The organism is Actinomadura sp. NPDC000929 (genome assembly GCF_040492065.1).
GTDB classification, from domain to species: Bacteria; Actinomycetota; Actinomycetes; order Streptosporangiales; family Streptosporangiaceae; genus Spirillospora; species Spirillospora verrucosospora.
Map to the genome: position 1 here is coordinate 1 of NZ_JBEUPA010000035.1, position 55351 is coordinate 55351.

The window sequence follows — 55351 nt, forward strand, 5'->3', positions numbered from 1 at the left end:
CGGCGGAACGGGCGGGCGCGGCGCCGGCTGCGGGCCGGGCCTGGGCGCACCGCCCTGGCCGCCCTGGCCGCCGGGACCGCCCGGAACGCCGGGGCCACCCTGGCCACCGGGACCGCCCTGGCCACCGGGACCCGGACGGGGCCCAGCGGGCCGCGGACCCGGACGGGGCCCGGGGCGGGCACCCTGAGAATCGGAACCGCCGCCGGACGAACCCGGACGCGGCGGTGCGGACGGGCGCGGACCCGGCTTCTTGGGCGCGCTCCGTCGGTCGCCCTGCTTGGGGGCGGATGAAGAATTTGAGAAGGCTTCTGTCAGCCTGCGAACGACCGGCGCCTCAATCGTGGAGGACGCCGACCGTACGAACTCGCCCATTTCCTGGAGCTTGGCCATGACGACCTTGCTCTCTACTCCGAACTCCTTGGCGAGTTCATAAACCCGGACCTTCGCCACTGCACTCCCTACTCGGTCCGGGGGTGCGGCCTCCGGACCGTCGCTAACTTGCCGTACTCATCGCGGCGTGCTCATCGAGCGCTCATAGCAATCTCGACCTGCTTCCGACTAGACGTCGCTTACCATTCGGCCATCCTGCTGCTGCGCGGCAAGGGCCGCAAGTCGCTCCCGCAGCGGACCGGCGTCGAGCGGGCCCTGCAGGCGGAACGCCCGCGGGAACGCCCGGCGCCGCTCTGCGAGTGCGAGACACTCCGGATCGGGATGCATATGCGCACCCCGTCCCGGCAGCCGCCCGCGAGGATCGGGGACGATGACGCCCTCGACCACCACCAGGCGCAGCAAGTCGGACTTGACCGTGCGAACCCGGCAACCCACGCACGTGCGAACAGCGGCCGCCGGGCCACGTCCCATGAGTCTACCGCGCCGAGGCGTCGGCGGGGCCTGTCGCATGTTCTCCTGACGCGGAAGATCCGGATTCGCCGGTTCCGGCGCTGTTCGGGGGCGTCTGTACGGGCTCGGTGTCGGACCGGATGTCGATCCGCCAGCCGGTGAGCCGGGCGGCGAGCCGGGCGTTCTGCCCTTCCTTGCCGATCGCGAGGGACAGCTGGTAGTCGGGCACCACCACCCGGGCGACCCGGGCGTCGGCGTCGACCACCTCGACACTCGAAACACGTGCCGGGGACAGGGCATTCCCGACGAACTCCGCCGGGTCCTCCGACCAGTCCACGATGTCGATCTTCTCGCCGTGCAGCTCACCCATCACGTTGCGCACGCGGCTGCCGAGCGGGCCGATGCACGCTCCCTTGGCGTTCACCCCGGACTTGCGCGAGCGAACCGCGATCTTGGTGCGGTGGCCGGCCTCCCGGGCGATCGCCGCGATCTCCACGGTGCCGTCGGCGATCTCCGGGACCTCCAGCGCGAACAGCTTGCGGACGAGGTTCGGGTGGGTGCGCGACAGCTGCACCGACGGGCCGCGGTGGCCCTTGCGGACCTGCACCACGTAGGCGCGCAGCCGCTCGCCGTGCTCGTAGCGCTCGCCGGGCACCTGCTCCTGCGGCGGCAGGACCGCCTCGATCTTGCCGAGGTCGACCAGCACGCTGCGCGGGTCCTTGCCCTGCTGGATGATGCCGCTGACGATGTCGCCCTCGCGGCCCGCGTACTCGCCGAAGGTCAGCTCGTCCTCGGCGTCGCGCAGGCGCTGGAGGATCACCTGCTTGGCGGTGGTCGCGGCGATGCGGCCGAACCCCGTCGGGGTGTCGTCGTACTCGCCGACGGCGTTGCCCTCGTCGTCGGTCTCGGTCGCCCACACGGTCACGTGGCCGCTCTGCCGGTCGAGCTCGACGCGCGCCTTCGGCGCCGCGCCCTCCGTCCGGTGGTAGGCGATCAAAAGGGCGTCTTCGATGGCCTTGACGGCCACGTCGAGCGAGATGTCCTTCTCGCTCTCCAGGCCCCGAAGGGCGGTCATGTCGATGTCCACGAGGTTCCCCCCTCTAGTCCGGCTGCGCCGGAGAACGCGATTCCTCGGCCGGCGACGAAGGCGCGAACTCCACCTGCACGCGGCCGCGCCCCAGCTCGCCGAGGCCGAACCGGCGCCGCACGGTCTCCGGCCCGGCGGTCTTCCCCTTCGGGGAGGACGGCTTCCCGGCCCCACCGGCGGCCTTCCCGCCGCCGGCTCCCTTGCCCCGGCGCTTCTGGACGACGTCGATCTCCACGGCCTCGTCGTCGGCCGCCACCACGCGGCCCTCGATCTGGCCTCCCTCGGTCAGGGGGGCGACGACCAGCCGGCCGACGGCGCGGCGCCAGTGCCGCGGTTCGGTGAGGGGGCGGTCGACGCCCGGCGAGGTCACCTCCAGCACGTAGGGCGAGGAGCCCATGACGTCGGACCCGTCGAGCAGCTCGGACGTCGTCTCGCTCAGGCGGGCGATGGCGTCGAGGCCGATCCCGCCGTCGGCGTCGACGACGACCCGGACGAGCCGGCGGCGGCCCGCGGGCCGCACGTCGACCTCCTCCAGGTCGTAGCCCGCCTCGGCGATCGCGGGCGCGAGCAGCCTGCTGAGGGCGGCGGCGGCCGCGTCGCGGCTCGGCCGGGCGGCGTCGCGCGGCGGGGCCGCCTCCTCCTGCCGGCCGCGCCTCCCCAGAGCGCGGCCGCCACGGGACTCGACGCTCATGGGGTCCTCCTCCTGTTGTGCGCCTGCGATGTCTGTCGTGCGCCTGGCGGCGGCGGGGCCGCCGCTCGTCCGCCGACACCTCAAGACTATCGACAGCCGGGGACCGCAGCGGTCTTTCCGGCGCCTCTCCGGCGCGGCGGATATGGAATGCTTGAGCTGGCCTGATGGGCGCGTCCTGAGACCGCCGCCGCAGCGGGCCGCCGCCACCTCCGCAACCGGGTGAGGAGACTCCCTTTGCCAGAGGCCGCACCGCCGCCGGGGCAGGCGATGTCACGCTCGACGCAGGCGCTGTCACGCCGTGCGCTGCTGGGCCGGGCCGCGCTGCTGGGCGGCGGTGCGCTGCCGGTACTGCCGTGGATCGCGTCCTGCACGGCGGAGGCCGCCCCCGCGCCCGAGGACGTGCCGGTGCTGGTGGGCGCGATCGCCGCCGAGCAGAACCTGATCGCCTCGTACGAGGCGGCGCGGTCGTCGAACGCTTCCCAGGCCACGCGGCTCGATCCCGTCCTCGCCCATCACCGCAGGCATCTGGCCGTCCTGAGGCGGCACTACGTCGCGGGCTCGGGGAACCGGGCGGGCGAGGGCGGCGCCGTCCCCTCCCCCGTCGCGGCGTCGGTCCCCGCGGGCGCCGCGGGCCTCGCGGCCCTCCGCGACATGGAGGACCGCGCCGCGCGGGGGCGCATGGCCGACGCCGCCAAGGCCGGTCCGGCGCTCGCGCAGCTGCTGGCCAGCATCGGGGCCTGCGAGGCCGGCCACGCCATGACCGTCAAGGGCGGTGCGCCGCCCGTCCGGTCGAGGTCGGACGCCGAGGCCCTGCAGACCGCGCTGGCCGCCGAGCACGCGGCCGTCTACGGGTACGGGGTGCTCGGGGCCCGCCTGCGGGGCACGCTCCAGCAGACCGCGAAGGACCTGTGGAACGTGCACCGCGCCCGCCGCGACCAGCTGGTCTCGGTCCTGTCGGTCGCGCCGGTCGCCGCGGCGTCCGCCTACAGGCTGCCGGTCCAGGTCACCTCCGCCCGCGCGGCCGCGCAGCTCGCGGCGGCCCTGGAGAGCGCCCTCGTGCCGGCCTACGTCGGTCTCGCGGGCGCCTCCTCCCCCGACCTGCGCGCGTTCGCGGCCGACAGCGCGCAGCGGGCCTCGGCGTGGGCGGCGCGCTGGCGGTCCAGGTCGGGTTCCGCGGCGCCGCCGGAGGCGTTCCCCGGGCTGCCGTCCGCGGCGCTGTCCCCTCGCCCCGAACCGGGTGAGTGATCTTCGGCACGACGGGAACGAACGGCCCGATCAGCGACGTTGATCCCATCGCGGGATGACTTCGGGGGAGGGAGCCCACGTGACCACGAATCCGCAGGCGGGCAGGACGAGCGCCCTCGACGAGCTGCGGGCCGCCTACCACGAGCAGCTGACGCGGCTGGCGGCCGAGCGCGACGCCGCGCGGCGCCAGGCGCGCAGGGCGCAGGCGCAGGCGGACGTCGCGCGGGCCGATCTCGCCAGCCTCAAGAGCCGCGTCGGGGAGCTGCTGAACGCCGCCGCGCGGCACCTTCCGGATCTTCCTCCGGTGGAGGGTCCGGACGCGCCGGAGCTGCCCGCCGCCCAGGAGGCGCGGGCCCTGCCCGCCGCTCCGGCCGATCCCGATCCGGAGCCTCCGGCCGAGAGCGGCGAGACGCCCGCGGACCGCGCGGCGCGAGCGGCCTGACCGGGCTGGAACGCCCGTCCGGGGACCGCGCGGAGGCCGCCTGACGCGTCCGTCACGGCGGTCTTCGCCCCCGGGGTCCAGTAGGGTCCACCAAATGACCGCGTACGGCCTTCTCGTCTCCCCCTCGCACAACCGGGTCTATGCCCAGGCCGCCGCCGACCTGGTCAAGGCGGAACTGGCGGTGTTCAGCGAACGGGCTCTCGGCGGGCGCGTCCGCGACATCGAGGAGACCGCGATCGGCGGCGTCCCCTATGTGACGTTCTCCGCCGACGTGCTGACGGAGCAGGACGTGCGCCTCCTGTCGAACCTGTCGTCGCTCTACGCGCTCTTCCAGATCGAGGGCGACCTGCTCCGCCCGGTCGCGCTCCAGCCGCTGGACCTGTTCGGCAGCGACCTGCTCACCATCCAGAAGTACTCGGGCAAGACCAACGAGTACTTCACCAAGCTGCTGCTGAACGTCACGGCGATGGCGACCGACTCGCCCCTGGACCTGGTGACCGGGCGTCCCCGCGTCTTCGACCCGATGTGCGGGCGGGGGACGACCCTCAACCAGGCGATGATGTACGGGCTGGACGCCGCCGGGATGGACATCGACGGCAAGGACTTCGACGCCTACGCGGCCTTCATCAAGACCTGGCTGAAGAACAACCGGGTCAAGCACCAGGCCGAGATCACCAACGTGCGCCGCGAGAAGGCCGTCCTCGGGCGCCGCCTGCACGTGACGCTCGGCGCGTCCAAGGAGCGCTACAAGAGCGGCGAGACGATGGAGATCACCGTCGTGAACGCCGACTCGCTGGGCGCGGGCAGGTTCTTCCGCCCGGCGTCGTTCGACCTGATCGTGACCGACGCCCCCTACGGCGTCCAGCACGGCAGCCGGCCGAAGGGGGCGCAGCCCGGCCGCAGGGGCGGGCCCCAGCTGTCGCGCAGCCCCGTGGAGCTGCTGACGTCCGCCGTGCCCGAGTGGACGCGGCTGCTGCGTCCGGGCGGCGCCGTCGGCATCTCCTGGAACACCTTCGTCGGCCGCCGTGAGCAGCTCGCCGAGATCCTCGCGGCCAGCGGCCTGGACGTCCGGGACTCCGACGCCTACCGCGGCTTCCGCCATCGCGTCGACCAGGCCATCTCCCGCGACCTCATCGTGGCCGCCAAGCCGTCAGGCTGAGTGCCACCGCTCCACGTGCGGGAGCAGTTCCTCCAGCTCGTGGATGACGGCGTCGGCCGGCGTGAGGCCCGGGCGCTCGAAGGCGTGGGTGGTCTGGTGCCGGATCAGGACGGCCCGCAGGCCGGCCGCCTTGGCTCCGTGGATGTCGTCGAACGGGCGGTCGCCGACGAAGACGCAGGAGCCCGGGTCGGTGGCGCCGACGGCGTCCATGGCGGCGCGGAACGCCTCGGCGTGCGGCTTCGTCCAGGGGATCTCGCTGGAGTAGACGGCGCCGTCGAGCATGTCGAGGACGTCGTCGCGGGCGAAGACGCGCTCGTGCCACTCGCGGGTCCAGATGGTGTTGGACAGCACGCCGATCCTGATGCCGCGCTCGCGGAGGGCGGTGAACAGGCCGGGGACGGCGGGGTCGGTGTGGGTGTGCGGGGTCCACGTCTCGAAGTGGGTGTCCAGGAGGGCCTCGGTCGGCTCCACCCCGGCCATCGCGAACGCCTCGGCGAGCGTGGCGCTGCGGTGCTCCTCGGTGCCGCGGCGCCACAGCTCGTCCTCGGCGGCGACGAGGGCCGCGACGGTCTTCTCGACGGCGTCCGGCGGGAGGTGGGCGGCGCAGACGGTGCGCCAGATGTCGGCGAGTTCGAGGTCGTGCCAGGGGGTCAGCGTGCCGCCCCAGTCGAAGATCACAGCTTGTACGCCCATGCCCCGGATCGTAACCATCGGGGCGCGACCGACGATCACCTTTTCGACGCGGTGGTCGTCCGGAGGGCGCGACCGGGGCCACCCGATGTCCGGTCAAGGGAGCCCTCCATGCGCAGACCCCTGCTCGCCGCCCTGTTGTCCGCCGTGCTCGTGGGCACGGCGGTCCCGGCGGCGGCCGATCCGATCCCCGACGGCCCCGGCAGAGGGCTCGTCCCGGCCTACGTCGGAGCGCCCGCCACTCCGGCCCCTCTGGCGGGGCGGCCCGTCCCGGCCAACCCGCACCAGGGTCCGGTGGGGACGTCGTCCATGCACGCCGACAGTTACGCCTCCGACACCTATCCGTTCCTGGGGCCGCTCGGCCGCGATCCGCAGGTGCTCGCCGAGGCCAAGGGCGGCGGGCTGCCGGGGCTGTGCTCGACGGTGACGTTCGCCCGCCGGACGGGCCTGATCGTCGCGCAGTGCACCCGCGGGCAGAACCTCACGCTGCGGCTGATCGACCCGAGGACGCTGAAGGACCTCGCGACCTACGAGCTGCCGCCCAGGCCGTCCACCGTCCAGGCGGTGTTCTCGCTGAACCTCGACACGGTGTTCACCGACACCTCGGGCGGGGCGTACTACTACCTGGACCCGCAGGACCGCGCGGTGCTGGCGGACTCGTCCTTCCATCTGCGCCGGTTCGCGCACGAGAAGGGTCCGGACGGCGCCTGGCGCTTCACGGTCACCGACGACTGGGACCTGCGCGGCCACCTCCCCCACGACTGCGCCACCTGGACGAACCCGTGGCCGAAGGGGGAATGCGACCCCGTCACCGCGGTCGGGCCCGACTGGAACGGCCTGATCTGGTGGATCACGAGGGGCGGCCGCGTCGGCACGGTGGACCCCGGGTCGGGGGCCGTCCGGATGGCGCGGCTGGCGGGCGAGGGCGTCCAGAACTCGTTCGCGGCCGCGGAGAACGGCGTCTCGGTCGTGTCCGACCACGCGCTCTACCGGATGCGGGCCGGCGCGGACGGGACCCCGGAGATCGTCTGGCGGCAGCCGTACGACCGGGGCAGCGGGCGCAAGCCCGGGCAGATCGACCAGGGGTCCGGGACGACCCCCACGTTCTTCGGCGACGGCTACGTGGCCGTCACCGACAACGCGGACGACCGCATGCACGTGATCGTCCGCCGAGCGGAGGACGGCGGGCTCGTCTGCCAGGTCCCGGTGTTCGGAAGCGGGGCCAGCGCGACGGACAACTCGCTCATCGGCTACGGCCGCAGCCTGTTCGTCGAGAACAACTACGGCTACCGCAACTTCTTCGACCTGCCGCCGGGCGGGTCGTCGGTGGGCGGGGTCAGCCGCGTGGACGTGAAACCGGACGGGACGGGCTGCGAGACGGTCTGGACGAGCGCGGAGCGCTCACCGTCCACCGTCTCCAAGGTCTCCGTGCCCGCGGGGCTGCTCTACCTCTACACGAAGGAGCCGCGCCGGGACCTCATCGACGCCTGGTACCTGACCGCGGTGGACGTCCACACGGGCCGGACGGCCTACAAGGTGCTCACCGGCACGGGCAAGTGGTTCGACAACAGCTGGGCGCCGGTCACCCTCGGCCCGGACGGGACCGCGTACGTGGGCGTCGTCGGCGGCCTCGTCGCCGTCCGCGACCGGGAGTAGGGCGCCGGGCATCGGGGATACCGGTCCGATCAGCGAACCCGAACCGGACCGGGAGGAGTCATGAGGGCACGCGAGCCCGGTGAGTCCCGCGACTTCCGCGAGGACATCGATGACATGGGAGACAACACCCAGGACGAGCAGATCGCCCTGACCGAGGAGTACGTGAACGACCCGCCCGAGGAGCTGCGGATCGAGGAGCCCGAGGAGAGCCGCGACGGCCTCGGCGTCACCGAGTACGAGCGGCAGGCCGCGAGGGAGGGCGACGAGGAGCGCCCGACGCCGATCACGCCGGCCGAGGAGGACGCGGTCAATCCCACCCGCAGGCCGTGACCACGACGGCGGCGCCCGCACCGGTCACCCGGCGCGGGCGCCGCCGTCGTCCCGGCGCGGGCGCCGCAGTCGTCCCGGCGCGGGCGCCGCAGTCGTCCCGGCGCGGGCGCCGCAGTCGTCCCGGTGCGGGGTGCGCCCCGGAGCGTGCCGGGCCTTTGCCGCTCGCGATGGCGCCCTTTCCGTAAGAGCGGGCATCAATCAGGGCAGAACAGAATGCCGGGACATCAGACGATCATCCGGCAGAGCACTGCGACAGGTCTTCGAACCGCCCGCTGACCACGACCTCGCGACGGACGTGGCGCAAGTCACTTTGCGATTTGTTTCGGCTCCCCGGGGAATGTCCTACCCGGACCGTAGGTTGCGCATGGCGGGCGAGCTTGCGAGGTGACCGGGACATGTACGACACAGTCACGGCACCGGTCCATCCCCCGGCCGTAGCCGACCCGCCGTCCCCCCTCCCGAACCGCCCTGACGAGGAGGCTCCGGCGCGCCCGTGGTGGCGGCGCAGGGCCGGCCTGATCGTCCAGTGGGCGCTGCTTTTCGGCGCCCTCGCCGCCCTCCCCCTCTACCGCGACGAACTCCCCGATCTCGGCGCCGTCTGGCGGGCGGCCTCGCACGCCGACCCGGGATGGCTGACCATGGTCGTCCTCGCCGTGGCGGGCTCGATGGGCGCGTTCGCCCGGCTCCAGCGCCGGCTGCTGCGCGTCGGCGGGCTGCGGATGCGGCTGCGCCGCGCGTTCGCGATCACCTACGCGGGCAACGCCCTGTCCACGACGCTGCCGGCGGGCCCGGCCGTGAGCGTGGTCTACACGTTCCGGCAGTTCCGCCGCGCGGGCGCCTCGGCGCAGCTCGCCACCGCGGTGATCCTGGCCGGCGGAGTGATCACCACCACGGCCTACTCCCTGATCGCCCTCCTGGCGCTGGTGGCCGAGCCCGACGCGCGCGGCTTCGCGCTGCTCGCCCTCTCCGTCCCGCTGGCCCTGGCCGCGCTGCTCGTCCCCGCGCTGCGGTGGCGCCCGCTGCGCGCCCTGCTGACGGCGCCGCTGCGCCGCGCCTACCGGGCCGCGCTCGCCCATCCGACGATCGCTCCGTACGCGGAGCGGCTGCCCGCCGCCCGCGACCTCCTGCGCCCTACCCTGCGCGACTGGGCCGCGCTCGCCGCGCTGGCCCTGCTGAACTGGGTGTTCGACATCCTGGCGCTGCTGTCGGCCTCGCACGCGGTCGGCATCGACGTCGCCCCGAACGGCGTCGCCCTCACCTACTTCGCGGCCCAGGCGGCGGGCAGCCTGCTCCCGCTGCTGCCCGGCGGCCTCGGCGCCATCGAGGGCAGCATGGCCGCGTCCCTGGTCGCGTTCGGCGCGACGCTGTCACCCGCCGCCGCGGCCGTCGGCCTGTACCGGCTCGTGTCGTACTGGGCGGTCGTCGCGGTCGGCTGGATGGCCTGGTTCGGGCTGCACGAGGGTCCGCGCGTCCCGGCCCGCGCCAGGGCGCACCTGGCCGGCGCCGGCCGCCTGATCATGGACGGCATGTCCGCGGCGGCGCTCCTCACCCCCTACGCCGCCGTCCCGGCGAAGGCCCCGGCCGAGGCTCCGCGGCCGTAGATCCCCCCTCCGTCCGAGGACCTAGGCCGGACGGGACCTTCGACCGAGATCGCCGCCCAGGGGAATCAGCGCACCGCGGCGAGGGCTTTAGTGGACATCGATCAGTGGACATCGACGCACTCCCGCCCACGGAACGGACCCCAATGCACGGATCGCCCGACCGCCCGTCCGGCCCTTCGGCGACCGGCCTCGACCCGGCCGCGTTCCGGTCGGTGCTCGGCAGGTTCCCGACCGGCGTGGTCGCCGTCACCGCCCTCGATCCCGCGTCGGGCCGCCCGGCGGGCCTGGCCGTGAACTCGTTCACGTCCGTCTCCCTCGACCCGCCCCTCGTGGCGTTCTGCGTGGCGCACACCAGCACGACATGGCCGGTCATGCGGACCGCCGCGCGCCTGTGCGTCAACATCCTGGCCGAGTCGCAGCAGGACGTCTCCGAGCGGCTCGCCTTCGGGAGCGGTCCGGAGAAGTTCGCCGGCGTCTCCTGGACGCACGGGCCCGGCGGCGCCCCGTTGATCGACGGCGCGGTGGCGTGGATCGAGTGCTCGGTCGAGCAGGAGCACCTCGCCGGCGACCATCTGATCGTCGTCGCCCGCGCCCACGACCTGGCGGAGCACCGGGACGAAGGCCCCCTGGTCTTCTACGGGGGCCGCTACGGCGCCTTCACGCACTTCACACCGTCTCGGGGGCTCTGAGCCGGGTCAGGACCTGGACGGGGTCGGCCAGGACCTCGGCGAACGCGAACTCGGCGGCGCCGACCAGGGTCGTGTCGTCGCCCAGGGTGGCGGTGCGGAGCTTGACCTTCTCGCGGGGGGCGGCGAGGGCGCTGGTCGCCAGGACGCTGCGGATCTGCGCGGCGGCGCCCAGGAAGATGTCGCGGAGCGTGCCGCCGAAGATGACCAGGCCGGGGTTGAAGAGGTTCACGAGGTTGGCGACCCCGAGGCCGAGCCAGTTGCCGACGCGGTGCAGCGCCTCCCGGGCCTTGATGTCGCCGGCGTCGGCGGCGGCGACGATGGCGCGGACCGCGTCGCGTCCCGGCTGGCCGGGGACCTCCTCGCGGCCGGCGAGGTCGAGCAGCGTGCGCTCCCCCACCTCGGCCTCCAGGCAGCCCTTCGAGCCGCAGGCGCAGGGCCGGCCGCCGGGGTTGATCACCATGTGCCCGATCTCGCCGCCGAACCCCTCGTCGCCGCCGAGCAGCCGGCCGTGCGCGATGATGCCGCCGCCGACGCCCACGTCGCCGTGCAGGTAGATGAGGTTGTCGCAGTTCACCCCCGCGCCGCGCTCGTGCTCGGCGACCGCGCCGAGGTTGGCGTCGTTGCACACCGAGACGGGGATGCCGAGGCCGAGGCGGCGGGACAGGGCGTCGCCGAGGCGCAGCCCGCCCACGTCCAGGTTCGGCCCGAACATGATCGAGTCGTCGGAGCGGCGGACGGTGCCGGGGAACCCGAGGGCGGCGCCGACGCAGACGGCGTCGCGCTCGGCCTTGCGGACCAGGGAGCGTGCGCCCGCCACGAGCACGCCGAGCAGGTCGGCGGGATCGGAGCCGCGGGCCCGGACGCCCTCGCGCCGGTCCAGCACGACGCCGCCGAGGCCGACGCGCGCGACGACGAGCCGGTCGACGCCGACCTCGAACGCCAGCACGTAGACGCGGGTGGACTCGGGCCGCACCACGAGCGAGGGCCGACCGGCGCGGCGCCCCGGACCGCGCGGCAGCTCCTCGCGGACCAGCCCGGCGGAGGTGAGGTCGGACGTCAGTGCCATGATCGTGCTGCGGTTGAGGCCGAGGGACTCGGCGAGGACGGCCCGGGAGGCGGGGCCGCGCAGGTGCACGAAGCGCAGCAGCGTCCCGAGATTGTGGCGCCGGATGTCCTCCTGTGACGGGCCCGCCTTCATCATGGGCGCAGCCCCAGCTCTCCGCTGGCGCCCGAGGTGATCAGCTCCACGACCTGCCGGTGGGTGACGTCGGCGGTGCGGACCTGCGCGACCATCCGGCCGAGGTAGAGCGCGGCGATCCGGTCGGAGACCGCGAACACGTCGTTCATGTTGTGCGAGATCAGCACGACGGCGAGGCCCTTGTCGGCGAGCCGCCGGACCATCTCCAGGACCTGCTGGGTCTGCGCGACGCCGAGCGCGGCGGCGGGCTCGTCCAGCACCACGAGCTTGCTGTCCCACAGCACGGCGCGGGCGATCGCGACGGTCTGGCGCTGCCCGCCCGACAGGTTCGAGACCCGCTGCCGGACCGAGCCCATCGTGCGCACGGCGAGGCCGGACAGCGTGGTGCGCGCCAGCTCCTCCATGAAGGTCTCGTCCAGGGCGAGGCCGCGGCGCTCCTCGCGGCCGAGGAACAGGTTCTGGACGATGTCGAGATTCTCGCAGAGGGCGAGGTCCTGGTGGACGATCTCGATGCCGAGGCGGCTGGCGTCGCGGGGGGAGCCGACCTTGACCGGCCTGCCCTCGAAGCGGTACTCGCCCTTGTCGAAGGAGTGGATTCCGCCGATGCACCTGACCAGGGTGGTCTTGCCGGCGCCGTTGTCGCCGACGAGGGCGGTGACCTCGCCCGGATAGGCGGAGAAGGCGACGTCCTGCAGCACCTTCACCGAGCCGAAGCTCTTGTCGATGCCGCGCAGGTCCAGAACAGGCGTCACTGACATGCCGAGGGGCTCCCACCGTGCCGCACCGCCGCCGCGCGCCTGGCGGTCGTGGTGAGTGAGCGTAGCAGTCGGATCCTTCGGCCGGGCACCGTCGGAAGGCCTGTCCCAACGGCCCCGCGGCCAGGCCCGGGAGCCGGTGGGGCGGGCCACCGACTCCCGGGCGTTTCCGGCCGCGCTCACGGGGTCACCGTGCTCACGGGGTCATCTGCCCGCTGCGGACCGGCGGCGCCTCGCCAGGGCGTCGATGCTCGCGGCGAACAGCAGCACGACCCCGGTGATGAGGTAGCTGAGGTAGGCCTTGGTGCCGAGCAGCCCCAGCCCGTTCTCGATCAGGGCGATGACCAGACCGCCGAGCACGGCGTCGCGGGCCTTGCCGCGCCCGCCGAACAGGCTCGTCCCGCCGATGACCGCGGCGCCCACCGCGTACAGCAGCGTGTTGCCGCCGCCGGAGTTGGTGGCCACGGAGCTGAGGCGGGACGCGGCGACGATGCCGCTGACCGCCGCCAGACCGGAGGCGATCATGAACACGGAGATCTTGATCCGGGTGACGTTGATGCCGGCCCTGCGGGCGGCCTCGGCGTTGCCGCCGACCGCGTAGATGTGCCGCCCGTAGCCGGTGCGGCCGAGCACGAACGTGCAGATCACGAGCAGCGCGCCGACGAGCAGCACACCCCACGGGATCCCGCCGAGGGTGATCAGCGGGCTGGGGGCGCGGTCCAGGCTCAGCACGTAGGTGCTGATCAGCAGCGCGGCCGCGACGACGGCGCACTGGGCGACCACGAAGCCGAGCGGCTTGGAGTGGAGGTTGCGGACGTTCTGGCGGCGCCAGCGCAGCAGCAGCGTCGCGGAGTAGCCGACCACGCAGGTGACGGCGAGCACCCAGCCGAGCCAGATCGGCATGTTCTTGTTGGCGAGCGCCACGACGAAGTCGTCGCGGACGGGCACCGTGCCGCCGTCGCCGATGAGCCACAGGGTGATGCCCTGCAGGCCCAGGAAGAACGCCAGCGTGACCACGAACGATGGGATTCGCAGGAACGCGACCAGCCAGCCGATCACCGTGCCGATGACGATGCCGATCGCCACGGCGGCGAGCACCGCGACGTACCAGGACTGTCCCGAGTCGACCATCAGCTTGGCCATCACGGCCGCGCAGACGCCGCTGGCCACACCGGCCGACAGGTCGATCTCGCCCAGCAGCAGGACGAAGACCAGTCCCATGGCGAGGATCGTGATGGGCAGCGCCTGGGTGGCCAGGTTCGCGATGTTGCCCTTGCTGAGGAAGGTGTCGGGCTTCAGCGCCGTGAACAGCACCACCAGCGCGATCAGGCCGAGGATGGCGGGGAGGGCGCCCAGCTCACCGGCCTTGATCTTGTGCCAGTAGTCCAGCAGCGCGGAGTTCATGTCATGCTTGCGCCGGTCGTTCGAGAAGTCCGAGTCCGCCAGCTTCACGGCGGCCTCCTTGCTTTGGGGGGCGTCAGTGGACATCTGTTCCCCTTTCAGATGCTCTCGGCGGCGGTCTGCGGCGCGAGGCCGAGATCACCGGAACGGCCGGCGGTGATGAGCTCCACGACCTGTCCGTGGGTCACCTCGGAGGTGGCGACGTCCGCGGCGACCCGGCCGAGGTAGAGGGCCGAGATGCGGTCGGCCACCTCGAACACGTCGTTCATGTTGTGCGAGATGAGCACGACGGCGTGACCGGTGTCCGCCAGACGCCGGACGAGGTCGAGGACCTGCCGGGTCTGGGCGACGCCGAGCGCGGCCGTGGGCTCGTCCAGGATCACGACCTTGGACTCCCACAGCGCCGCCTTGGCGATGGCGACGGTCTGCCGCTGCCCGCCGGACAGGCTCGCCACCTGCTGGCGGACGGACTTGACGGTGCGGACCGAGAGCCGCGCGAGGGTCTCTCGGGCCGCCTCCTCCATGGACGGCTCGTCCAGCACGATGCCCTTGCGCCGCTCGCGGCCGAGGAACATGTTCTGCACGATGTCGAGGTTGTCGGCGAGGGCGAGGTCCTGGTAGACGACCTCGATGCCGAGCGCGGAGGCGGTGCGCGGTCCGTCGATCGAGACGGGCTTGCCCTCGAACTCGATCTGTCCCGAGTCGATGGGGTGGATCCCGGCGATGCACTTGATCAGGGTCGACTTGCCGGCTCCGTTGTCGCCGACGAGGGCCATCACCTCGCCCAGGCGCACGGAGAAGTCCACGTCGTGCAGCACATGGACGGGGCCGAAGCTCTTGTTGAGCCCGGTCAGGCGGAGGACGGGGTCTCCTTTTTCAGCCACGAGTTTCCTTCCAGAGGTTCGGGCGTCTAGCCCGTGGCGGGCCCCTTGGCGTCCCGATTTTCCGGGAGGCCGGGACGCCCTCAGCGGGGTGGGGCCCGCCACGGAGTCAGCGTCGGGCTCCTACTGGATGCCCGCGTCCTTGCACTTGGCCGCGTACGCGCCCTTGCACAGGTCTTCCTTCTTGACGAACCCGTCGTCCGTGACCTGCTTGATGTTCTCCTTGAAGACGCCGATCGGGGTCAGCAGCACCGACGGCACGTCGCGCTTGCCCTCCGGGTCGTTCGTGGTGCCGTTCGTCTCGCCCTTCTCACCCTTGATGAGGGAGACGGCGAGCTTGGCGGCCGCGTCGGCCTCCTGCTTGACCGGCTTGTAGACCGTCATGCACTGGTTGCCGTCGAGGATGTTCTGCAGCCCCTCGAGCGTGGCGTCCTGGCCGGTGACGGCGACCTTGCCGGCCTCCTTGTTCTTCTTGAGGATCGAGATGACCGCGCCGCCGATGCCGTCGTTGGCGGCGAGCACACCGTCGATCTTGCCGCCCTTCTCGGTCAGCATCTGCTCGAAGATCGTGGCGGCCTGCTCGGCCTTCCAGTCCGGGACGGCCTGCTCGGCGACCTTCTTGTAGTTGGTCGCCTTGTCGAGCACGTTGTGCGCGCCCTTGGCGAACAGCGTCGCGTTGTTGTCGGTCGGAGCGCCGTTGAGGTAGGCGATGTTGGCCGCCTTGTCACCGAGGCACTTCTGCAGGCCCTTGCCGAGCTCCTCGCCGACCTTCACGTTGTCGAAGGAGACGTAGTAGTCGGAGACGCCGCCGAGGGAGAGCCGGTCGTAGTCGATCGTCTTGACGCCCTGGGCCTGCGCCTTGCGCTGCACGGCGGCCGCGGAGTTCGAGTCGATGCCGTCCAGGACCAGGACCGTGACGCCGCTGGTGAGCATCTGGTCGGCGATCGTCTGGAAGCGCTGGGTCGAACCCTCGGCGTTCTGGATGTCGTAGGCCACTCCGGCGGCCTTGAAGGCCTGCTCCAGGTACGGCCGGTCGAAGCTCTCGTACCGGACGGAGGAGGTCGTGTCGGGCAGGATCACGCCGACCTTGCCCTTCGAGCCGGAGCCGCCCGAGTCGTTGGAGTCGCCGTCCCCGCAAGCGGTGAGGCTGAGCGCCGCCGCCGTCGTGACGGCCAAGAAGCTGAGGATCCCCTTGCGCATTGCCCGGGTCCTTTCTGGGGGTGGCCGCCGTGCGGCCGGGGGGTGGTAGCCGATGCCGGTGAGCGAGATCACCCGCTACCGACGGGAATGTTGTGTCCCGCAACTTACGTCGCGCATGTCCGTCACGCCAGACTTCGAGCGAAGTTCATTTGTTGTTGGCGGTAACAATCATGTAACACGAGATCAACACGGGTGGAACACAAGGGGTACCGCGGCAACAGCAGGAGGAAGCCGGTCACCGCGCGGGCATGCTCCGGCGGACCCGCGCCGGGCCAAATGTTTCGTGGGTCAACATTCACCGCGACCCGCCGTCAAGCCAGGGCTCACCCCCGGCGGCTCGACCGCAGGCGGAACGACGCCTCCGCGCACCTTCCTCGACAGCGCATCCCCAGGTCAGCGGCAGGGAAGCGGACATCACCGCATGTCAAGCCCTCACGCAACAAGCGGCTCCACACCGCACTCGCCCCCCGTCGAACACCGCGTCCCAGAACCAGCCCGCGCCTCACGCGGGTCGTACTCCGGTCGGGGTTCCCTCACAAGCCGAGCGGTAGGCAGGCCAAGGCGCGCCTCGGGCCGGGGCGGCCTCCGAAGACGGTGGTTCGAGGCCGCGACCGTTCGAGGCGATGGCGGAAGTAGGCGCGTGCCGCGGTCGGGTGGCGCGCCGGGTTTCGGCCGGGCCGGATCAGGCGGAAAGGACGCGAGCCACGCGGTCGGCGGCGGCGGGCGCGTCGGCGGCGGGCGCGATGCGCTCGGCCCACGACCACCAGTACCACCAGCCGTCCGCGCCCTGCTCCGCCAGGATGTTCTCCGTCAGCGCGGCGGCGTCGGGATTCATCACGTGCAGGCTGGGCGACTGGCCGCGGGGCAGGGTGAGGCGCACCCGGAGGCCGCGCTTGACCAGCTCCTCGCCGAGTTCTTCCAGATATTCGATCCGCGTCTTCGACGGCGCGGCTGTTCCCGTATCGTCAGGCGTCATCCTTGTTCCCTCACGGACTCCGTGCGGCCCGACGTGCGTTTCAGCCTCCCTCTTCACCCGCCCCCGCGCAAGCACCCCGGCCTGTCGGCCGCGAGGTGGGCGGGACGGGCCGCGAAGGCGCACCACGTTTCGGAGGTCCACGGGACCCTATCCGGGATATCTTGCGCTTGGTAGAAGAACCGGCGGTTGGGGGCTGACGATGACCGTGGACGCAGGTGCCCGACCAGGGGCCGGATCGGCCGGTGGCGCGCGGACGTGGCACCGGTTCCACTACGCGGTCGGCGTGTTCGTCATCGCCTACGGGGTGACGGCCCTCGCGAGCGCCGCGGCGCTGTGGGGCGACCGGGTGGACGAGGTGGAGGGCTACTTCGGGTCCGGGCCGGCCACGGGGATCCTGGTGTTCGCCAAGGCGGTCGAGGTCCTGCTCGTGCTCGCCGCCGCGGCGGGCCTGGTCCTGCGCCGCGACCTGCTGCTGGTCCCGCCGATGGCGGGGTGGATGGCGGGGTTCGCGATGTTCGCCGTCCTGGACGTCTTCACCGGCAGGTGGGGCGGCCTCGTCGAGCACCTGGCCTACCTGGCGGCGTTCGTCGTGCTGCTCTTCCTCTCCTACGGGCTGAGCGCGAAGGCCCAGCTCGCGGGGGCGCCGAAGGGCCCCGCGCCGGACGGGTCCCCGCGCGGTCCGGGCGGCCTGACCTGGACGCAGGAGTTCGCGCTCCAGGCCATCAACCGGGCCGCCGCCCTCACCGGCCCGCGCACGCGACCGGCCAAGCGCGACTGATCTTGGCAGAAGTTGCCGTTGGTGGCGGTCCCGGCGGGTGCCACGTTGTGCCTCATGAGAGCCCGAAAACTGGCGCTGCCTGTGGTGATGGCCGCGTCCCTGGCGGTCCCGGCGTCGCTCGCCGCGCCCGCCGCCGCGCTGCCCGCCGCGCCCGCGGCCGGCTGCGACCCAACCCGGACCGCACCGGTCTACCGGGGCAAGGTCCCCTCCCCCGAACAGGTCCTCGGCTTCGACCTCGGTGAGCGCCCGGTCAGCGCCGCCGAATCCGACACCTACCTGGAGACGGTCGCCGCCAGGAGCGAGCGCGTCGTGTCCGGAACGCTGGCCACCACCGCGCAGGGCCGTCCGCTGAAGTACGCGATCGCCGGACGGCCCGAACTGATCTCCAAGGCCGGGCTGGCCAGGGTGCGGCGGGAGGCGGGCCTGCTGCGCGATCCCCGCACGCCGGCCGCGCTCGCCAAGCGGATCACCGATCGCGGCGTCCCGATCCTGTGGGTCAGCGGCAACGTCCACGGCGACGAGCCGAGCGGCACGGACGCGGCGCTGCGGGTGCTGCGCGACCTCGGCGACCGCGCCGACTGCGCCGCGACCGGGATCCTCGCGAACACGCTCGTGATCGTCCTGCCGACGCAGAACCCGGACGGGCGCACGCTGCAGACGCGGCAGAACGCCTACGGGTTCGACATGAACCGCGACTGGTTCGCGCGCACGCAGCCGGAGACCGACGGCAAGCTCGCGATGCTGAACCAGTACCCGCCCGCGCTCTACATCGACGCCCACGAGATGGGCGGGGACTCGTTCTTCTTCCCGCCGAACGCCGACCCGATCTACCACGAGACGCCCGAGCAGGCCATCGGCTGGATCAACGACCTCTACGGCGCGTCGATGGCGGCCGAGTTCACCCGGCAGGGCATCGACTTCTTCAACAGGGACGTCTACGACCTCTTCTACCAGGGCTACGGCGACACGGTGCCGACCAGCGCCTTCCACGCCGCCGGGATGACGTACGAGAAGGGCGACGAGAGCCCCTACCCGGACCGGGTGAAGGAGCAGTACCTCACCCAGTGGGTGTCGCTGTCGGCGGCGGCGCGCAACCGGCACCGGATCCTCACCGAGTGGCGCCAGATGACGGTCGACGCCTACGCGCAGGGCAAGGCCGGCGAACTGGAGCCCAACCAGATCTACAACCCGCCGAACAAGGTCGACCGCCAGGTGCCGGACCGGAAGGTGCGGAACTACTTCCTGCGCGACGACGACCCGGCCAAGCGCGCCGAGGCCGCGCTCATCGTGCGGCGGCTGCAGCGCATGGGCGTGCGCGTCGAGAGGCTCGCCCGGCCGCTGACCGTCCCGGACTTCAAGGCGTACGGACGCCCGGAGGCCGCGACGACGCTGCCCGCGGGCACGTACTGGATCTCGATGGCGCAGGGCCAGAAGCACTGGATCCAGTCCATGCTGAACGAGGACTCCTACACGCCGTTCCCGTACTTCTACGACGTGACGGCGTGGAGCCTGCCCCTGCTGGGCAACGTGTCCGGCGGGTCGTCCGGCGCCGTCCTGCACCCGCGGTCCGTGCCGCTGCGGACGCTCCCGGAGGCGCGTCCGGGGCACGAGGGCAAGGCGCCCAGGCTGGGCGTCCTCCAGTTGTCGGGGACGTCCTCGTCCGCGCGGCAGTCGGCCGGGTGGCTGAGGCACCGCCTCGACCGCGACTGGAAGCTGCCGTTCACGCTGCTCTCCCCGGCGGACGTCGCGGCCGGCAGGCTCCAGGGCGTCGAGGTCCTGGTCACGCCGAACGGTCCCGCCTCGTCCGCCTACACGGCGCTCGGCGACGCCGGACGCGCCGCGCTCCAGCAGTGGACGCGCGACGGCGGCCGCTACATCGGCTGGCAGGGCGGCGCCCAGCTCGCGGCCCGTCTCGGCCTGACGACCGCGACGCTCGCGGAGCCGACGTCCGACATCCCTGGCACGCTGCTCCGCGTGAAGGTGGACGGGGCGAGCCCGCTGGCGAAGGGGGTCGGCGCGGCGGCGTGGAACTTCACGTCCTACGACCCGGTCATGAAGGCGTCCAGCGGCGTCGTCGCCTCGTACCCGCAGGCGGATTCGCCGGACTGGTTCGTGTCCGGGTTCGAGCGGGGCGCGTCCGAGCTGGGCGGCACCGCGGCGGTCGTCGACCAGCTCCTCGGGAAGGGACGGTCCGTGCTGTTCGCCGCCGAGCCCAACTTCCGCGCGTTCAGCGACGGGACGGCCAAGCTGCTCTACAACGCGATCCTCGGCCCCGACCCGGCCAGGGCGGCGGCGCCGCAGGCGTCCGCGACGGCGAAGGCGGCCCAGGAGGCGGCGCTGCTGCCGTCCTACGAGTCGCCGATCCGCGTCTCGGTCAAGGCCGCGGACGCCGCGAGGACCGAGGCCCTGCTGCGGTCCGCCGGCGCGACGTGGACGCGGCGCGGGGCGGACGGCGTCGCCCACTTCGTGATCGACAACCCGAGGGGCCTGCCGGCGGACCACCATCCGTTCGCCGGGCGCCTGCCGTCCCTGATCCGCAAGGCCGGGATCACCCCGGTCGCGGTCGTCCTCCCCTGACCGTCCCGCGCGGCGCGCCGGCCCGTTCCGGCGCGCCGCGCCCCGGGTCGCCCGCGCGCTATTTCCGGACCAGCCAGGCGATCGCGGTCATCGTGCCGGGCGGGACCTCGGTGAAACCGCCGTCCCGGACCGCGACGGCCGCCTCCTTCACGCACCGGGCCCACGGCACGTCCCGCGCCAGGTGGACAGGGGCGCCGGCCTCCACCCACTCCGCCACGTGCCGGCGGCGTCCCTGGCGGAGCAGCAACTGGGCGGCGTGCCCGCACTGGGCGGCGGCCTTCCCCGTCGTGATCGTCACCTCGGGGTTGAGGGCGATCACCGCGTACGGGGGCTCGGGCGGCGCGGAAGGCTCCGGCGCCTCCGCCAGGTCGAGGCCCGCGACCTGGAGCTTGGCCAGCTGAGGCGGGACTTCCGACACCGGCCCCGGCGGGAAGGCCCGCACCTGCGCGCCCGCGTGCCGGACCGTGACGCCGGGCAGCGCCTCCGCCTCCGGCCAGCGCACGCCGCGGGCCCGCCGCGTCACCTTCCGGATCCGGCGCGACTCCCACTCCCGGACGGCCTCCCGCCACTCCCCCTCGGGCTCGGCGGCGCGCGGGTCGGTCAGCAGGCGGACGACCGCCGTCGCCGCCGCCTCGCAGACGGCGTCGTGACCCGGCGGATCGGCCTTCTCGGCGCGTACCACCAGTTGCATCGCCCACGGCGGGTCGTCAAGGGGGTCATAGTCGGGTCGCACCCGTGGAGTATTCCAAACTCCGTTCCGCTTCCCGGGAGCGGTAGTGGGTACTGCAACTCTTGCCGTCCCCCGGACGTCGTTCAGGTACGGGAGGTCGCCGGTGACCAGTGGCGCATGGAGTGATTCCATACCGGGAATCGGGACGTTCTTCGTCGGTATCGACGTCGCCCCCGGCCGCTACCGCTGCGAGGACGGCAAGGGCGGGTGGTGGGTGCGCTTCACCGGCCCCGGCGGGGGCGACCCCGTGGGCTCCTGGCCGCTGCCCGCCGGCCCGACCGAGATCGAGATCGCGCAGACCGACTTCGCCTTCGAGACCCACGTCTCCACGGCCTGGCGGCGCATCGCGCCGCCCCGCTCCCCCGAGGACGGCGCCCCGGCCGAGCCTCGCCCGGTCGCCGACCCGGCGCTGCGCGCCGAGCTGGACACGATCGTCGCGCGCCGCAAGCCGCTGGTGTGGCTGGCGCCGCTGTCGGTCCTCGCCCTCGGCCTGGTCGGCTCCCCGCTCCTCGGTTCGCTGTGGCTGATCGGCCTCGGCATGCTCGCGGTGCTGGTCGCGCTCGGCACCCCGTCGGTCTCGCTGGACCTGCGGCGCGCCCGGGAACTGGAGCGCCGCCGCGACCGCTACCTCCTCCCCGAGGACTTCGACGACGACGGCCGCGCGCTGCTGGCCCGCGTCCAGGCGGCCGTCGACGCCGTCCGCGACTCGCAGGTCAACCGCGAGGGCCTGCTGGACGCGGTGGACAACGCCGTCACGCTGCCGCGCCAGGAATGGGAGATCGCGCAGGTCCTGGCGAAGCAGTCGCGGCTGCGCGCTGACCACGCCGACATGGTCGGCGCCGAGACGCTCCCGGAGGTGGAGGCGGCGCTGCGGCCGCTGCGCGACAAGCTCGACACCTCGGTCGAGGCGGTGACGCGCCGCGTCGAGGCCCTGGAGCGCTACGCCGAGCGCGCCCGGTCGGCCGACGAGGTGCTGCGCGCCCAGCGCCGCCTGGAGTCGATCGCGGAGAAGGCGCACGAGTACGACGAACTGCTGGCCGACACTGTCCGGGACGATCTGGCGCTCCCCGCCATCGAACGCCTGACCGAGCAGGGCGACGAGCTCCTGCGCACCCTCCGCGAGCGCCTCGCCGAGGCGGCCGAGGCGGGTGGGGAACTCCCGCCCCCTTCCTAGTCAGGCGGTGAGGGCGCGCACCTGGGCCGGGGAGGTGAAGAGTTCGGCGCGCATGCCGGTCTCGCGGGCGGCGAGGACGTTGCGCTCGTTGTCGTCGAAGAACAGGACGTCGGCGGGCTCGACGCCGAGGCGGCCGGCGCAGATCTCGTAGGCGCGGGGGTCGGGCTTGGCGACGCCGATGCGGCAGGAGTAGACGCGCTCGTCGAAGCGGGAGAGCCAGGCGCCGTGCCGCGCCTCGAAGCGGGGCACCAGGTCGCCGATGATGTTGGAGAGCAGCCCGAGCGTGCGTCCCCGGTCGGCCAGCTCGCCGACCAGGGCGACCATCTCCTCGTCGACGGCGGTCCAGCTGTCGAGGTCGGCCTCGGTCAGGGCGGGGACGTCGGGGAACGTGGCGCCGAGCAGGCCCGCGACGTCCGCCCAGTAGGCCGCGCTCTCCTGGCCGGCGTCGTAGGCGGGGCGGCAGGCCCAGTAGGCGTCCCAGAACGCGGGGCCGGGCGTCCCGGCGATCTCCTCGATCCGCCGCACCGCCTCGGGCGTCTGGGTGCGGGCGATCACTCCGTACAGGTCGAACACGATCACTTCGGGCATGGCCCGAGCCTAATCGGCGCGGGCGGCGGTCCGGGAAACCTCTGTAGCAAGCGCTTGTTGCACGTCGTACGCTGGTCCGGCCGCCGAATCGAGCAAGCGGTTGGGCGACACGGCATAATGAGAGGGTGACGACCACGAGCGCCAAGTCCGGACGATCGAGAACCCGCGGTGCCGGCGAGGACGCGCCCCGCCGCCGCGGCCGCGGAACCCCCGCGCTGGCGTCCGAACGGCGCGCCCACCTGGTCAGGCTCGCGGCCGAACTGTTCGCCGAGAAGGGGTTCCAGGCCACCACCGTCCGCAACATCGCCGACGAGGCGGGCATCCTGTCCGGCAGCCTCTACCACCACTTCGACTCCAAGGAGTCGATCGTCGACGAGATCCTGTCCGGGTTCTTCACCGAGGTCATGGCCGCCTACCAGGCGGTGATCGACGAGAACGAGAACCCGCGGGACACGATCGCCGGGCTCGTCCGCGTCGCGTTCGGCACCCTGGAGCCGCACCGCGCCGCGATCACGGTCATGCAGAACGACTGGAACTACCTGCGGGGCATGGACCGGTTCGCCTACCTGACCAAGTCCGAGGACGAGGTCGAGAAGATGTGGGTGACCACGCTCCAGGCGGGCCAGGCGGAAGGGCTGTTCCGCCCCGACCTCGACCCGAAGCTGACCTACCGGATGATCCGCGACACCGTCTGGGTGGCCGTCCGCTGGTTCCGGCCCGGAGGCCGGCTGAACGCCCAGGGGCTCGCCGAGCACTACCTCAAGGTGATGTTCGACGGCATCAACCTGCACTAGCCCGCAGGCTCGCCCGATCGGCCCCGTCCCGGGCCCCGGGCGCGGGACGCGAGGGCAGGATCCGCCGCAGCGGTCCGGGCAGCCACCAGTTCGCCTCGCCGAACAGCTCCATCAGCGCGGGGACGAGCACCAGCCGCACGACGGTCGCGTCGATCAGGATCGCGACGCCGAGGCCGAGTCCCATCTGCTTGACGGCGACGTCCGCGCCGAGCAGCACCGACAGGAACACCATCACCATGATGGCGGCCGCCGCGCTGATCACGCGGGCGGTGCGCGACAGGCCGAGCGCGACGGCCTCGCGGGTGGCCACGCCCTCCTCGTAGGTCTCGCGGATCCGGGACACGAGGAACACCTCGTAGTCCATGGACAGCCCGAACAGGATCGGGAACATCATCAGCGGCACCCACGTGGTGACGGGCATGTCCGCCGGGAAGCCGAGCGCGCGCCCCGCCCACCCCCACTGGACGACGGCCGTCAGCACCCCGTACGCGGCCGCGATCGACAGCAGGTTCATCAGGGCGGCCTGCACCGCCACCGTGACCGACCGGACGAGCCCGACGAGCAGCAGCAGCGACAGGCCGACGACCACGGCGATCAGCAGCGGCAGCCGGGTGGAGACGCTGTCGGCGAAGTCGATCGAGGCGGCGTTCGGGCCGCCGACGTAGGCGCGGGCGCCCGTGCCGGCGACGGCCCCGGGGATGACGTCGTCGCGCAGCGTGTGCACCAGCCCCGGCGTCCGCTCGTCATGCGGGCCGGTCTTCGGGAACGCCATGACGATGGCGGCCTTCCCGTCCCGGCTGGGGCGCGGGGGCTGGACGGCCGCGACGCCCGGCGTCGCGCGGACGGCGTCCGCGATCCGTCCCGCCTCCGCGAGTCCGCCGCCCTCGGTGACGATGACCAGCGGCGCGGCGGTGCCGGGGCCGAAGCCCTCCGCCATGATCCGGCTGGCCCGGTAGCCGCTGTGGTCGTGCGGCTGGGTGCTGGAGTCCGGCAGGCTCAGCCGCATCGACAGCGCGGGCACGGCGAGGACCAGCAGGACGGCGGCCGCGCACAGCCCGGCGACGACCGGGTGCGCCTGGACGACCCGCGCCCAGCGCTCGGCGAGCGGGCGGCGGGCCCGGCCGAGTCCCGGGACGCGCAGCCGGTCGATGGCGTGCCCGGCGAAGCCGAGCAGCGCGGGCAGCAGCGTCACGGCGGCGAGCATCGTCATCAGCACGGCGACGCCGGCCGCGACCGCCACGCCGTTCAGCAGCTTCTGCTGCATGATGAACAGGCCCATGAGCGCGATCACGACGGTGGTCCCGGCGAACAGCACGGCCCGTCCGGCGGTGGTGACGGCGGTGACCGCCGCCTCCTCCGGGCCGGCGCCCGCGTGCATCTCCTCCCGGTGGCGGGTGACGATGAACAGGGCGTAGTCGATGCCGACGCCGAGCCCGATGAGCGCCGCGATGATGGGGCTGAAGGAGGGCGCGGGCAGCAGGTGCCCGAGCAGCATGATCAGCGCGAGGCCGGTGCCGATGCCGAACAGCGCGGTCACGATGGGCAGCCCCATCGCCAGCACCGACCCGAACGCGACCAGCAGGATGACGACGGCGGCGAGCAGGCCGATGCCCTCGGACGGGCCGCCGCCCGGCGTCTCGGCGGCGTCCACCGCCGACCCCCCGAGGTGGATCCGGACCGGTCCCGAGTCGGTGCGCACGTCGTCCAGGAGCGCGGTCACGTCCGTCTTCGGCATGTCGTCGGACGAGACGTCGAGGCCGCCCGTGGCGAACGCGGTCTTGCCGTCCGCGGAGATCTGCCCGGGCGTCTCGTACGGGGACGACACCGACGCGACGTGCGGGGTCTTGGCGAGCCGGTCGATCGCCTGCTCGACCTTCGCCTTCACCTTCGGGTCTTGGACGCCGCCGTCGGCGTGCACCGCGAGCGTGATGGAGTCGCCGCTGCGCTGGGGGAAGTGCTCCTCCAGCAGTTCCGACGCCTTCGCCGAGCCGGAGTCGCCGCCGGAGAAGTCGTTCAGGGGCTCGGCGGCGAAGCCGAAGCCGATCGTCATGACGGCGATCGTGCCGACGATCCAGCTCGCCAGCGTCAGGCGCCGTCTCCGGTAGCAGAACCGGGCCAGCCTTGCGAGTCTCATGGGTACCGCCTCCGCGGACGCGCCGCGCCTAGGGGATGTCCTTTGCGCGCTCAGCGTCCTCTCCGGTTGTGGCCGAGGGCATCCGGCGGACGGTGTCACCCAGGGAAGCCGGCTACATCCACCGGAGTACATCCGGCGCGGTATCCCACGGTCCGGGGGCCGGAAGGCCCATAGTGTGCTTAGTCACGATTTGCGGAGTAGGAGTGACGCTTTGGTCCGTGGGGACGCTGTCAAGGGAGAGATCTACCGGGGGAGGGCGGCATGACGCCTCGGCACGGGGCCGCCGGCGAGCCCATGCCCGCGGGCCTGCGCGCCGCCACCGCGCGCGCCCTCCAGGAGCAGTTCCCGGGCGTGCGGGTCTGGTACGGCCAGGCGACGGGGTCGTGGTGGGCCATGGTGCCGCTGCGCGAGGGCCCGCGGCTGCTGGAGGCGCCGTCCTCGCAGCAGCTCCGCGAGGAGATCATGAGCTTGCGGTCGCGGGGGTGAGCCCCTCCGCCCGTCGTACGCACTCCGTCGCATGCGCTCGGTGAGCCCTGCGATTCGTGAGGGTGCGCGTCCGATTGACGCCTTCGCAGGCGCCCGGCGCCTCGCGTCCTGTTTCGCCGCCCGCCGGGAACGGGGCGCGATCCGTTCCCAGCGGGCGTCTCTGAGGAAACTAACCCGAAAAGTCTTCGGGCACAAGCGCTTGCTCGGTTTTCACCTCGGGGCGGCGCCACCGCGCCGCCCCTTTCGACCGTTCCCCTACAGCTCGTACTGGATGGACGCGCGCTCCGCCGTGATGGGCGTGACGTACTCCTCGACCGCCGCGCGGTGGACCGGATGGTCGCGGTAGACGAGGTAGGCGTCCAGATCCGCGAAGTCCGCGACCACCGCGAAGTCGTAAGCGCCGGGGTTCACGCCGGCGTTCACCCCCACGCCGTACTCCCGGATCTCCGGGATCGCGCCGGGCAGCTCGCGCAGCTTCGCCGCGACCTCGTCCTGCTGGCCGGTCGTCGTGCCTTCGGTCCATCTGAACAGCGCTATGTGCCGGAAACCACTCATGACGGCACGCTACAGGCGGCGCACCCGCCTCAGACGTCTCCGAGCTCCGCCGCAGTGATCGCGCCGAGTTCCCAGCACGCCTCGAGGTCCGCTTTGCCGGGCTCGCCCATCACCACCAGGGGCGGCTGGACGGCCTTCCACCTCAGCCCTGTGGTGATGGCGTCCAGGGCCCGCACGGCGCCGGTGGCGTCGTTGTTGCCGTGCAGGAAGGCGCCGAACGGGCGGCGCACCGTCTCCTCCAGGCAGGGGTAGTAGATCTGGTCGAAGAAGTGCTTCAGCGCACCGGACAGGTAGCCGAGGTTCACCGGAGAGCCCAGAAGGTAGCCGTCGGCCTCCAGGACGTCCACGGCGGTGGCGGACAGCGCCGCGCGGGACACGACCTCCACGCCCTGGACCTCGTCGGTCGACGCGCCGGCGCGCACCGCCTCGACCATCGCCTGGACGGACGGCGAGGGCGTGTGGTGGACGAGCAGGAGCCTCTTCATCACCACGAGGCTAGCGGTGTCCCGGCCGCCCGGCCGGGTATGCCCCGGTGACGGCGCCCGGCCGGCGGTCCGGCCGTACGCTGGGTCAAGGCCCATAACAACGACCGAACCCGGGAATGAGTTCCGGAAGATCTTGGTTGGGGGCTCAGCGGAGGTGTGCTTCGTGCTATCGGACGAGTCTTTGCGGAGGGCCGGCGTTTCCCGCCCTCCGGCCGCGGGCGGACCGGACGCGGCGCCCCATGCGCGGCCCGTCTGGCCGCTGGCGCTGACGGCGGCCCTCGTCGCCGCCCTGATCGCGGTGCCCGCGTTCGCGGACGCCCCGCACTGGCTCGGCCGGCTGTCCGAGCTCGCCACCGGCAGCCCGCTGAGGCCGGAGCACGCCGTCGTGCTGGCCCTCGCGCTCGCCCTGGTCGCCCGCGGCGTGCTGCTGCGCCGCCGCGCCGCCTGGTACGGGCTCGTCACGCTGGCGCTCCTCGGCCTGCTCGCCGCGCTGTCCGGCGACGACCCGCTGTGGCGGCTGCCGCTCCTCGCCGCCGCCCTCGGCGGGCTGTGGCTGGAGCGCGGCCGGTTCCCCGTGCGCCCGCACCCCGAACGCGTCCGCGCGGCCGTGAAGACCGGCGCCCTGCTGCTCGCCGCCGCGACCCTCTTCTCGCTGGTCCTCGGCGGGGTGTCGGTCCGGTCGGTCGGCGACGTCGCCATCGGGCTCGGCGCCACCGGCGCGCCCATGGACGGGGCGTCCTGGCTCCCGGGCGTGCTCGGCCTCGCCGGCGCCGCCGGCCTGCTCGTCCTGGTGATCACACTCCTCGCGCCCGACCCGGCGCCCCCGCCCGGCGACGAGGCGGAGCGCGCCCGCGTCGCGGGCCTCGTCCTGCACCCCGGCTCCGACACCCTCGCCCCGTTCGCGCTGCGCCGCGACAAGGCGTACGTGTTCAGCGCGGACGGCCGCGCCGCGATCGGCTACCGGGTCCTGTTCGGCATGGCGGTGGCGGGCGGCGACCCGGTCGGCGACCCGGCCTCGCACACCGACGCCGTGCGGGCGTTCCTGTCGATGTGCCGGACCACCGGCTGGCGCCCGGCCGTCCTCGGCGCGAGCGACGCCCTGCTCCCGGCCTGGGGGCGGTGCCGCTCGATCGGCTTCGGCGACGAGGTCGTCATCCGCCCCGCCGAGTTCAGCCTGTCCGGGCGGAAGATGCGCAACGTCCGGCAGGCCGTCAAGCGCACCGAGAACTTCGGCGTCTCGTCCGAGATCCTCCCGGAACGGGAGCTCACGCCCGCGCTGCGCGGGAAGCTGCTGGACGTCGCGTCCCGCTCCCTCGGCGGCGCGGCCGAACGCGGCTTCTCCATGAACCTGGACGAGCTGCTCACCGGGTACCACCCGGGCGCGATCGTCGCCGTCGCCTACGACGAGGACAAGGAGCCCATCGCGTTCCAGCGCTACGTCACCGCGGGCGAGGGCGTCAGCCTGGACGCGATGCGCCGCGACCCCGGCGGCCCGAACGGCGTCAACGAGCGCCTCATCGTCGAGATGGTCGAGTACGCGGCGGAGCACGGGCACGGGCTCGTCTCGCTGAACTTCGCCGCCTTCCGCGAGCTGCTGGACGCCGACGAGCGCGGCCTGCTGGAGAAGGCCGGCTACCGGGCGCTGCACCTCCTCGACCCGTGGATCGCCGTGGAGTCGCTGTACCTGTTCGACAAGAAGTTCAGGCCGTCCTACAAGCCGCGCAGCGTGGTCTTCCGGTCCTGGTTCGACATCGCGTGGCTGGCCGCGGCGCTGCTCACGCTGGAGTTCGGCCGGACGCGCCCCGCCCAGCGCGCCGCCGGCCCGATCACCGAACCCGTCCACCACCTGGGCCGATCCTGAGGCGATCCCGGCGCGGCGGAACGTCCTAGAACGTGATTCTATGGAGTCCCCGCCTGAGAGGATCGCGCATGAGCAGCACGGTGCAGGGCCACTGCGATCCGGCGTTCGCCCGCGTCCGCGACGTGTTCGAGGAGCACTTCGCCGAGGGACGCGAGCTGGGCGCCGCCGTCGCCGTCTACGCGGGCGACCGCAAGGTCGTCGACCTGTGGGGCGGTGTCGCCGACCGCCGCACCGGACGCGCGTGGCAGGCCGACACCCCCTGCTTCGGGTTCTCCTGCACCAAGGCGGTGACGGCCGCGGCGGCGCTGCTGCTCGCCGAGCGCGGCGCCTACGACGTCGACGGCCCGGTCACGGACTGGTGGCCGGAGTTCGGCGCCGCGGGCAAGGACGGCGCGACGGCCGCGCATCTGCTGTCGCACCAGGTGGGCCTGCCCGCGTTCGCGCGTCCCGTCTCCGCGGAGGAGGCCGCGGACGCCCCGGCCCGCGCGGCGGAACTGGCCGCGCAGGAGCCCGAGTGGACGCCCGGCGAGGCCCACGGCTACCACGCGCTGACCTACGGCTGGCTGGCCGGTGAGATCGTCCGCCGCCACTCCGGCGGGCGGACGGTCGGCGCCTTCGTGAAGGACGAGTTCGCCCGCGACCTGGACCTGTGGATCGGGGCCCCGGACGAGGTGATCGAGCGGGCCGCGAAACTGTCGGCGGGCCGGCGTACCGGCGGCGGGACCGACGCGCCCGGAACCGACGCGCTCGGCGCCACCGGGCAGGACGTCCTGACCCGGCTCGCCGAGGCCTACACCGACCCGCGGTCCATGATGAACCGGTCGCTGAACAACCCGCATCCGGGCAAGGGCGGCTACAACAACCCGGTCGTGCTGCGCGCCGGGTGGCCTGCCGCGGGGATGACGACGACCGCGCCCGCGCTCGCCGGGTTCTACCGCGACCTCACGGCGGGCCGCGTCCTGCGCCCGGACACGCTGCGCGAGGCCGTCCGCCCGCGCGTCAGCGGCCCCGACCGCACGCTGCTCGTCCGGAGCACCTTCGGCCTCGGATTCATGCGCCCCTCGCAGACCTTCTTCACCCCGAGGGCGGGGCGCGCGTCGGCGTTCGGCCACACCGGCGCGGGCGGCTCGGTCGGGCTCGGCGACCCCGAGGCCGGGCTCGCGCTCGCCTACCTGCCGAACCTGATGGGCGACCAGGCGTCCGGCGACCTGCGCGCCTACCGGCTGACGCAGGCGGCGTACGCGTCGCTGTCGTGACGGCCGCGGTCGCCGCCGCGCAAGAGCGGTAGCGTCCTGCCATGGACGTACGCGATCTGCATCCCTGGCCGTCCACGCCGCGGGAGGCCGAGGCGATCCAGGACCGGCTGCGTCCGATGCTCGAACTCGACGTCCCGGGCCCGGCCGCGCCGCGCACCGTCGCCGGCCTGGACGTCTCCTACGCGGGCGACGGCGGCGGCGCGGGCGACCGGTTGGCCGCCGCCGTGGTCGTCCTGGACGCCGCGACGCTGGAGGTCGTCGAGGAGTCGGTCGCCGTCGGAACGGCGGCCTTCCCCTACGTCCCGGGCCTGTTCGCGTTCCGGGAGCTGCCCACGCTGCTCGACGCGCTCCGCGCCCTGGAGACCACGCCCGACCTGCTCCTCTGCGACGGCTTCGGGATCGCGCACCCGCGCCGCTTCGGCCTCGCGTGCCACCTCGGCGTGCTGACCGGCCTGCCGTCCGTCGGCGTCGGCAAGACCGCGTTCGTCGGGACGTACGAGCAGCCGGGCCCGCGGCGCGGCGACGCGAGCCCGCTGCTGGACGGCGGCGAGACCGTCGGGCGGGTGCTGCGGACCCGCGACGGCGTGAAGCCGGTGTTCGTGTCCGTCGGCCACCGCACCGGCCTCGACGCCGCGTGCCGCACCGTCCTCGCCCTGACGCCCGAGTACCGGCTGCCGGAGACGACGCGCAGGGCCGACCGGCTGTCCCGCGGCGCACTCGCCGCGCGCTCCGGGTAGCGCATCCGCCCTGGACAATGGCAGGCTCGTCGAAAGAAGCAGGCCGGGGGCCGCGTCAGGCCGCCCGCGACCGCTGGACGGTGCCCATGGAGACCCGGCCGATGCGGGCCGACGCCCGCCGCAACTACGAGCGACTCGTCACGACGGCTCGCACCGCCTTCACCGAGCACGGCACGGGCGCGTCCCTCGACGAGATCGCCAGGCGGGCGGGCGTCGGGTCGGGGACGCTCTACCGGCACTTCCCCACCCGGGACGCGCTGCTGCACGCCGTCCTGCGCGAGCGGATCGACGGCCTGCTCGGGCACGCCGACGCGCTGCTGGCCGAACCGAACCCGGAGGCGGCGCTCGCCCGCTGGCTGCGCACCTACCTCGCGGGCGCCTCGACCCCGCGCGGCACCTGCACCGTGATCATCGAGGCGATGGGGCCCGAGTGGGCGGCCACCGGGCTCGGCGCCGCGGCCGACGCCATCCGCACCGCGCTCGGCCGGCTGCTGGAGCGGGCGCAGCGGACCGGCTCCGTCCGCGCCGAGATCGATCCCGGCGACCTGCTGCGGCTCGCGAACGCGATCGGCGTCGCGTCCGAGCGCACCCCCGACCCCGGCGCGTACGCCGACCGGATGCTCACGCTGATGTTCGGCGGGCTGCGCGCCGGCTAGGGCCGCCTTGTTCAGTTGACCAAGCGTTCGCTAGGTTGACCGGGAGGCAACGGGCGACGAGGAGCGTTGATGGGGCAGCTTGACGGCAAGGTGGCGCTGATCACGGGCGGCGCGCGCGGCATGGGCAAGGCGCACGTCCGGCGGTTCCTGGACGAGGGCGCCAGGGTGGTCTTCGGCGACGTCCTGGAGGAGGAGGGCGCCAAGCTGGCCGCCGACCTCGGGGACGGCGCCCGCTTCGTCCGGATGGACGTGTCCCGCGAGGAGGACTGGCAGCGGGCCGTCCAGACCGCCACCGAGACCTTCGGGGCGCTGAACGTCCTGGTCAACAATGCCGGGATCCTCCGGCACAAGACCATCGAGAACATGGCCGTCGAGGAGTTCCGCCAGATCCTGGACGTGAACCTGGTCGGCCAGTGGCTCGGGGTGAAGACGGTGACCGCCCCGATGCGCGCGGCGGGCGGCGGCTCGATCGTCAACGTGTCCTCGACCGAGGGCTTCATCGGCGCCGCCGGCCTCGCCGCCTACAGCGCCAGCAAGTTCGGCGTCCGGGGGCTGACCAAGTCCGCCGCCCGCGAGCTCGGCCAGTACGGCATCCGCGTGAACTCCATCCACCCCGGCGGGGTGCTGACGCCCCTGACCATGCAGGACGACATCGTCTCCGCCACGGCCGCCAGCGCCGACGCGTTCATGAAGGCGCTCCCCCTCGGCCGCATGGGCAAGGCGCAAGAGATCACCGGGCTGGTCGTCTTCCTCGCCTCGGACGACTCGACCTACTGCACCGGCAGCGAGGTCCTCGTCGACGGCGGCATGCTCACCGGCGCCGGCTACTGAACGCGACGGGCCGCCGGTACCGGCTTGGACCCCCGCACCGGCGGCCCGTCACGCGTCTAGGGGCGCAGCCCGGCCCACCCTTCGACCGACTCCAGTTGCGCCGCGAGCGAGATGAGCGTCGCCTCGTCGGAGTCGTGCCCGAGCAACTGGGCGCCGATGGGCAGCCCGTTCCTGGTGAACCCCGCGGGGACGTTCACTCCGGGCCATCCCAGCACGTTCCACGTCCACGCGTAAGGGCACGCGGCCGCGACCCCCGACTGCGTCCGGTGGTAGCCGGCCCCGTCGAAGGCCCCGACCCGCAGCGGCGGCTGCGCCGTCGTGGGCGTCAGCACCACGTCCGCGATCTGGAAGATGCGCCCGACCCGCCTCCGCAGATACGGGTCCAGCCGCTTGGCCAGGGGCAGCAGCCGCCTCCCGAGGACCCTCCCCAGCCGCGCCTCGGCCTCCGTCCTCGGGTCGGGCCGCGGGTTCGGCAGGGAGTCCAGCCAGTCGGCGACCCCGGCCGTCCCGCGCGGCACCAGCCCGAGCGCCGTCGGCCCGTAGTCGGGGTCGGCCGGGAACACCTTGTGCCCGAGGTCGGTCAGCCTCCGCGCGAGCCGCTCGACGGCCGCCCGGATCTGCGGGTCGAGCCTCCCGCTGACCCCGAGGGCCGTCCGGTAGGAGACGGCGATCCGCAGCCTGCCCGGCTCCCGCCTCGCCGCCTCGGCGAACGGGGTGATCGGCGGGTCGAGCCGGTACACGTCCTCGGCGTGGCTGCCGGTCAGCACGTCGAGCAGCAGGGCCGCGTCCCCCACGGTGCGCGCGAGCGGCCCCCACACGGTGATCCCGTTGAACGGATCGGTGTGCGGGTGCCCGGAGACCCGGCCGCGCTGGGGCTTGATGCCCACCAGGCCCGTCCACGCCGCCGGGATGCGGATCGACCCCGCCCCGTCGGACCCGACCGCCGCCGCGACCATGCCCGCCGCCACGGCCGCCGCCGACCCGCCCGACGACCCGCCCGGCGAGTAGTCGGGATTCCACGGGTTCCTCGCGATCCCGTACTCCCGCGACTCGCTGAACGGCCACAACCCGAGCTCGCACGTCGTCGTCTTCCCCACGATGACGGCCCCGGCCGCCCGCAGCTTGCGCACGACCTCCCCGTCCCGCGCCACCGGCCGGTGGTCCCCCGCCACCGCGAAGGGCGTGGTCTCCCCCACGATGTCCGTGTCGTCCTTGATGGCGACGGGCACCCCGAGCAGCGGCAGCCGCTCCCCCTCCGCCAGCCGCTTGTCGGCCTCCAGCGCCTCCTGCGCGGCCGCCTCGGCCCGCACCACCCGGAACGCGCCGAGCGCCTCGCCCCGGCCGATGGCCTCCAGGCTCTCCTCCACCAGCTCACTCGAGGAGATCTCTCCCCTCGCCAGCGCCTCCGCCTGCCCGGCCAGCCCCAGCTCCACGCCGCCTCCCGCTATCGTTCGTTCGAACGAACGATACTGAACGCATCCGTTGTGGGGAAGACTGAGCACCGATGAACGCCCGTGACCGGATCCTCCACGCCACCCTCCGCCTGATCGGCGAACAGGGCATCGGCGCCGTGACCAACCGCGCCGTCGCCCGCGCGGCCGGCGTCTCCCTCGGCTCCCTGACCTACCACTTCCCCAGCCAGGAGGACCTGCTGCGCGAGGCGCTGCACGCCTTCGTCGAGCAGGAGATCGCCCGCATCACGGCCTACGTCACAGCCCTCGCCGAGTCCGGCATCGCGCCCGTCCAGGCCGCCGACCAGGTCGAGAAGGCCGTCGTCGAGTTCGCCCACGGCCCCGAGCAGATCGCGAACCTCGAACTCCACCTGCACGCCGCCCGCGACCCGGCCCTCCGCGAGACTTCCACGCGCTCCATCGAGGCCTACGACCGCCTGGCCACCGCCATCCTGAAGGCCCTGGACATCCCGGACGCCGAACACCACGCCCCCGCGATCGTCGCGATGCTCTACGGCCTGGCCATCCGCCGCCTCGCCACCGGCGACACCACCGCCACCGGCACCGCCGACGCCTTCCGCCTGCTCCTCCTCGGCGCCCTCCCCCGCCCCTGAAAAGGCTTCTGGCCCGCACGGCCCCAGAGCGGGGTTAGGGGGCCGTGCAGGCCAGAAGTCTGTCTCAATCAGGAACCTCAGTCGGAACCTCAGCCGACGATCGCTCTGCTCTCCGCCTGTGCACCTCCGCCGTGTCTCCGATCTGACACCCCAAACGCTAAGCCGCCCAACCCCCCAACCAGAACACCTTTAAGCCTCACTTAGGGAACCCCTGAGTCAGCCTTATTCGCGCCCCGTCCGGGGTCGTCCGGGGAAGTCGTCCAGGGAGCCGCTCACCTGCGAAAACAAGGAAAGGAGCCCACGGGACCAGTCCGGCCCCGTCCAGCACCGTCGAACCAAACCCACTGGCGCTGGCTCCCCGGATTGGCTCCCGTGGCTCCCCCTCTCAGCAGGGAGGAGGCCACACCCATGGCCCTAGAAATCACCGCAACCACGATGACCGCCACGGCAGCCGGCCAGGTCATCGCCACCGCCACGCGAACCGACTGCGGATGGCACGTCACCACGTGCCCACGCCCTCTCGACCGCAACGCAGCAATCACGGCCCTCATGCTCGCCGAACGCCTCATCACCCACGGCGAGGACGACCCATGCGCCCAGGAGTGGCGACGGGAGCTGGGCCGTGACTGACCGCCTCATCCGCATCACAACCGCGCTCGCCGTGGTGGCGGTAGCCACCGTGGCAGCCGTCATCTCGTACCGCCACGCGTACGAACTCGTCCACTCGCACGGCGAGTCCGGCCCCACGGCACGCCTCGTCCCGTTCACGGTGGACGGCCTTATCTGGGCCGCATCCATGGTGATCCTGGACGCGAGCCGCCGGAAGCACCCCGCACCACCGCTGGCCAAGTGGAGCCTCGCCGTAGGCATCGTGGCCACAGTAGGCGCCAACGTGGCGCACGGCGTTTCCCACGGCCCCATAGGCGCGATAGTCAGCGCCTGGCCGGCCCTCGCCCTCGTCGGCTCCTTCGAACTCCTGATGACCCTCACCCGCGCCGCAGCCAGCCCAGACCTCACCCAAGACGAGCAACGTACCGAACCGGAGCACCCCCGTACCAAAGTGGAGCGCCCGCTGGAGGAAGCGGTGCTAGATGAGTACAGAGCAAGCCTCAGGGGCCCTGGTCGCCCGGTTTCTCAGCGCCACCTCGCCGAGAAGTACGCCATCGACCGCCGCAAGGTGAAGCAGATCATCGCGAGCGCGGAGCCGCCTACCTCAGCATGAGCCATGGAGCCCCAGTCACGTCTCACACAGGCCGTGACTGGGGTTTCGGCATGCGGCTCGGTGCGCCCGACTGCCCCACAGGCCGACCGGGAGGAGAGCCCCCACATGCGCACACTGCGATTCGAACGCCTGTGCGGAAGGTAATGATCAAGCCATACTTGCATGGCCGCATGCCGCATGGTCCTTCAACTTCCCTAATGATGGCTCTCAGCGCACATACACCACGCACGGAAGATAAAGTCTGTATGATGCGGTCTCGTTGGGACCATAATCAATGGTGTGCATCACAAGAGCTATGGGGATTAGTGTGACAAGAGAAGCCGAACACGATCCGACCGACTCGTCAACTGGCACGCCCGTCACCCAAGATGTTCTTGGAGCTCAGAGAGCGAGATGGCTGCGACAAGCCGCTTCGGCGCCGAATCTCCACGCCGGGAAGCGGGAAATGTTTTCGCGGACGCTCGAACTGCTCCAACTGATCGCCAACGGGACCGCCACCGATCTCGAAGTACGCCCTCATCTATCGAGCGGAGAATACTCCCTGACTTGGCGGAAGATCGCAGGAGTCCTACGCTCGATGGGGCTAATAGAGAACCGAAAGGGAACACTTGAACTAACAACAGATGGGGCTCAACTACTTGCAGAGAAGTCGCCGTCACACCTGGCGAGCTTGATGGCTGATCGAGTCCGGCTCTTCGCGGAAGTACTGGGCCTTCTCGTCCGGGAACCGCTCACAGTAGAGGAAGCCAACGCTAAACTCGTTGAGACATACAACCTCGACTGGAAAAGCGTCAACAACACTCGCCTCAGGATGACCTGGCTAGAGGTACTAGGCCTAACTGAATGGCTAGCAGACCGGAAACAAACTGCAACCCAAGAAGGGCGAAAAGTTTTCGAGACATGGGAAACCGTTTCCCCAGAAGCTCTGACGCTCAATACCGAAAGGCTTGCCGCGGATATTCCCGAAGCCCCGACTGAAATCGCCATTCTCCTTGATCGACTATCGGCGAACCCCGGAGAACAAGAGACACGAAAGACCTATAATATTTGGGTACCCAGCCCAGCCAGCGACCCGAACAAGGTTGAAAATCTGAGGGTTTGCATTGCTGCCGCCGAGGACCCAATCCCCAAGGAAGAATTCCTCGCTTTCATTGCAAATCGCTTCGAATTGAAGCGGAGCAGTGTCGACTCGATGCTTCCTTTCATGCGTGCATCGGGACTTCTGCAGGAGGTTCGCCGAGGAGTTTTTTCTGCAACGCCAGCAGCAAAAGCATGGTTGACTACGGGATCCGACATTGACTTCATCCGCATTCTTCACGGAAACATGCGGTTCGTTGGCGAATTGCTTCGCTCGGCTACGACGAACGTCGCTCGTACCTACGTATATACCGAAGGTGCGCGTTATGGTATGAACAAGGACAAGGTGCGCTGGCTTATCTCCTTCTTGATCGATGCCGGCCTCCTCCTCGAAACGTCCTGGTCATCGGTGCAGGCCACACCCACGGGCCGCCGTCTCACCGATACACTCCCATTGGCAGAGCCAAGTGTCGTGCCGGAGTCTGTGACTGATCCCAGTCAGACCGATTCCAGTGCCGTGGTGCGCACTGAGACCGAGGCCTCCGACATCGCAACGCACCTTGTCCGTACGGCGGCGGACCCGGCGGCAGACGGGAAGGCGTCCGGCGCTGCGTTCGAAGCGGCCCTGGAGCGTGCATTTCAACACATGGGGTTCCAAACGCAGCGGATTGGTGGCTCCGGCGACACTGACGTTCTTGTCCAGTGGCATGACGCAGGGGGAGTCCTGCGAACTGCGATCGTCGACGGGAAGTCGACTGCGTCGGGCCATATTGCACACGGAAACGTAAACGAGTTCGCGATCGGAACCCACAAAGACAGACATTCCGCAGAGTTCGTGGCGATCGTTGCTCCGTCCTTTAGTGGCGACACTATTACGAAGTCAGCACAAAGGAAGGGTTGGGTCCTCGTCACGGCCAGCGAGCTTGGCGATCTCGTCCTATCAACTGAAGTACTCGGCCTTCATCCCAATGAAATTGGGATGATGTTCGAAGCAACTGACGGACATTCCAGACTCGCCGACTTGATTGATACACGGCAACGAGAACTCGATATTATTACCCTTGTGATTGCACGACTCAAGGCCGAACTCGAAATGGAAGAGCCTTTTTCCCCGAGAGACGTATCTCTAATTGAGCGCAAGTCGGAACTGGCACCGAGCGTTGATGAGTTGCTCGAAACTTTCTCTCTGCTAGATCGACTTGACCCATCCATAGTGCAAAAGGTTGAAGAATCGACGGATCCTCGGTACTCCACGTATCGGCTCGGCGACGTCAAACCCGCCGCGATGCGACTTCGCGCGCTAGCCGCCGCTATCGAGCGCGGCCTCTGATTCGATCTCCGAGCCTGGCGATGGAACTGCTCATCGATTCCATTTGGTGTACGAAGCGCTGAATGTTCAACAAATTCGGTGCCGAGTTCCAGAGCGCTACATTTCGAGACATTTTCTTAGTCGATGGGGAATGCGCCAGACCATACGCGGTCAAAGCTCTCTAGGTACGTGCTCGCCATGTCGCCGTCTGCGACTCGCCGCAGGTGAAGGACGGGAGCATGGGAAGCAGCAATGCCGTAGGCGTGCGGGTTGATCAGTAGGTCGTCATCGGCGCGGTAGACGGAGTTGTAGAGCACGGTGTCATGTAGGCGGATCTCAACTCCGTCCACCTCCCGCAATGCTCGGTAGTGGACCAGAGCGTTTCGGATCTTCGCGGCCATGGACTCGCCAACGCCCTCATCACTCCCGCGCTCAGCAACGCAAATGCCGTCCGGGTCGCCGAGCAGGATGCGAACGGCGACGCCGTCGCGTGCTCGCTGTGCGAGCACGCGCATGATGCCCATGTCCTCTGCGAGGAAGAGCCCCGCGTAGGCCAGTACGCCGATCTCGTCGCGCGCGGCCCGAAAGAGCTGATGCCACACCGAACGAGGCACGGCCCACCGGTGCGGGTAGGTCGCCAAGACGTCGGTCACCGGCGGCTCTACCCGGACGTTCGTCATGGCGAGATGCGGCCATAGGTCGACCTCGTCCCGTCCGACCAGCGACGCGACCCGCGTCCGGTGGCGTGGGTAGGGCACACGCCCCGCGACCCACCGCTGGACGGTCTTGGGGTCCACACGCAACCGCGCCGCAACGTCGGTTTCGGTCAGGCTCGCGTCTGCAAGTGCACGTCGCAACAAGTCGTTCATCGGGCCTCCCGCGATGCAAGTGAGAACGACGCATGAACGACGCTAACAGAAGACGTCCCTAGACGTCCCTAGATGCCGATAGAGAGGTCCCGCACCGGACGGAAGGCTCTGGACACAGGCGAACACGCCACCTCGTACCAACGAACCCGCAAGACGAGGAGCCCACCCCATGTCCACCGAACAGCCCCCTCAGACCAATCCCGACCCCTTCAAAGCCGAAGCAGAGGCGGCAGAGAAGGCGCTCGCCGACTTGCGCCGGGACTTCACCGGATACCGCATATGGCGCGCCACCCGGTGGGACGGACGTCTCGGAGACTGGGTGGCGAGCCTGCACGACCCGCGCGCCGGCGTGGATCCGACGGTGATCGCATCGAACCCCGCCGCGTTGCGTGAGGCCCTCGTCCACGAGGGCGAGCGCGCCAAGAACACGCGCCCAAGGACCCGGTGATGGCACGGGAGCGAGCCCCGCAACTGTCACCGGAGGAGGCCGTGATGGGGAGCACGGCCTCATGGGGTGGGGAGGAGGTGGCGCGGTTGGTGCTGCTTCCCCCGAACGCACCGACCGCGCTCCCTCCGCCCACCTACAGCGGTCCATGGCGCGCACGCTGGCACCTCACGCGCCTCGCCCTCGTCCTGCGCTGTGACGGTTGGACGACCCAACTCCGCACCGAGACACCCCGCACCCTCCTACGCGTCTACTCCAAAGGCGCGCCCACCATCGGCGAAAGCATCTCCGTGGCCTGGGGCAACGGCACCTGGTGGTACCTATCCAGCACCGGCCTATGGCTCACGCCGTGCAAACGTCTCAGCCTTGCCGCGGACAAGCTGAACATCCTGCTCCAACCGTGGGTTGCGGCGGCATTCGAGCCCCTGAGAGACGAGCAGCTCTGACATGACCCGCCGCACGGCCTGGGGAACCTACGTGTACATCACGCGCGTACTACGGCACCGCCTCACAGACGGCACCTACGCTCCCGGCGCCCGTATACCTAGCGAGGCCGCCCTCTGCATCGAGTTCGGCGTCGTCCGCAGCACCGTGCGGCGGGCCCTGTCAGCCCTCCAAGCCGAAGGACTCATCACCGTCCGCGCCGGCGTTGGCCGATTCGCCCATGCCCCCGACGCCCAACCGCGCACGCGCACAGAGCACATCGCCGCAAACCTGCGCCACCAGATCGAGACCGGAAGCTTCCGAGCGGGTGACGCACTCCCCAGCGAGAAACAGCTCGCCCGGCGCCACGGCGTATCCCGCTCCACCGCCCGCGCGGCCCTCATCACCCTCGAAACCGCCGGCCTGGTCACCTGCGTGCACGGCAAAGGACGCTACGTTCGTCAAGACGTCCCTAGATGATCCCAACATGCCCGTGGACGTCCAACCGCCTGCGCATAACGTCGCCCCCATGAAGAACACCGCAGTATGGGCACGTGACCTTGCACGCAAGCACCTAGAGCGTCCACTCCCCCGCCGATGGGCTCACACCCAGGGCGTAGCCCGTCAAGCCCGCGGGCTCGCCCCCATACTCGGCAACCAGGCAGACCTTCTAGAGGCCTCAGCATGGCTACACGACATCGGCTACGCCCCAGACCTCGTCGCCACCGGCTTCCACCCCCTGGACGGCGCCCGCTACATCCGAGACACGCACCGAGCTGATGATCATCTATGTCGGCTGGTCGCGCACCACTCTTGCGCCCTGATCGAAGCGCGAATGCGCTGCCTCGCAACCGAGTTGGCGCTAGAGTTTCCTCCTATGGGGCCCGTTCTTCGCAACGCTCTAACCTACTGTGACATGACCACGACTCCGGACGGGCTCCCAGTGGAAGTTGCTACTCGGGTGGCCGAAATTCGCAATCGATATGGACCGTCAGACATCGTAACCAACTTCATCAACGAAGCCGAGAGAGAACTGAGGAGTGCTGTCCAGGAAATCGAACGAAGCCTTCAGAGAAATACTCTCTAAACTTTAGCCACGAGGATTTATTGATGATTGAATTGCCTATCATTATTAGTGAACTCAAAGCTCAACTCAGCCGAGCCATAAGAGATTCCAGTCAAGAAGACCTTCATTTTGAGCTAGGTCCGATTGAGCTTGAACTAACAGTAACTGTCACTGAAGAAGTCAGTGGTGGGGTCAAAGTCAGATTCTGGGTCCTCGATGCTCACGGAGAAACAAAAGCCGCGACAGCCACGAATCACCGAATTAAACTCACACTCGACCCGCGCCTGTCCTCCTCTGGAACCAATCCTTGGGTATCGGGAAAATCCTTCGATGGCGAGCGCTAAACTTGACAGCCGATGACGTCCGAATCCGAGGAATATTGGCTATCTGCATCCACCACTGATACCGAGCCGAATCCCGACTGGGCGGCCGAGATAATTGTCGACAAAAAGGATAGCGGCGGAGAGGAGCGGGCCAGCGGATACCTCATCGCCAATGGGCTAGTTATTACGTGCGCACACGCGATTAGGGATGCCGCACAAATTAGAGTTAGATTCAGAGCCGAAAGCCCTGAGGAGTGGACCGGCCCAGGCGAGGTCATTTCCTTCTCAAATGAAGAGTCGCTAGATGTGGCGGTTATTCGGATAGAAAAAACTGAAGCCACAAAGCGCTCCGAACGTCTGAAATTTGGTCGAATCAGCCGTGATAGGGATACGGTAATTCAATGCACAGGCATGGGATACCCGGCCTTCAAGATACGCGCAACTTCATCTTCGAGTGACCCATCACAAAAGATTGCTTTCAGAGATAGCTTCTACTTGTCAGGAAGTATCTCTCTGCTTTCAAACCAGAAATCGCGTACACTTGAAGTTAACATAGCCAATCCACCCGCACCAACACAGGGGCAAATATCGCCGTGGAGTGGCATATCGGGGACGGCCCTCTTTGCGAATGGGATGCTAATCGGGCTTGTTAGTAGGCACCATTGGCGTGAAGGGCCGGGAAGGCTTGATGCGGTTCAAATCAGCACCTGGTACGAATCTCTTGGTTCAGAAGAACTGGAAAAACTCACCAGTATAGGCTGCTTGCCATCTGCCGCTTCCGAGATCGAGGAGGCGATTCCCGACAGTAGAGTTCTTCGTTCCCGGAATACTTACCTTGCACAGGTGCGCAACCTCGCAGCGCCTCAACTTATCGATCGACGCTCCGAACTACGACGACTAACCGAGTTCGTTGCGAGCAACGAGAACTACATTTGGCTTCAAGCTCCGCCCTGGGCGGGAAAAACAGCTCTGATGGCTGAATTTACGCTCAATCCCCCTCGTGGAACACGTGTAGCAGCCTTCTTCGTAACCTCTAGGCTGGTTAGTGAGGCTGACAGCAGCGCCTTCTTGCGCACAATGATTTTACAGCTCGCCCTCATAGCGGGAGAGCCGGCACCCGGCCCTACGGGACAGGTGAATCAGTATGAGATTTTTCTACGGTTGGTTGAAGTCGCCGCTGCTCACATCTCCAAAGCGGAGCGCCTCGTCCTTGTGATCGACGGGCTCGACGAGGATAATCTCGCTGGCACGAGTATTGCTTCTATGCTTCCTCGTGCGTTCTTGGGCAACAATACCCGAGTAATCGTTACGGGGCGTCCTCATCCAGATCTGCCCCACGACGTACCGGCACAACATCCGCTAAGAACTTGCACAAGGAGGCCTCTCAGCGCTTCTCCACATGCAAAAAATCTGGAAATTGAAGCAGAGAACGAACTTCATGCCCAAATGAGGGACAGCCCTGAGAACTACAAGATCCTTGGGCTTCTGGTGGCATGTGGTGATGGTCTAACATCTAAGGATTTCGCCGAGCTGCTGGGCGCGAGTAGCTACATCCTCAAGAGAAGGCTAAACGGTAGCCTCGGAAGGACTCTAAAGAAGGGCCTGCCCGATCGAGGCGAGCCGACGTACTTTTTTGCTCATCAGACCCTTCAAGCTAAGGCTCAGGAGTTGTTGGGCGCCGACCTGGCTCGCTTCAAAGAAAATCTCTACACCTGGGCCAGAGGGTATCAGGATGCTGGATGGCCCGAAGACACGCCAGGTTATCTCCTCCAGCCCTATTGGCGTTTGCTCATTACCGCCAAGGATACGGAGCAGCTGAGGAGAGTCACAACTGATCCACGCAGACTAGACTTGATGCGCAACCGCCGTTCTGCACCTGTCTCTGTCTTGAACAACATAGATGCCACGCGATCACTTTTGCTTCAGAGCCCCGACTTTAACGTAACTGATCTCGTTCGGCTTGCCCTCGAGCGCTATAGACTTATTCACAGCTTGAAGACAGGATCGGACGTAGCGGCCTCGCTCTGGGCGGATCTACAACCTCGCTCGTTTAAAAAATTTCAGAGGGCCAGGATGTCTCTATTCGATCAGGTGGAGGCCCTTGAGTACGTTGCCTCTAAGATCTCGAAGCACTCCCCAACGCTAGCCCACCGATTGGCCGTTCAAGCCAGCCGCACAACTCGCCTTATTCAGCAGGCCAATCTCCGGAAACTCGCCGCTCGCAAAGTAGTCCGCATTCTTGGGGAAATTCGTCAATGGCAAGAAATCCAGACGTTCATTTCTTCTATCAAGGGAACCACGGACGACGACAATTTGTGGGGAGACTTTGCCATTGCCCTAGCAGAGGCAGGAGAAGGTGAGATTGCTCTCGACACTCTCAGCAGCATAAAAAGCAAACGGTATCATATCTATGTTTCGGCACGTGTCGCGGGCCTCCTATGCGAAATGCACCGCGATCTTGCCCTACAACTATTGAGTGCCCTGAGAGAAAAACTCGCTCCTCCGGTAAGCGATCGAACTTTGATGCTGGCGGCTGCGACGGCAGCGAGCACTTACGCGAAGCTTGGGCAATGGAGTCACGCAGAAGAGCTTTCTTTCATCATAGACGCCAGATTCTCTGATCGGGTGAAGGCTGAAATCGCAGTATCTATGGTGACCTCTGGCGCTTCCACTGAGGGCCAAAGAATATTTCAGATGATTGACGAGCGTCAGATAGCGGATGAGGCAGTCGGCCGGATCATAGACATGCTCCCTCTCCCTGACCACCTGCCCATCGCACTACAGCAATGTGAGACAATCGCGAGTCACGAAGTACGCACCAAAGCTTTTACTGGAATGTTCATAAAACTCAAAGATGAGGGGCGCGGAGACGAGTACGACTATCTCTTGAGGAAAGCCACCGAAGAGTTGAGTTTGATCGAAATCTCACAAATACAGAGTCAAGTTGCGCGCTGGATGATTCGCAAGCTTCTTAATGGAGGTCGTTTTCAATCATCGGAGCAGCTAGCTTACAGCCTCTCTTCTTCCCAAGACGCCACGATGCTAATTGGTGAGATTGCAGCCGCATGGTCCCATTCCAATCCAGAGCGCGCGAGGGAGTTGCTGACATCGGTCTTCTCTCGCATAGATTCTATAGAATCAACAAGCCTCAGGATGTCTATGCTACACAACGTCACGAACTCTCTAATGGATCAGAGAGCATGGCACCTTGCCGATAAAGCAATAGATCGGATCTCCCCAGATGGAGAGCGAGCCAGACGACAAGGCGATCTTGTAGCAAGGATGCTTTCGTTGGCAGCCACAAGAGATGAGGACGATTCCGCTGAGTACAGAATCGAGCAAGCACTAAAGCATCTGAAGAAGCTTCTTTTGCTCGATCATTGGATTCACGGAATGGAAAGCCTTGCTCTTGTCTCTGGAGAAGCTTTTGATGTTACAGCCCAGGCACTGTTCGGGGAGGACCCGGTAGAAGGGGAGACCTAACCGGGGATGAGTAGCCCTCGGCCACCCTTCAAATAGTCACCAATTCGGCGCAACATTGAATTATCCATTTGGAGTGTTCCAAGAAGCTCCTTCGGTATCCACGAAACATTCTTACTTTCACTGCTCGCAGTAAGCACACCGGTTTTATACAGAGACGTTAGTACTATTGAGAACTCTTGCCGGACCTCATCGTCACTGGTGTAGTGAATTACGTGCCTTGGGTCGCTGTAGATGCCGATCAGGCCGGTGACTTCTACGGTGATACCGGTTTCCTCCTTAGTTTCGCGGATGGCAGCTTGAGTGACCGACTCGCCCAGATCAATCGCGCCGCCTGGAAGAGCCCAGTTGTCATTATCAGTCCGGCGGATCATTAGGATCTCGCCGTCATCATTCTCTACGACGACGTTGACGGATGGGACGAGACTATTTGCTGCTGGGGCGTTGGGGTCGTCGTGGTAGTCGATTCTGCGGCCCATGGGTCAGTCCCCCGGTATGGGTGTGGCGCGTTCCCAGACGCGTTCGAAGCTCTCTAGGTAGGTGTTGACCAGGTCTCCGCCGGCTATGCGGCGTAGGTGCCAGACGGGGGCGTGGGGGCCGGTGACGCCGTAGACGTGGGTGTTGACGAGGAGCTGGTCATCGGCGCGGTAGATCGAGTTGTAGAGGACCGTGCGGTGAAAGCGGAACTCGACGCCGTCTTGCCTGCGCAGGTTCTTGTAGAGGACTAGGGCGTTGCGGATCTTTGCGGCCTGGGCGTCGCCTACGCCCTCGTCATCGCCTCGTTCGGCTACCTGTGGGCTGTCAGGGTCGCCCAGGAGGATGCGGACGCGGACGCCAGCTTCCGCTTTCTCGGCGAACGTGCGTTGGATGCCGGAGTCTTCAGAGAGGAAGAGGCCGGAGTAGACCAGGACGCCGATCTCCTCCTTGGCGGTGGCGAAGAGACGTCCCCATGCGTCCCTCGGGACGGATGTCCGGTGCGGGTAGATCGTCACAAGTTCGCTACTCGACGCTGCGGTGACCTGCTCATTAGAGAGGGCGTCCGGCCACAGGAAAGTCTCGTCCACACCCAATCGCGAAGCTACTGCGTAGCGATGCCGCCGGTAAGGGGTGCGGTCCTTGGTGATCCACCGTTCTACCGTTTTTGGGTCCACGTCGAGCGACTCGGCGAGCGTGGCGATAGTGAGGCCCTGCTCTAGTAGAGCGGCGCGTAGGCGTTCGTTCGGCATGCACCCGTCCGGATTCCGGGACGTCCTAGGACGCGGTCAAGCCTATGAGGACGTCATGAACACGTCCAGTCATGTAGTGATCTCGTCCCGCAGGTCAGGCGCACTCTCTTTCTCGTAGACACCGACCGCCCGGACTGTCCCCGCCGGATACGGGCCTTACGAGAGGAGTGGTCAAAGATGATCCTCGTTCTGGCAGCGATCCTCGCCGTCTTCCTCGCTGGCTCCACCTGCGGAATCTTCGCGATGCTCGTCATCGGCATCCACGCCGAAGAGCGCCGGACCGCACGAGGGCTCGCCGAGACGTCCCGCATCGGCACCGCCTCCAGGCGCGTGCTCAGCACCCGCACATGCGACGACGCGCCGGCCCGCGTACCGGCGGGGCGGTGAATATGCGGATGCCTCGCGCCATCACCGGTCACACGTGCCCCTGCGGCGCACGCGTCGAGCCCGGTAGCCGGAGGTGCCGCAAGTGCCGCGCTCGCGCCCGGTGGCTCCGGCGCGGGCGCGGCCCGCAGTACCCGGCTCCGTGGCTGTGAGGAGGGTGCGCCAGTGAACGTCTCTGTTCCCCTGGTGGCGGTCCTCGGCGCCGTGGTGTGGGCCGCGTGGCGGTACATGGGACTTCGTGGCTGGCACATCGCGGTGTGTCTGCTGTTCGGGTTCTTCCTCGCCGCGACCAGCGCCGCGCCGGAAATCCGCCGGCTGGTGGCCGTTCTCGTCCGGTCGCTTTCTCAGCACTGACGTCCCCTACCGAAGGGAGGGATGCCTTGGTGCCTGATACACCGCCGCATGTCCAAGTCAACGTTCAAGAGGTGCGAACGCGGAGCCTCGCCGCACGGGAGATCCTCTCCAGCCTTTCCGAGGCAATGCCGTCCATCGAGGATCTGTGGGCGCGGCTCTACGCCGCGCTCGCCGATGTTCCCCACCTCCTCTCCGAGATATCCCGGCTCTCGTCCCTGCTGGCCAAAGTCCGGCGGGACCGCGCGAATCTGGCGGCTGCGGGGCGAGCCACTCTCAGAGCCGACCGCGACGGCGAGCCGGATCCGCTGTACTACCTGCGCGATGAACTACGCGCGCAAGGGCATCTTCCCCCGGAGTCCTGGGGGCGCTCATGAGCCGGACGCGTCAGATGCGACGGCATGCGCAGAAGATGCGGCGCAGTGGGTTGCAGCCCATGGTGATCATCGACCGTGACGACCAGTTCCCGGACGTGGCCGCCGTGCTCCTCGCGCGGGCCCTTTGGCGGTACCGGTCCGAACTGGGGCCGGTCTACCTGGTGGCCGCGCTCGCCGTAGGGGGCGCGGTCCTACATCTCACGCATCCGGAGTGGTGGCCGTGGCTGTTGGCCCTTGCTGGCTTGGCGGCGTGGGCTCTCGCCATGTTCGGCGAAAGGTTGGGCCTCTCGCCGCGTATCGAGCGGCTGTATGCCGCTGGCGTCGTGATTGGCGCGGGTGGCTGGCTGTCTGCGGCCACTGCACTCGGGCCCACAGTCCCGCCGCTTCCTGTGATGCTCGCCGGGGGCGCAATCGCGCTCGCGATGCCGTGGTGGGCGCACCGGAGGCGGCGCGCCAGAGTCCGAGTCGATCGGCAGATAGCCGCGTGGCCGGAAATCGCGAAGGACGTCGGCCTCGCCGGATCACGCGCGCAATCCGCGGTGGTGGACGTGTGGGGATGGCGCGCACGGTTCGCCCTGGCACGCGGCCAGACGATCCAGGACGTCATCGCCAAGGTTCCGGCTATCGAGTCGGCGCTCGGGACGTTCCGGGGCGCTGTGCGCGTCGCACCGACCCGCGACGGCAAGGCCAACCGGTTCGAGTTGCGGGTGCTCGACAGGGACCCGCACGCCGATGCGATCCCGTGGCCGGGACCGTCCGTCTCCTCCATTACCGAACCGATCGACCTCGCCCCGTTCGAGGACGCGACCGGCGCGCGTGTGCTGCTGCTGCGGCGACACGGGCTCTTCGGGGGCGTGGCCGGCTCCGGGAAGAGCGGCGGCATCAACGTCCTGATGGGCAACCTCAGCGCATGCCGAGACGTCGTTATCTGGGCCGTCGACCTCAAGCGGGGGATGGAACTCCAGCCGTGGGCGTCCTGCATCAATCGGCTCGCCACCACTCCGGAGCAAGCCCGCGCCATGCTGCGCGACGCCGTCACCGTCCTGGAGGCTCGCGCCGAATGGCTCACGGCCAACGGGAGGCGCGTGTGGGATCCGACGCCGGAACATCCCGCGCTTGTCATCGTGGTGGACGAGTACGCCGAGCTCGCCGATGACGCTCCCGACGCCGCGAGCGACACGGACTCGATCGCGCGGCGGGGGCGCGCCGTCGCCGTGACGCTCATCGCGGCCACACAGCGGCCCACGCAGAAGGCCATGGGCAAGGGGGCCGTCCGGTCACAGATGGACGTCCGCGTGAGCTTCCGCGTTCGTGAGCGCAAGGACGTCGATCTCATCCTCGGGCAAGGGATGCTCAGCGCCGGATGGCACGCCCACACCCTCAACGCCCCTGGCAAGTTCCTGCTCTCCGCACCCGAACACGACACACCTCGGCGAGGCCGCGCCTACCTGCTCAGCGATGCCGCCGTGGCCAAGACAGCAGAGCGCCACGCGTCCATCCGTCCGACGCTGGACGAGGTCTCTCTGCGCGCGCTGGACGAGGCACACAAGGCGCCCGCTTCCGAGCCGTCCACCCTCGTAGCGCCGTCCCGCGAAGACCGCGCGGAGACAGCGCTGAGGGAGGCCCTGGACGGCGCGCCCGAGGAGGGCCTCCCGATCGCCCATCTTCTGATGCTCACCGGGCTGAGCCGTCCCACCCTCTACCGGCGCCTCGCTGAGCTGGTGAAGGCCGGCCACGCCGTCCAAGTCGGACGAGGCCGCTACAAGGCGTCCGATCACACCCGGTAATCGTCTCAACGTCTCGTCTCGCGTGCGCGTCTGCACGTATGGGCGGCTGAGACGTCCATGAGACGAGACGAGAGACGATCACACACCGCAACCGAGGAGATGGTCCCCACCCACATCCGCGCACGGCCCCGGGACGAAAGCCCGGGTGAGAGGAGGTGGTGTCCCCTGCAGGCGTACACCGTCGAGCAAGTGGCCGAGATCCTCAGCATCGGACGGGACAAGGTCTACTTCCTGATCCGCACCGGCCAACTCCGCAGCATCAAGATCGGCAAGCTGCGCCGCATCACTGACCGGCACCTCGCCGAGTTCGTCACCTCCCTGGAAGAGCCCTCCCTCGAAGAGGCCAAGCGCTGACACCCACACGGGAGGCCCGGCCGGACCTCGCCCGCAGAACGGGCCTCCCAACCTAGGGACGTCTTGGGACGTCTTGAGTTATGGTCGGTGGTGACCTCGATCGATACGAGGAGGGATCCGTTGGCAAAGATCCTGGTCGGCAAGTACGAGGGGTCGATCTACGAGGAGGGCGACGGGTACACCGGCGCGCTCTCGCTCGGCTTCGGCCCGGACGGCAAGCGCAAGCGGCTCAAGAGGAAGGGGCGCACCAAGACAGAGGTCAAGGACAAGCTCAAAGAGGCCGTCGAAGAGCTGAGCAAGGGCGTCAAGACGGACCGCAACTACTACGTCCGGGACGCGGTAGAGGAGTTCCTCGCCGCGTTCGCCAAGTCCGGCAAGTCGCCGAAGACCAACGAGGTCTACCGGTCACTCGCCGTTCACCAGCTCATCCCGTTCATCGGACGGACGCGCCTCAAGGAACTCACAGCCGACGACGTCGAGACGTGGCTCAACGGCAGAGCCGAATACCTCACCTCGTCCTCGCTCGGCATCGTCCACAGCATCCTCAAGCGCTCGATCCGCAGGGCGGCGCGCCATGACCGCATCGGCCGGAACGTCGCCGAACTGGTGGACACCCCGGACGGCAAGCCCGCCCGAAAGTCGCGCTCGCTCAGCCTGGTGCAAGCGAGCACGCTGCTCGAAGAGGCGAGCAAGCCGAAGCACCGGTTCGGCGCATACGTCGTCCTGGCGATCGTCTCAGGGCTTCGAACGGAGGAACTCCGCACCCTCAAGTGGAGCGACGTCGACCTGGACAAGGCGACCGTCTACGTCCTGCGAGCCGACCGGCACAAGGGCGAGACCAAGACGGCGCTCAGCCGACGCGGGCTCGGCATCGCAGACATGGGTGTGGACGTGCTCCGCAGCCACAAGACGAGGCAGGCGGCCGAGAAGCTCAAGGCCGGCGAGACGTACCAGGACAACGATCTCGTGTTCTGCCACGAGGACGGGCGTCCCTACACCGCGCAACACGTCCGGCACCGGTTCCGCAGGGTGCTCACAGCGGCGAAGCTCAACCCCGCCGAGTGGTGCCCACGCGAGCTACGGCACACGTTCGTGTCCCTCATGAGCGACCACGACGTCCCCATAGAGAAGATCAGCATCCTGGTGGGGCACTCCAGCACGAAGATCACCGAAACCGTCTACCGCCACCAACTCAAGCCCGAGATCCGCGACGGCGCTGAGCACATGAACGACATCTTCACCCACAAGACCAAGTCCGCGTAGGGACGAGCGTGCTCCCGACCTGGCTCCCCAAGACATCGGACGCAAAGGCGCCCCTCCCCCAACTGGATCGACGCAGAATCCAGCCCTGGGCCTCACTTAGGGAACCCCTGAGTCAGGCTTATTCAGGGCCCGTCCGGGGGTGTCCGGGGAAGTCGGCCACGGAGCCGCTCACCTGCGAAAACAAGGAAAGGAGCCCACGGACCAGTCCGGGCCCGTCCAGCACCGTCGAACCGCACCGACTGACGCTGGCTCCTGTGTCTCCCCTCTCAGAAGGGAGGAGGGCGCCCCCCATGGCCCTAGAAATCACCGCCACCACGCTCGCCTGGACGCTTCGTCGGGCGAGACGTCCCCACATGGACCCCGCACGCCCGCGGACTTGGGTCCGCCTATAAGGGCACCGCGGCATGGGCTCGCGAGCGCGGCGTAGGGGAGCCGCACTCAGCTCATCGTCCAGACGTATACATCCTCTTCTCCCATCGCGCATGGCTCATAAGGAGGAGGAAGGTAATTTTCAGGATCAAATTCATGCTCTTCGGTTATTATCTCGTTGCAGAGCTCGATGCACTCATCGCAAATATACACACCGGGGCCCGCGATGAGTTTGCGGACCTGCGTTTGACTTTTTCCGCAGAATGAGCAGTTCAAAACTGCAACATCCTGGCCCTGGAGTTCCTGCTCGGTGCTCATGGCAGTTTCGCGCGATCCGACATTTCGCTCTAGAGTCGACTCAGATCACGCTTCGCCCTCTCAGTATGTGGATGGTGGGCACCCAGTGTCTGTTCTCGCCGTTCGACGACCTCTCGCAACAGCGCCTCGGCTTCCTCTACTTCTCCGATGGCCGCCAGGTTCCGCGCCAGAAGGTGACACGTACGCAATGTCGCGCTGTCATGAGCTCCCAAGATACGTCGGCGCATCGGCAGCAGGACGCGCAACATCTTGACTGCGTCACCGCGATAACCGGCTTCGCCGATGTTGAGCGCAAGATACTGACGCGACTGCAGTACATCTGCGTGTTCGTCACCAAGAATCGATATCTGCCTGGCGAGCAGATAGTGGAGTTCTACGGCCGCCTGTCGGGGGTCGCCCAGGGCCCCTATGCTGTGTGCGAGAAGTTGACAACTCCTCAAGAAGTCCGGATGGTTCTCCCCGAGAAGATCCTCCTGTGCGGCGCACACATCTTCCAGGAGATCCCTTACGCGAGGCCAATCCCCGCGTTCACCATGATCAACCGCCATGAGATAGCGAGACCGCAAGGAGGACGCGGTGCGGCTCACGACGGCACGGTTGCGGGCGAGGGCTATCAGATCAGCGGTACGCGTGCCCCGCTTCTGCGGCTGCGGCAGCCCCTGAGCCTGCATGACCACCAGAAGATGGCGGTAGATGTCCTCTATGGAGAGAAGTTGCGGGCCTTCAGGAACACCCTCCCGCAGTAGCTTCATCAGCCTCCCGGTGAAAGCGGTGTGCTCTTCACCGGGAAGGACCAGTGCGACCTGATCGCGCTGAGCGGACGTGAGCACGTACGTGCCGTCGACATCGAGTTGACCGACGACGGACGCGATCGGATCAGCCATCGTCTCCGAGATGACTCGTCCCGAGAAACAGCAGTCGAGTATGATTACTTTGGTCGTCGCATGACTGTTGAGTACCGCACTGCGCAGTTTTTCGAACTCCAGCGAAGTGAATTCGGGCTCGTTCCATTCACTGTCGGGCAGGCCAAGATAGAGCTCGTGACGCTTACCGCCGATCAGTCCATGGCCGGCGAAATACACCAAGAGCAGATCCTCTGCCTCTGATATCGCCGACCGCAGCCTCCTGCCCAGCAGGCGGATATCCCCTTCGTTGAGAAGGGTGATGCAGTTCTCCTCGGGGACTATCCCGAATGTGGGGTCTGACAGCAAGATACTGAGATCACGCAAGGAGGTCTCAGCCGCGAGCAGGTCCGGAATCGCTTCGTCATTGTATTCGCTTGTGCCCATCAGAATCACGCGCGAGCGCTGGGGGTCCGGCAGGCGCATACTATTCGGACTCTCGATTGAGCACTTCGTCGACCAGCGCCTCGACTCGCTTTTCCCGAATGTTCTTGGCATCCACCTCGATCTCAGCCCCATCTTTGCCCAGCACCTTGATCTTGACACTTGAGCGCCGCGGCAGCGAGAGCCAGCTTCTCAGAGTGGCCACCAGAACCGAGACGGCCCCTCCGGAGCCCAGTGCCACGACCAGAGCCTGGGGCACCGTCCCCAGTTGGCCGTCCTCTGGGGCTCCTGAATGGACCGTTACCCTTCCATGAAACTCTGATTCACCTCGGAGCCAATCCGCAAGTGACTCCAAGTCCGGGATCGGGTCGGCGGATTCCAAGGAAAGTCGAGCCTCCACCGGAACCTCCATAAGAGTTGCAGTAGTCGATCTTGGGGCTCATGGCCCGGTCCCCCGGCATAGGTGTGGCGCGCTGCTGGACACGTATGTTCTGTCCACGCGAGCGGGAGGTCGCTGCGCTGCGATGCCGCCAGGAGGGGGTGCGGTCCTTGATGATCCACCGTTCTACCGATTTTGGGTCCACGTCGAGGGACCCGGCGAGCGCGGCGATTGTCAGGCCCTGCTCCAGTAGAGCGGCGCGCAGGTTCGTTCGGCATGCGTCCGTCCGGATTCCGGAACGTCCTAGGTCGCGGTCAAGCCTATGAGGCTGTCATGAACACGTTCAGTGATGTAGCGATCTCGGCCCGTAGGTCGGCCGCACGCTCCTCCGTAGACACTGGCCTTTGGAATCGCCCCCGCCGGATACGGGCTTCAGGAGAGGAGTGGCCGCAGATGATCTTTTCTCCGGCAGTGATTACATTGCGGCGCCGCTAGAGGCCCGGGTCGAAGACCGGGGGGCGTCCGCCGCGCGAGCCGTGGCGGGCGCGTCCGGCCTGCTGGCCGGCGCCTTCGGGGACGGTGGCCCCGATCCCGCGGCTTCGCAGACACCAAGATCTATTGGACAGGCCCTAGAAGTTCGGTGGTGCCCCTGGGGGCTCGCCCCCGCCGGACGGTGGACGCAGTCGCCAACGCGAGCACCGCGATCCGCACCGCACACCCCGACGGGCAGCAGCCGCCGACCGCCACGGGCCTGGATACGGCCCTGATGTTGTGACCGCGCCGCTGGACGTGGACCGGCTGAAGCCCGACCCACTCGCCGCCCTAGGTGAGCCAGCCCTGCGCCAGCACCAGCCGCCGCGCGACCTCCGCATTGGCTTTTGGAGCAGGCTCTTAGCCGCGCGCTGCGCGGTCGGTGCGCACACTCATGTAGACCCCGTACAAGGTCTCCAATCCACCCAAGATCATCAGGACTACCCCGACCTTGGACGGCGTGATGATGACGATCTTCTCATCAAGGCCCGACAGCCAAAGCGCCAGCCCTGCCACGAATGTGATCGAACCAGTGAGGAGCGTCTTGTGAGCAGGGGCCATGAGCAATCCTTCCGACCGCGGGCGAACAGCGTTCCGAATCTCAAGAAACGCTAGTCAGGCCCGGCGCGCCGAACCTCCTGCCGATTAAGGAGATCCAGCTACATCCTTCGACCGACACCACCCCCCGTCACCCCAGCTTGTTAAACGAACAGCCGGCCCCCTGCACTGCTGGATCGCGGCCATGCCGGCCCGGCCCTAGGTTTCCGACCACAGGTGGCAGCTCATCGTGCTGGCCATGTGGGGCCTGCTCTCTACCGCCAACCTCGAAGGCCAGAAACAAAGATCGGTTGGGCCTGATGCGGTTCACCGCATCAGGCCCAACCGACCTAACTAGTGGCCTTTTCCGTTGGACCCACCTTGGGTGGTTCCTCCGGCCTCGGCCCCTTCCCGGTTGCCCTTGCCTTCGCGACCCTGCTGCTCAGCGTCGTCTCCGGCCATATCGTCCTTGGTCTTACTCATCTCTTTTGTCCTTTGCTATTTTTTTGTTTTTCTGATCGGGGAGTCAAACTCCCCGTGGACACTACTGTGTCGGACGCATGAGGAAGCGCAAGTCTCCGGCTGGGCGGCTCGGTGACGGATCGGTGGGCGCCCCTGCTACCGACCAATCTTGAGATCCACCGGACGTGGGAGGTCTCGGCTCGGATCAGCCGCAGGGTTCTGGCGCTGCTCGTTGGTCGCCTCGGCCGTGGGGGCGCGTCCCTATCGGCCGCGGCCGGTGGCGCACCCCCGCCCGACTCCTGTCTCAGGCGCGCGACCATGCTGCGAGTCTTCGGCGGCGTCACGCGGGTGGCGAGCGCCCGGCGACGCCGAGCCGGCGGGGTGGTGACCGGCCGCATCTGCCGCGCTCAGCCATCGATTCGTCGGGAGTGCCCTTCGGGGCGGCAGTAAAGGCATGCGGATCTCGACCCTTTACGCGTCACAAAGAAGTGTCTGCACAACTCTCTGCACTCGTACGATGACTATGAGTAACATGAGGTTGTAAGTCCGTCACCTCACTCGGGAGGTAGAGATGCACGTAGGTACCAAGCTCGGTGTGGTCCTGGTCGCCACGACGCTCGTCGGCGGTGCACTGGGCACCGGGGCGGTCGCCGGGGCCGCTCCGCCGCCGGCACCGGGCCTGGACGGGTCGGCCGCGGTCCAGTCCGATCCTCCGCAGGAGGAGGAAGGGCACGGTCCGGGCGCCATCGAGGTCGGGCCGGAGGGCGCCGCCGCGGCGATGCACCGGCTCCTCGTCCGGGACGAGCAGCGCGTTCGCCTCTGCGACGGGGTCGTCCTCCCGGCGGACGGGCTCAACGTCCGGACCGGGCCGGGCCTCGGCTACGCGAAGGTCGGAGTCCTGGCGAAGGGGTCCAAGGTGCGGACCGACTGGGACTCCATCCAGCGCAGGGACGGGTACCTGTGGG

General features: G+C 68.9%; 58 protein-coding genes and 2 pseudogenes (1 of these 60 cut by a window edge). 34 read left to right on the plus strand and 26 right to left on the minus strand.

Annotated features, from left to right (window positions below; genetic code table 11):
- From ABWI04_RS15495 to rimP, 5 genes and pseudogenes are all read right to left on the minus strand, one after another.
- On the minus strand, positions 1-182 hold a 182-nt coding region (locus ABWI04_RS15495), incomplete at its 3' end, for a hypothetical protein (protein ID WP_353832871.1).
- A 130-nt stretch (positions 183-312) separates the two neighbouring features.
- Positions 313-450 (minus strand): annotated as a pseudogene (locus ABWI04_RS15500) (translation initiation factor IF-2 N-terminal domain-containing protein); the annotation flags it as partial.
- Between the two features lie 108 nt (positions 451-558).
- Positions 559-900: a YlxR family protein gene (locus ABWI04_RS15505; protein WP_353832831.1), complete on the minus strand. Its 342-nt coding sequence runs from the start codon at positions 898-900 to the stop codon at positions 559-561.
- Positions 866-1915: a transcription termination factor NusA gene (gene nusA / locus ABWI04_RS15510; RefSeq protein ID WP_345175199.1), complete on the minus strand. Its 1050-nt coding sequence runs from the start codon at positions 1913-1915 to the stop codon at positions 866-868. The genes ABWI04_RS15505 and nusA overlap by 35 nt, the downstream gene beginning before the upstream one ends.
- A 25-nt stretch (positions 1916-1940) precedes the next feature.
- Positions 1941-2618 carry a ribosome maturation factor RimP gene (gene rimP / locus ABWI04_RS15515; protein ID WP_502913130.1) on the minus strand — a complete coding sequence of 226 codons (678 nt, stop codon included), beginning with the start codon at positions 2616-2618 and terminating at the stop codon, positions 1941-1943.
- Between the two features lie 267 nt (positions 2619-2885).
- On the opposite strand from rimP, the gene ABWI04_RS15520 reads away from it, so the two are divergent.
- The 3 genes from ABWI04_RS15520 to ABWI04_RS15530 all read left to right on the plus strand — a co-directional run bounded on the left by ABWI04_RS15520 (position 2886) and on the right by ABWI04_RS15530 (position 5464).
- The gene (locus ABWI04_RS15520) at positions 2886-3863 is read left to right on the plus strand and encodes a ferritin-like domain-containing protein (protein WP_345175195.1); all 978 of its coding nucleotides are present in this window, start codon (positions 2886-2888) and stop codon (positions 3861-3863) included.
- Between the two features lie 79 nt (positions 3864-3942).
- Positions 3943-4305 (plus strand): hypothetical protein, encoded by a 363-nt coding sequence (locus ABWI04_RS15525; protein WP_345175193.1) that lies wholly within the window; start codon positions 3943-3945, stop codon positions 4303-4305.
- A 94-nt stretch (positions 4306-4399) separates the two neighbouring features.
- The gene (locus tag ABWI04_RS15530; protein WP_345175191.1) at positions 4400-5464 is read left to right on the plus strand and encodes a TRM11 family SAM-dependent methyltransferase; all 1065 of its coding nucleotides are present in this window, start codon (positions 4400-4402) and stop codon (positions 5462-5464) included.
- On the opposite strand, the gene ABWI04_RS15535 is transcribed toward ABWI04_RS15530, so the two are convergent.
- On the minus strand, positions 5456-6157 hold the full coding sequence (locus ABWI04_RS15535; RefSeq protein WP_353832832.1) for an HAD family hydrolase: 702 nt from the start codon (positions 6155-6157) through the stop codon (positions 5456-5458). The genes ABWI04_RS15530 and ABWI04_RS15535 overlap by 9 nt on opposite strands.
- A 108-nt stretch (positions 6158-6265) precedes the next feature.
- Between ABWI04_RS15535 and ABWI04_RS15540 the strand changes: the two genes are divergently transcribed.
- From ABWI04_RS15540 to ABWI04_RS15555, 4 genes are all read left to right on the plus strand, one after another.
- Entirely contained in the window at positions 6266-7810 is a 1545-nt protein-coding gene (locus ABWI04_RS15540; protein ID WP_353832833.1) for a hypothetical protein, read from the plus strand.
- Positions 7811-7870: 60 nt separating this feature from the next.
- A complete protein-coding gene (locus ABWI04_RS15545) occupies positions 7871-8140 on the plus strand; it encodes a hypothetical protein (RefSeq protein WP_185023171.1) in 270 nt (89 codons plus the stop codon).
- Positions 8141-8535: 395 nt separating this feature from the next.
- Complete coding sequence (locus tag ABWI04_RS15550; protein ID WP_353832834.1) at positions 8536-9741, plus strand: lysylphosphatidylglycerol synthase transmembrane domain-containing protein; 1206 nt, start codon at positions 8536-8538, stop codon at positions 9739-9741.
- A 143-nt stretch (positions 9742-9884) separates the two neighbouring features.
- A complete protein-coding gene (locus ABWI04_RS15555) occupies positions 9885-10430 on the plus strand; it encodes a flavin reductase family protein (RefSeq protein ID WP_353832835.1) in 546 nt (181 codons plus the stop codon).
- Here ABWI04_RS15555 and ABWI04_RS15560 read toward each other — a convergent pair.
- From ABWI04_RS15560 to ABWI04_RS15585, 6 genes are all read right to left on the minus strand, one after another.
- The gene (locus ABWI04_RS15560) at positions 10408-11628 is read right to left on the minus strand and encodes an ROK family transcriptional regulator (protein ID WP_345175217.1); all 1221 of its coding nucleotides are present in this window, start codon (positions 11626-11628) and stop codon (positions 10408-10410) included. The genes ABWI04_RS15555 and ABWI04_RS15560 overlap by 23 nt on opposite strands.
- Positions 11628-12386, minus strand: coding sequence for an ATP-binding cassette domain-containing protein (locus ABWI04_RS15565; protein ID WP_345175178.1), 759 nt, complete (start codon positions 12384-12386; stop codon positions 11628-11630). Before ABWI04_RS15565 ends, ABWI04_RS15560 begins: the two co-directional genes overlap by 1 nt.
- A gap of 201 nt (positions 12387-12587) precedes the next feature.
- Positions 12588-13835 (minus strand): sugar ABC transporter permease, encoded by a 1248-nt coding sequence (locus ABWI04_RS15570; protein WP_345175176.1) that lies wholly within the window; start codon positions 13833-13835, stop codon positions 12588-12590.
- A 47-nt stretch (positions 13836-13882) separates the two neighbouring features.
- The gene (locus tag ABWI04_RS15575; protein WP_345175174.1) at positions 13883-14668 is read right to left on the minus strand and encodes an ATP-binding cassette domain-containing protein; all 786 of its coding nucleotides are present in this window, start codon (positions 14666-14668) and stop codon (positions 13883-13885) included.
- Positions 14669-14788: 120 nt separating this feature from the next.
- Entirely contained in the window at positions 14789-15865 is a 1077-nt protein-coding gene (locus tag ABWI04_RS15580; RefSeq protein ID WP_345175172.1) for a sugar ABC transporter substrate-binding protein, read from the minus strand.
- 682 nt (positions 15866-16547) lie between these two features.
- A complete protein-coding gene (locus ABWI04_RS15585) occupies positions 16548-16841 on the minus strand; it encodes a hypothetical protein (protein ID WP_345175169.1) in 294 nt (97 codons plus the stop codon).
- A gap of 199 nt (positions 16842-17040) precedes the next feature.
- Here ABWI04_RS15585 and ABWI04_RS15590 point away from each other — a divergent pair, with 199 nt between their 5' ends.
- Complete coding sequence (locus ABWI04_RS15590) at positions 17041-17619, plus strand: hypothetical protein (protein ID WP_353832836.1); 579 nt, start codon at positions 17041-17043, stop codon at positions 17617-17619.
- Positions 17620-17673: 54 nt separating this feature from the next.
- The gene (locus ABWI04_RS15595) at positions 17674-20196 is read left to right on the plus strand and encodes a M14 family zinc carboxypeptidase (RefSeq protein WP_353832837.1); all 2523 of its coding nucleotides are present in this window, start codon (positions 17674-17676) and stop codon (positions 20194-20196) included.
- A gap of 58 nt (positions 20197-20254) precedes the next feature.
- On the opposite strand, the gene ABWI04_RS15600 is transcribed toward ABWI04_RS15595, so the two are convergent.
- Positions 20255-20929 carry a hypothetical protein gene (locus tag ABWI04_RS15600; protein WP_345175163.1) on the minus strand — a complete coding sequence of 225 codons (675 nt, stop codon included), beginning with the start codon at positions 20927-20929 and terminating at the stop codon, positions 20255-20257.
- A 100-nt stretch (positions 20930-21029) separates the two neighbouring features.
- Between ABWI04_RS15600 and ABWI04_RS15605 the strand changes: the two genes are divergently transcribed.
- Complete coding sequence (locus ABWI04_RS15605; RefSeq protein ID WP_345175160.1) at positions 21030-22100, plus strand: Rv1352/Rv1906c domain-containing protein; 1071 nt, start codon at positions 21030-21032, stop codon at positions 22098-22100.
- Here ABWI04_RS15605 and ABWI04_RS15610 read toward each other — a convergent pair whose 3' ends face one another.
- Positions 22101-22688: an HAD family hydrolase gene (locus tag ABWI04_RS15610; protein ID WP_345175159.1), complete on the minus strand. Its 588-nt coding sequence runs from the start codon at positions 22686-22688 to the stop codon at positions 22101-22103.
- 125 nt (positions 22689-22813) lie between these two features.
- Here ABWI04_RS15610 and ABWI04_RS15615 point away from each other — a divergent pair, with 125 nt between their 5' ends.
- Positions 22814-23482 carry a TetR/AcrR family transcriptional regulator gene (locus tag ABWI04_RS15615; protein WP_345175157.1) on the plus strand — a complete coding sequence of 223 codons (669 nt, stop codon included), beginning with the start codon at positions 22814-22816 and terminating at the stop codon, positions 23480-23482.
- Here the strand turns inward: ABWI04_RS15615 and ABWI04_RS15620 are convergent.
- On the minus strand, positions 23469-25616 hold the full coding sequence (locus ABWI04_RS15620) for an MMPL family transporter (protein ID WP_353832838.1): 2148 nt from the start codon (positions 25614-25616) through the stop codon (positions 23469-23471). The two genes, ABWI04_RS15615 and ABWI04_RS15620, sit on opposite strands and share 14 nt — an antisense overlap.
- 261 nt (positions 25617-25877) lie before the next feature.
- Between ABWI04_RS15620 and ABWI04_RS15625 the strand changes: the two genes are divergently transcribed.
- Positions 25878-26102, plus strand: a complete 225-nt coding sequence (locus ABWI04_RS15625; protein ID WP_353832839.1) for a hypothetical protein — start codon at positions 25878-25880, stop codon at positions 26100-26102.
- A 255-nt stretch (positions 26103-26357) separates the two neighbouring features.
- Here the strand turns inward: ABWI04_RS15625 and ABWI04_RS15630 are convergent, their stop codons facing one another.
- Both ABWI04_RS15630 and ABWI04_RS15635 read right to left on the minus strand, forming a co-directional pair.
- Positions 26358-26657 carry a Dabb family protein gene (locus ABWI04_RS15630; protein ID WP_345175150.1) on the minus strand — a complete coding sequence of 100 codons (300 nt, stop codon included), beginning with the start codon at positions 26655-26657 and terminating at the stop codon, positions 26358-26360.
- Positions 26658-26686: 29 nt separating this feature from the next.
- Entirely contained in the window at positions 26687-27142 is a 456-nt protein-coding gene (locus ABWI04_RS15635; protein ID WP_353832840.1) for a flavodoxin family protein, read from the minus strand.
- A 163-nt stretch (positions 27143-27305) separates the two neighbouring features.
- On the opposite strand from ABWI04_RS15635, the gene ABWI04_RS15640 reads away from it, so the two are divergent.
- The 5 genes from ABWI04_RS15640 (at position 27306) to ABWI04_RS15660 (ending at position 32483) form a co-directional block, all read left to right on the plus strand.
- Positions 27306-29003, plus strand: a complete 1698-nt coding sequence (locus ABWI04_RS15640) for a bifunctional lysylphosphatidylglycerol flippase/synthetase MprF (RefSeq protein WP_353832841.1) — start codon at positions 27306-27308, stop codon at positions 29001-29003.
- Positions 29004-29071: 68 nt separating this feature from the next.
- Positions 29072-30259: a serine hydrolase domain-containing protein gene (locus tag ABWI04_RS15645; RefSeq protein ID WP_345175147.1), complete on the plus strand. Its 1188-nt coding sequence runs from the start codon at positions 29072-29074 to the stop codon at positions 30257-30259.
- 41 nt (positions 30260-30300) lie between these two features.
- Complete coding sequence (gene nfi, locus ABWI04_RS15650; protein ID WP_353832842.1) at positions 30301-30996, plus strand: deoxyribonuclease V; 696 nt, start codon at positions 30301-30303, stop codon at positions 30994-30996.
- An 86-nt stretch (positions 30997-31082) separates the two neighbouring features.
- Positions 31083-31652 (plus strand): TetR/AcrR family transcriptional regulator, encoded by a 570-nt coding sequence (locus ABWI04_RS15655; protein WP_353832843.1) that lies wholly within the window; start codon positions 31083-31085, stop codon positions 31650-31652.
- A gap of 69 nt (positions 31653-31721) precedes the next feature.
- Complete coding sequence (locus ABWI04_RS15660; protein ID WP_345175142.1) at positions 31722-32483, plus strand: glucose 1-dehydrogenase; 762 nt, start codon at positions 31722-31724, stop codon at positions 32481-32483.
- 56 nt (positions 32484-32539) lie between these two features.
- Here the strand turns inward: ABWI04_RS15660 and ABWI04_RS15665 are convergent, their stop codons facing one another.
- On the minus strand, positions 32540-33916 hold the full coding sequence (locus tag ABWI04_RS15665; RefSeq protein WP_353832844.1) for an amidase: 1377 nt from the start codon (positions 33914-33916) through the stop codon (positions 32540-32542).
- 71 nt (positions 33917-33987) lie between these two features.
- Between ABWI04_RS15665 and ABWI04_RS15670 the strand changes: the two genes are divergently transcribed.
- The 4 genes from ABWI04_RS15670 (at position 33988) to ABWI04_RS15685 (ending at position 38177) form a co-directional block, all read left to right on the plus strand.
- Complete coding sequence (locus tag ABWI04_RS15670) at positions 33988-34548, plus strand: TetR/AcrR family transcriptional regulator (RefSeq protein ID WP_353832845.1); 561 nt, start codon at positions 33988-33990, stop codon at positions 34546-34548.
- 435 nt (positions 34549-34983) lie between these two features.
- A complete protein-coding gene (locus ABWI04_RS15675; protein WP_353832846.1) occupies positions 34984-35178 on the plus strand; it encodes a hypothetical protein in 195 nt (64 codons plus the stop codon).
- A complete protein-coding gene (locus ABWI04_RS15680; RefSeq protein ID WP_353832847.1) occupies positions 35171-35770 on the plus strand; it encodes a DUF2637 domain-containing protein in 600 nt (199 codons plus the stop codon). Before ABWI04_RS15675 ends, ABWI04_RS15680 begins: the two co-directional genes overlap by 8 nt.
- 307 nt (positions 35771-36077) lie before the next feature.
- Entirely contained in the window at positions 36078-38177 is a 2100-nt protein-coding gene (locus tag ABWI04_RS15685; protein ID WP_353832848.1) for a restriction endonuclease, read from the plus strand.
- A 116-nt stretch (positions 38178-38293) separates the two neighbouring features.
- Here ABWI04_RS15685 and ABWI04_RS15690 read toward each other — a convergent pair whose 3' ends face one another.
- Complete coding sequence (locus tag ABWI04_RS15690; RefSeq protein WP_353832849.1) at positions 38294-39025, minus strand: DUF5919 domain-containing protein; 732 nt, start codon at positions 39023-39025, stop codon at positions 38294-38296.
- Between the two features lie 169 nt (positions 39026-39194).
- Here ABWI04_RS15690 and ABWI04_RS15695 point away from each other — a divergent pair, with 169 nt between their 5' ends.
- From ABWI04_RS15695 to ABWI04_RS15720, 6 genes are all read left to right on the plus strand, one after another.
- A complete protein-coding gene (locus ABWI04_RS15695; RefSeq protein ID WP_353832850.1) occupies positions 39195-39473 on the plus strand; it encodes a hypothetical protein in 279 nt (92 codons plus the stop codon).
- A gap of 86 nt (positions 39474-39559) precedes the next feature.
- Entirely contained in the window at positions 39560-39916 is a 357-nt protein-coding gene (locus tag ABWI04_RS15700; RefSeq protein ID WP_353832851.1) for a hypothetical protein, read from the plus strand.
- A gap of 1 nt (position 39917) precedes the next feature.
- On the plus strand, positions 39918-40373 hold the full coding sequence (locus ABWI04_RS15705; RefSeq protein WP_353832852.1) for a GntR family transcriptional regulator: 456 nt from the start codon (positions 39918-39920) through the stop codon (positions 40371-40373).
- Positions 40374-40422: 49 nt separating this feature from the next.
- Positions 40423-40980, plus strand: coding sequence for an HD domain-containing protein (locus ABWI04_RS15710; RefSeq protein WP_353832853.1), 558 nt, complete (start codon positions 40423-40425; stop codon positions 40978-40980).
- Between the two features lie 23 nt (positions 40981-41003).
- Complete coding sequence (locus ABWI04_RS15715) at positions 41004-41303, plus strand: trypco2 family protein (protein ID WP_353832854.1); 300 nt, start codon at positions 41004-41006, stop codon at positions 41301-41303.
- Between the two features lie 12 nt (positions 41304-41315).
- Complete coding sequence (locus tag ABWI04_RS15720; RefSeq protein WP_353832855.1) at positions 41316-44765, plus strand: S1 family peptidase; 3450 nt, start codon at positions 41316-41318, stop codon at positions 44763-44765.
- On the opposite strand, the gene ABWI04_RS15725 is transcribed toward ABWI04_RS15720, so the two are convergent.
- Together ABWI04_RS15725 and ABWI04_RS15730 are read right to left on the minus strand one after the other, a co-directional pair.
- Positions 44762-45241 carry an NUDIX domain-containing protein gene (locus ABWI04_RS15725; protein WP_353832856.1) on the minus strand — a complete coding sequence of 160 codons (480 nt, stop codon included), beginning with the start codon at positions 45239-45241 and terminating at the stop codon, positions 44762-44764. The two genes, ABWI04_RS15720 and ABWI04_RS15725, sit on opposite strands and share 4 nt — an antisense overlap.
- A gap of 3 nt (positions 45242-45244) precedes the next feature.
- Entirely contained in the window at positions 45245-45826 is a 582-nt protein-coding gene (locus ABWI04_RS15730; RefSeq protein WP_353832857.1) for an XRE family transcriptional regulator, read from the minus strand.
- Between the two features lie 339 nt (positions 45827-46165).
- Between ABWI04_RS15730 and ABWI04_RS15735 the strand changes: the two genes are divergently transcribed.
- The 6 genes from ABWI04_RS15735 (at position 46166) to ABWI04_RS15760 (ending at position 50504) form a co-directional block, all read left to right on the plus strand.
- Complete coding sequence (locus ABWI04_RS15735; RefSeq protein WP_353832858.1) at positions 46166-46375, plus strand: hypothetical protein; 210 nt, start codon at positions 46166-46168, stop codon at positions 46373-46375.
- 162 nt (positions 46376-46537) lie between these two features.
- Positions 46538-46726, plus strand: coding sequence for a hypothetical protein (locus tag ABWI04_RS15740; protein WP_353832859.1), 189 nt, complete (start codon positions 46538-46540; stop codon positions 46724-46726).
- A 71-nt stretch (positions 46727-46797) separates the two neighbouring features.
- A complete protein-coding gene (locus tag ABWI04_RS15745) occupies positions 46798-47100 on the plus strand; it encodes a hypothetical protein (protein ID WP_353832860.1) in 303 nt (100 codons plus the stop codon).
- Positions 47101-47159: 59 nt separating this feature from the next.
- Positions 47160-48887, plus strand: a complete 1728-nt coding sequence (locus ABWI04_RS15750) for a cell division protein FtsK (RefSeq protein WP_353832861.1) — start codon at positions 47160-47162, stop codon at positions 48885-48887.
- A gap of 99 nt (positions 48888-48986) precedes the next feature.
- Positions 48987-49241 (plus strand): helix-turn-helix domain-containing protein, encoded by a 255-nt coding sequence (locus ABWI04_RS15755; protein ID WP_502913131.1) that lies wholly within the window; start codon positions 48987-48989, stop codon positions 49239-49241.
- Positions 49242-49361: 120 nt separating this feature from the next.
- Entirely contained in the window at positions 49362-50504 is a 1143-nt protein-coding gene (locus ABWI04_RS15760) for a tyrosine-type recombinase/integrase (RefSeq protein WP_353832862.1), read from the plus strand.
- A 528-nt stretch (positions 50505-51032) separates the two neighbouring features.
- Here the strand turns inward: ABWI04_RS15760 and ABWI04_RS15765 are convergent.
- The 5 genes and pseudogenes from ABWI04_RS15765 to ABWI04_RS15785 all read right to left on the minus strand — a co-directional run.
- Positions 51033-51191: pseudogene (locus ABWI04_RS15765) on the minus strand (ClpX C4-type zinc finger protein); the annotation flags it as partial.
- A gap of 29 nt (positions 51192-51220) precedes the next feature.
- Positions 51221-52519: a caspase, EACC1-associated type gene (locus tag ABWI04_RS15770; RefSeq protein WP_353832863.1), complete on the minus strand. Its 1299-nt coding sequence runs from the start codon at positions 52517-52519 to the stop codon at positions 51221-51223.
- Between the two features lies 1 nt (position 52520).
- On the minus strand, positions 52521-52889 hold the full coding sequence (locus tag ABWI04_RS15775; RefSeq protein ID WP_353832864.1) for an effector-associated constant component EACC1: 369 nt from the start codon (positions 52887-52889) through the stop codon (positions 52521-52523).
- Positions 52890-53747: 858 nt separating this feature from the next.
- Entirely contained in the window at positions 53748-53948 is a 201-nt protein-coding gene (locus ABWI04_RS15780; protein ID WP_345175133.1) for a DUF5708 family protein, read from the minus strand.
- A gap of 330 nt (positions 53949-54278) precedes the next feature.
- Positions 54279-54407 (minus strand): hypothetical protein, encoded by a 129-nt coding sequence (locus ABWI04_RS15785; RefSeq protein ID WP_353832865.1) that lies wholly within the window; start codon positions 54405-54407, stop codon positions 54279-54281.
- 550 nt (positions 54408-54957) lie between these two features.
- Here ABWI04_RS15785 and ABWI04_RS15790 point away from each other — a divergent pair.
- Positions 54958-55351, plus strand: the 5' portion of a protein-coding gene (locus ABWI04_RS15790; RefSeq protein WP_345175131.1) for an SH3 domain-containing protein. It continues 98 nt past the right edge of the window; 394 of the gene's 492 nt are visible here — the first part of the coding sequence; the start codon lies at positions 54958-54960; its stop codon lies off the right edge, out of view.

Coding starts and splice junctions, on each gene's coding strand:
- ABWI04_RS15660 (WP_345175142.1), top strand. CDS start 31,722: ATGGGGCAGCTTGACGGCAAGGTGGCGCTGATCACGGGCGGCGCGCGC.
- ABWI04_RS15720 (WP_353832855.1), top strand. CDS start 41,316: ATGACGTCCGAATCCGAGGAATATTGGCTATCTGCATCCACCACTGAT.
- ABWI04_RS15735 (WP_353832858.1), top strand. CDS start 46,166: ATGATCCTCGTTCTGGCAGCGATCCTCGCCGTCTTCCTCGCTGGCTCC.
- ABWI04_RS15555 (WP_353832835.1), top strand. CDS start 9,885: ATGCACGGATCGCCCGACCGCCCGTCCGGCCCTTCGGCGACCGGCCTC.
- ABWI04_RS15780 (WP_345175133.1), bottom strand. CDS start 53,948: ATGGCCCCTGCTCACAAGACGCTCCTCACTGGTTCGATCACATTCGTG.
- ABWI04_RS15585 (WP_345175169.1), bottom strand. CDS start 16,841: ATGACGCCTGACGATACGGGAACAGCCGCGCCGTCGAAGACGCGGATC.
- ABWI04_RS15590 (WP_353832836.1), top strand. CDS start 17,041: ATGACCGTGGACGCAGGTGCCCGACCAGGGGCCGGATCGGCCGGTGGC.
- rimP (WP_502913130.1), bottom strand. CDS start 2,618: ATGAGCGTCGAGTCCCGTGGCGGCCGCGCTCTGGGGAGGCGCGGCCGG.
- ABWI04_RS15695 (WP_353832850.1), top strand. CDS start 39,195: ATGTCCACCGAACAGCCCCCTCAGACCAATCCCGACCCCTTCAAAGCC.
- ABWI04_RS15505 (WP_353832831.1), bottom strand. CDS start 900: ATGCGACAGGCCCCGCCGACGCCTCGGCGCGGTAGACTCATGGGACGT.
- ABWI04_RS15725 (WP_353832856.1), bottom strand. CDS start 45,241: ATGGGCCGCAGAATCGACTACCACGACGACCCCAACGCCCCAGCAGCA.
- ABWI04_RS15545 (WP_185023171.1), top strand. CDS start 7,871: ATGAGGGCACGCGAGCCCGGTGAGTCCCGCGACTTCCGCGAGGACATC.
- ABWI04_RS15645 (WP_345175147.1), top strand. CDS start 29,072: ATGAGCAGCACGGTGCAGGGCCACTGCGATCCGGCGTTCGCCCGCGTC.
- ABWI04_RS15635 (WP_353832840.1), bottom strand. CDS start 27,142: ATGAAGAGGCTCCTGCTCGTCCACCACACGCCCTCGCCGTCCGTCCAG.
- ABWI04_RS15655 (WP_353832843.1), top strand. CDS start 31,083: ATGGAGACCCGGCCGATGCGGGCCGACGCCCGCCGCAACTACGAGCGA.
- ABWI04_RS15775 (WP_353832864.1), bottom strand. CDS start 52,889: ATGGAGGTTCCGGTGGAGGCTCGACTTTCCTTGGAATCCGCCGACCCG.
- ABWI04_RS15550 (WP_353832834.1), top strand. CDS start 8,536: ATGTACGACACAGTCACGGCACCGGTCCATCCCCCGGCCGTAGCCGAC.
- ABWI04_RS15670 (WP_353832845.1), top strand. CDS start 33,988: ATGAACGCCCGTGACCGGATCCTCCACGCCACCCTCCGCCTGATCGGC.
- ABWI04_RS15580 (WP_345175172.1), bottom strand. CDS start 15,865: ATGCGCAAGGGGATCCTCAGCTTCTTGGCCGTCACGACGGCGGCGGCG.
- ABWI04_RS15715 (WP_353832854.1), top strand. CDS start 41,004: ATGATTGAATTGCCTATCATTATTAGTGAACTCAAAGCTCAACTCAGC.
- ABWI04_RS15630 (WP_345175150.1), bottom strand. CDS start 26,657: ATGAGTGGTTTCCGGCACATAGCGCTGTTCAGATGGACCGAAGGCACG.
- ABWI04_RS15705 (WP_353832852.1), top strand. CDS start 39,918: ATGACCCGCCGCACGGCCTGGGGAACCTACGTGTACATCACGCGCGTA.
- ABWI04_RS15785 (WP_353832865.1), bottom strand. CDS start 54,407: ATGAGTAAGACCAAGGACGATATGGCCGGAGACGACGCTGAGCAGCAG.
- ABWI04_RS15690 (WP_353832849.1), bottom strand. CDS start 39,025: ATGAACGACTTGTTGCGACGTGCACTTGCAGACGCGAGCCTGACCGAA.
- ABWI04_RS15540 (WP_353832833.1), top strand. CDS start 6,266: ATGCGCAGACCCCTGCTCGCCGCCCTGTTGTCCGCCGTGCTCGTGGGC.
- ABWI04_RS15750 (WP_353832861.1), top strand. CDS start 47,160: ATGGTGATCATCGACCGTGACGACCAGTTCCCGGACGTGGCCGCCGTG.
- ABWI04_RS15610 (WP_345175159.1), bottom strand. CDS start 22,688: ATGCCCGAAGTGATCGTGTTCGACCTGTACGGAGTGATCGCCCGCACC.
- nusA (WP_345175199.1), bottom strand. CDS start 1,915: ATGACCGCCCTTCGGGGCCTGGAGAGCGAGAAGGACATCTCGCTCGAC.
- ABWI04_RS15560 (WP_345175217.1), bottom strand. CDS start 11,628: ATGAAGGCGGGCCCGTCACAGGAGGACATCCGGCGCCACAATCTCGGG.
- ABWI04_RS15675 (WP_353832846.1), top strand. CDS start 34,984: ATGACCGCCACGGCAGCCGGCCAGGTCATCGCCACCGCCACGCGAACC.
- ABWI04_RS15710 (WP_353832853.1), top strand. CDS start 40,423: ATGAAGAACACCGCAGTATGGGCACGTGACCTTGCACGCAAGCACCTA.
- ABWI04_RS15755 (WP_502913131.1), top strand. CDS start 48,987: ATGGTCCCCACCCACATCCGCGCACGGCCCCGGGACGAAAGCCCGGGT.
- ABWI04_RS15535 (WP_353832832.1), bottom strand. CDS start 6,157: ATGGGCGTACAAGCTGTGATCTTCGACTGGGGCGGCACGCTGACCCCC.
- ABWI04_RS15520 (WP_345175195.1), top strand. CDS start 2,886: ATGTCACGCTCGACGCAGGCGCTGTCACGCCGTGCGCTGCTGGGCCGG.
- nfi (WP_353832842.1), top strand. CDS start 30,301: ATGGACGTACGCGATCTGCATCCCTGGCCGTCCACGCCGCGGGAGGCC.
- ABWI04_RS15770 (WP_353832863.1), bottom strand. CDS start 52,519: ATGCGCCTGCCGGACCCCCAGCGCTCGCGCGTGATTCTGATGGGCACA.
- ABWI04_RS15620 (WP_353832838.1), bottom strand. CDS start 25,616: ATGAGACTCGCAAGGCTGGCCCGGTTCTGCTACCGGAGACGGCGCCTG.
- ABWI04_RS15625 (WP_353832839.1), top strand. CDS start 25,878: ATGACGCCTCGGCACGGGGCCGCCGGCGAGCCCATGCCCGCGGGCCTG.
- ABWI04_RS15595 (WP_353832837.1), top strand. CDS start 17,674: ATGAGAGCCCGAAAACTGGCGCTGCCTGTGGTGATGGCCGCGTCCCTG.
- ABWI04_RS15565 (WP_345175178.1), bottom strand. CDS start 12,386: ATGTCAGTGACGCCTGTTCTGGACCTGCGCGGCATCGACAAGAGCTTC.
- ABWI04_RS15530 (WP_345175191.1), top strand. CDS start 4,400: ATGACCGCGTACGGCCTTCTCGTCTCCCCCTCGCACAACCGGGTCTAT.